We start from the raw sequence: 45876 nt of genomic DNA, 5'->3' as shown, positions 1-45876 counted from the left end.
TGCGCCGTCGAGGACGGCGCACTTCCGATCAGCTTACAAGGGAGCCGGCCCGAAGCGGTTATCGCCTTTCTGACCTTCTGTAGCCAGGAACACGATGTTGGCGAAAGGCACAATGAGCCACCAGCCGCTGCGATCAGTGTCGTGCAGTCGGCGCACGCCAGCGGCGAGGCCGGGTATCAATAACGCAAGGCTATACACATTCGAGAGCATGGAGTTGGTGCCGATGATGGCGTCGACAACGGCAATCGCGATAGAGATCAGGACGTTGATCAGGAAAAACATCCAGTACTCCTTGCGCCGCGCCCTCCCGCTGAACACCGCGTATTTCTTCAGAACGTCCACATACCAGTGAAAAAAACCTGGCTGGGCGACAACGGCAGCGCTATTTCCGCCGCCTGCGTACGCCAGCTGCGGCGCGCCGCACTGCGGGCACGTGACAGCACCATCACTGATTTCCTTTGCACAACCACGACAAAATGCCATTTGAATCTTCCTTTGATTAATTAACACACAGTCCAACGAAAATAAGCAGCGAGACACCGGATAACACAGTCCCGGCGATGGCCATGCCATAGCCCGGTCTTTTGGTGTTGATAGTGATGATCCCCAGAATCAGGGCGATGACAGAGAACAGGCCCAGGCCCTGAATCGTATCTGTGTCCCATTCACTGTCGTCAAAGAGTGCAAGCGTGCACACGATACTGAGCACGAGCGAAAGGATTGCCATCCAGGGGGAGCCAGCGTTTGCAGGGGGGAGTGGGAGCGTTGCTGAGGTGATTTGACCCGCGCCACATTGTGGGCAAGTAACTGCCGTTTCATGCAGCTCCTTTGCACAGCCACGACAAAATACCATCGCCATCTCATTTCCCTATAGTAGAAAGGCTTGTAGGTGCGTGTCGGCAGCACGGCTGAAATCTTTAGAAAAGATTTTGTAGGCATCCCTCCCGGCCTGTCTCGAACCTCGCGCGACCGTAATCACAGAGCATCTGGCTGCCTTTTAGTCCTTTTAAAATACCATGCGTGGCAAGATGAATCAGAAACCTTAACAGCTGATAACGCTTTGCATTACCAATTTATAAAAAAGTTGTTACGATCCGCGTCCTCATAGCTTTTCGCCATGCGGAGCGTCCCTCGTCAGGGTGCCGTGCCGCAGATCAGCACGCCTTCGTCCTCTCCAGGAAGCACCCGATGCTACGTCCCGCCCTGCCAGCCTTGTCGGCACTCGTCGCCCTTGGTTTCTCCAGCCATTCCCTCGCAGCGCCGGCGCAGCAGGATGTAGCCGATCAGCCATCGGTCACATCGCCCGCTCAACCGGGCACTGCCAGCGGCAACTCGGCGCCGGGTGCAGTGGCTTTGGAAGGCCTGAGCATCAACGCCGATTACGGCATCGCGGGGCAAGCGACCACGGAGAATTCGGGCTCGTACACAACGGGTTCCATGAACACGGCGACCAAGCTGCCGCTGTCTATTCGCGAGACGCCGCAGTCGGTGAGTGTGATCACCCGCCAGCGCATGGACGATCAGGGCATGAACGACCTGAACGACGTAGTCAAATACGCGCCCGGCGTGACGTTGCACCGAACGGCGTCGGACCGTCAGGAGTTTCTGGCGCGCGGCTTCAAGATCGACAACATCATGTACGACGGGCTGCCGAGCAGCATCAGCGCCTACACCCAGGATGTGATTTCCGGCGCGGACCTGGCCATGTACGACCGCGTCGAAGTGGTCCGCGGGGCAACGGGGCTGATGACCGGCGCGGGCAGCCCGGCGGCGACGTTGAACCTGGTGCGCAAGCGTCCGACCGCCGTGCCGCAGGTGAGCGTGACCACCAGCGCCGGCAGTTGGGACCGGTATCGCACCGAAGTCGATGCGTCGAACAAGCTCAACGATTCCGGCACCGTTCGCGGCCGTGTGGTCGCAGCGTACGAAGACGACAAAAGCTTCTCCGACATCCGCAAGAATCAGCGCCAGACCTTTTACGGCATCCTCGAAGCCGACCTGAATGACTCGACGACCTGGACCGTCGGCGCATCCAAACAGCGTGATGACAACACCTCGGACTGGGGCGGTCTGCCCAGCGGTCCGAACGGCGAAGACCTGCACCTCAAGCGCTCGACGTTCCTCAGCAACGACTGGTCGTACTGGAACAAAGACAACATCATGTTCTTCACCGACGTCACGCACCGCTTCGACAACGGCTGGTCGGCCAAGCTGGCGGGGCAGAAGATCTGGGCCGAGGCGGACACGTTTTCCAGCTACGTCGGCAACTACGACGGTCTGGGCTTTCAGCAGTACCACGGCAAGTACCGCGACGACGACGACCAGACCAACCTTGACGCGTCCCTCAGCGGTCCGTTTCAGATGTTCGGTCGCGAGCATGAACTGGTCGTGGGCGTGAGCCATCGGCAAGAGAAGTTTCACCAGTGGGGCGGCTGGACCGACGGCACGCCGATCGACCTCTATAACCCGACCCACTCAGTGATCAAACCTGACGTCGACACCAGCCTGTACGAAACCCGCAACGCCGCCACCGAAGAAGGCGTGTACGCCGTGGCGCGCCTGAACCCCATCGACCCGCTGCACGTCATCCTTGGCAGCCGCGTCAGTTGGTATGACTTCGACAACCGCGTCGGCAGTGGCGATTACAAGGTGGTGCGCGAAGTCACGCCGTATGCTGGCGTCATTTATGACCTGAACGACACGTACTCGGCCTACGCCAGCTACACCGAAATCTTCAAGCCGCAGACCGAAATGGATTCCTCGCGCTCGGTGTTGAAGCCCATGACCGGCAAGAACTACGAGATCGGCCTGAAGGGCGAATACTTCGACGGCGCGCTGAATGCATCGGTGGCGCTGTTTGAGATGGAGCAGGAAAACCGCGCCTATCTGCTGCAGGACCAGAATTCCACCAATTGCCCAAGCTTCCCGGCTTCCAGCTGCTACGGCGCAGCGGGCAAGGTGCGCAGCCGCGGGATCGACACCGAGCTGAGCGGCGCGCTGACGCCGGACTGGCAGTTCTCGGCGTCCTACACCTACGTGCTGAGCCAGTTTGTCGAAGACGGCACCAAAAGCAACGAAGGCAAACTGTTCGCCCCCGAGCAGCCGAAGCACCTGTTCAAAGCCGCGACCAGCTACACCTTGCCGGGCGAGCTGCACAAATGGCGGGTGGGCGCGGACGTGCTGGCCCAGAGCAAGACCTTCAATCGCGTCGGCGACGGCCAGGCGGATCAGGACGCTTACGGCATCGTCGGCCTGATGGCCGGTTACAAGCTGAACGAGCACTGGGACGGCCGGGTCAACGTCAATAACCTGTTCGATACCCGCTACTGGCAGGGCATCCCGACAAACTCGGGCACCGGCGTCTACGGCGATCCGCGCAACCTGATGTTCTCGGTGAAGTGGACGCTCTGATCACTCGCCGCACCCGGCACATCGTTTGATCGCAACGCACTGCGATCAGACGTCCTTGTCCTGATCCTCCGTCAGCAAATCGAGCCCGGCCAAGGGCTCGATCAGCTTCGCGCCTTCGTTGCGCACGTTACCGACCTCCTTGCCCACGGCATGCCAGTGGAAATTGCTGACCGGCCGGCAGCCTTCCTGGGCGATTTGCGCAAGCCGTGACGCCGGCGTCTGCGGGTCGACCCATTCCCGGGCGAGCTCGGGCGTCAGCACCAGCGGGCGGCGGTCGTGGATGTCGAGCATGCCGGCATCGCTGGCGGCGGTGATGATGACGAAGCCGTCGCGTTCGTCTGGCTCAAGGCCGGGCCTGACTTGGCCCAATGCGGCGAAGTACATCGGTCCCTGGTCTTTCAGATGGATGAAGTACGGCTGCTTGCGCTTCGCATCGTTGGGGTCTTTGACCCATTCAAACCAGCCGTTCGCCGGGGCCAGGGCGCGACCGTTCGGCCACAGATCCTTGAAGAACTTCCCGGTCATCACCGTTTCGACCCGCGCATTGATCGGGTCGGGCCGTTTGCCTTTCGCCCAGTAGGGCGACCAGCCCCAGCGCACCTTGTCGACGCTCAGGCCGTCGGACACCGGGCGGATGATCTCGACGCGGGTCGTCGGCGCCACGTTGTAGCGCGCGATGGGCCAGAGATCGTAGCCGTTGATCACCAACTGCTCTGGCGCGAGCGTCTTGAGGTAATGGTCCATTGGCTCGTAGATCGAGTAGCGTCCGCACATGTGTCACCCGTCGAATTTTCCTGCTTACCAGATTGACCGCACGCGGCTGAGAACGTTAACTGTATATACGTACAGTTAACAAACACAAGGTCAGTCCCATGAGTGTCACCATCCTTGGCCGGTTATCGGCGGCGGGCGAGCGGTTTCCCCTTTATGCCTTTCAAGTGCCCGCAGGTTTCCCTTCGCCGGCGGCCGATCACATCGAGCGGCACATCTCGCTGGACGAGCTGTTCGACATCCGCGCGCCCCATGTCTATCTCGTGAAAATAGAGGGCGACAGCATGCAGGGCGCGGGCATCTATTGCGGCGATCTGGTGATCGTCGACCGCAGCCTGTATGCCGAGCACGGCGACATTGTCATCGCCGCCTTGAATACCGAGCCAGTCTGCAAGCGCCTGCACATGCGTGGCAACGAAGTCATCCTCAAATCCGAAAACACCAAATACCCGCCGCGCTATGTCATGGAAGGCGACGAGTTGCTGATCTGGGGCGTGGTGAAATACAGCGTTCGCGATCACGACAAGGTGATGCATTCGTGATTCAGAGGCTTTCTATATAAGGGAGGCGCGGAGGAGGGAGGTGACAGCACGGGCGTATTGGAACCATTCAAGCGCCCGTGCCACACAGCATAAACCTCTCAGGATGACCTCCAATGCCGCCTGCCTTCCGCCCGTATTCGGGCGCTTTGCGTGTCGTTCGACCGATGCGCCTCGCTTCACTGACTGTTGCGATGTTGTGTGCCGGTTGCCAGTCTTACGGCCCGCCCGAGGCGAGCACCGAACGCACGCCGCGCCTGGTGGCAGGGCTCCATCGCAGCGAAGAGCCGGTGGCTTATTCGCGGTCGACGCAACCCTACGACGGCAGTGATATCTGGCAACGGATGGGACAGGATTTCCGCCTGGCCGACGACAACGGCGTCAACGAACGCATCGTGCGGCAGCGCGACTGGCTGCTGGGCAACGCAGGCTTCATCCGCAATGCCAGTCAGCGGGCCAGCCCGTATTTGCATTTCATCGTCGAAACCCTCGACCAGCGGGCGATGCCGGCCGAGCTGGCTTTGTTGCCGATCATCGAGAGTGCCTACAACCCCAAAGCCAATTCGATCCGTGACGCGGCCGGCCTGTGGCAGTTCATGGCGGCCACCGGGCGCGATTTCAACCTGCGCCAGACCGCCTGGTATGACGGACGGCGGGACGTCGTGACGTCCAGCAAAGCGGCGATGGATTACCTGACGCGCCTGCACACCCAGTTCGGCGGCGACTGGCTGTTGGCGATGGCGGCCTATAACGCAGGGGAGGGCACGGTGAGCCGGGCCATCGACGCGAATCAGCGCCGAGGCCTGCCTACCGATTACTGGCACCTGAGCCTGCCAAAGGAAACCCTGGATTACGTGCCGCGACTGCTGGCGTTGTCGATGCTGGTGCGCGAACCCGAGACCTATGGCGTGAAGCTCAGCCCGGTGGCCAACGCGCCGTATTTCACGGTGCTGGAGCTGGCGCGGCCGGTGGATCTGGAGCGCCTCGCCGCCAGTGCCGGCATCGATCGCTCGGTGCTGTTGAACCTCAATCCGGCGTTTCTTCGCAAAAAAACCGCCGACGGGCCCTCCCGCGTGCTCGTGCCTCGCGACCAGTTCGAGCAGCTTTCTGCCACCCTCGGCAAAATGACCGACGACGTCATGCCCGGTAACGAGGCACTGGCGGTGACCACTGCCACGGCGTCAGCGGGGATTGTGCGTCCCTGAAGCGACACTCCAGTCACCAATTTGTCCGCTTCGGGCCCACTTTTGGCAGCAATGGGCTCGTCGTGTGTCGGCACGGACACAATCCGGCCGTGTGCTTTTCACATCCCGATCGGCCCGGATGAGCCGGGTCAGACTTATTCATAGAACCAATTAACAAAAATTTCACCGAACTTTTCAGACGCGTTGTAAAAACGCCGATACATCATGGCCAGTCGCCTCCGAAGACACAATTAGAAACATCCACTGCCATAGGGTGATGAGTGCTCAGGTCCGGTGAGCGGTGCCGGACAAGTCGTACTCAACGGCAATGAATAGTTGGATCCCATTATCGAATCAGCACTGATGCGCAAACCTTTGCTTTGCATTTAATAGTCGAAAATAAAATGACCGCCATGCCCGACCCTCTAAATTCAAGGGGTTTAGACCTATACGCGGGAGTACAGTAAAGCGCGTTCGGAAAACCGAGTTGGAGCAGTCGGATTTCCGAACGTAGTTAAACTAATGGTCCTGAGAACTAGCAAGCAATACGCAAGTTGTTAAACAACTTATGAAGTTCGCAGAGAGTTATATAAGTTCTCGGGGCCGACAGTTCATAAGTGCAACAAGGCATTTAGTTCTGATTAATGTCAGGCGCGGGCGGGTAGTTAATAGTCGTCGGTGAGGCAGGCTTGATGAATGTTAGCGAGTCGTACGCGGCATTAATAAGAGCGTTCGATGGTTAACGGTTACGCAGAGGGAGGATCGATCGTGCAGGGCGGGATGAAATGCACCATGGCAGAGCATAACCCGATGATTGTTAAGCTATTGTGATGCAGGCGCCAGGCCGGCCGTGCCCTTGGACGCCCCCAATGACTCATTGTCCAGTCGGGGGCACCGGAAGATTTTAAATAGCCGTTTGAATGTTTTGCAGATAATTAGTTAACTCCGTCAATAAAGTCAAAGTGCTATCACGTTGGCGGTGTGAAGTATGTCTCACGACGTTGGGGAACTAAATTTAATTATTGCTGCCTTTGAAATGCGTGGTATTAATAAATCGCTTGCTCCCACTACGAGAGGTATCGATGAAAGAAGAAATCGATGTAAGCGACTGTTCGTGTCAGCCTGAAAATGTGGCGCTGGATATCCAGCAGATAGCATTGAATACCGCCAACCTGAGTATGGATTTGCTGCTCTGCGGGGAGACTGGAACAGGCAAGGACACGCTGGCCAAACGTATTCATGACTTGTCCGGTCGGACAGGTTCTTTCATCGGTATGAACTGCGCCGCCATTCCGGAATCCCTGGCGGAAAGTCAGCTGTTCGGTGTTGTGAATGGCGCCTATACCGGTGTCAGCCGGTCCCGGGAGGGGTACATCGAAGCGGCCTGCGGCGGCACGCTGTACCTGGACGAGATCGACAGCATGCCGCTGAGCCTGCAGGCCAAGCTGCTGCGGATTCTGGAAACCAGGGGCATCGAGCGATTGGGCTCGACCGACTTCATTCCGGTGGACCTTCGGGTCATCGCGTCGGCGCAGCGCCCTCTGGATGAACTCGTGGAACAAGGGCTTTTTCGTCGCGACCTGTTTTTTCGGCTCAATGTGCTGACCATTCAAATGCCAGCCTTGCGCAAGCGTCGCGAACAGATCCTGCCGTTGTTCGACCAGTTCACCCAGGAAGTCGCCGCCGATTTCGGCTGCCCGGTCCCCGAGCTGGACAACCGCCTGGTACAACTGCTGCTCAGCCATTCATGGCCCGGCAACATTCGCGAACTGAAGTCTGCCGCCAAGCGTTTCGTGCTGGGCTTCCCGCTGCTGGGCGGCGATGCGCCTCCGGATCGCGATCTGGAAACCGGCCTGAAGACCCAGCTGCGTGTCATCGAAAGAATGCTCATCGAAGACGCGCTCAAGCGCCACAAGCACAGCCTGGAAGCCGTGGTGCAGGAGCTCGAAATTCCCCGGCGCACGTTGTATCACCGGATGAAAGAGCTGGGCATGAATGATGCGGAAGAAGCGGCGATTTTGTAGGACCGGTTTCAGGCGGGAAGAGGCCAGTGTGTTCAGTATCAATCGTGTGGTGTAGCGCCTGACGCCTTCCCGGCTAACGCCGGTCCCACGAAAGCGAGTCCTGCCCAGAGTCCCACATATACCTGCCGCACCAGGCGCGCTGTTTCGCAATGGACGCCTCGCAGCCAATCTCGCGCAGCCAATGTCGCGTAACCCTGAAATACCAGAGGTCGTGGATGAGTGTGTACGAGTTATTCGATGAGCAACTGGAGGACGACCATCAGGTGCCGAACCTGCGCGTGGTGGCCCGAAGTCTCGGTCAGTTGGGGATCGACCTGCTGCTGTCAGGGGAAACCGGCACCGGCAAGGACACCGTCGCCAGCCGGATCCACACGCTGTCCGGACGCAAGGGCCGGCTGGTCGCGATGAACTGCGCCGCCATTCCGGAATCCCTGGCCGAGAGCGAATTGTTCGGCGTGGTCAGTGGCGCCTACACCGGTGCGGACAAGGCGCGGGTCGGCTATATCGAAGCGGCCCAGGGCGGCACCTTGTACCTGGACGAGATCGACAGCATGCCCCTGAGCCTGCAAGCCAAACTCCTGCGGGTGCTGGAAACGCGCTCGGTCGAGCGGCTCGGCTCGACGACACCCATCGCTTTGGATGTCTGCGTCATTGCCTCGGCTCAGCGCTCCCTCGACGAAATGGTCGAGCAGGGACGTTTTCGCCGGGATCTGTATTTCCGCCTGAACGTCCTGACCGTTACCCTGGCGCCCCTGCGCGAGCAAAGAGCGCGCATCCTGCCGCTGTTCGCCCGTTTCGCGGAGGCGGCGGCGCAGGAGTCGGGTATTCCGGTGCCCGAGACCACCGGCGTGCTGCGTCACGTCCTGCTCAACCATGACTGGCCGGGCAACATCCGCGAACTGAAATCAGCGGCCAAGCGTCACGTCATGGGCTTTCCGCTGCTGGGCGGCGAGTCCGGCGAGGAGGGCGAGTCATCGGGCCTCAAATCGCAATTGCGGGTGATCGAAAAAGCACTGATTCAGGCGGCGCTCAAGCGCCACAACAACAGCGTCGAAGCGGTGAGCCAGGAGCTCGACATCCCCCGTCGCACGCTCTACCACCGCATGAAAGAACTGGACGTCTGACCTCCCGTTCACCTCGTTGCTTCTGGCGACACCTGCTCGTCCACACGTCCATATCCGCAGCTTCCGTGAACATCCCGAATTTTATTGAGCCCCATGCGGAACCGATCCCGAGGTCGGTGCCACCCATTGGCACCAAGCACTTTCGCTGGTGATGACTCAGGAGTGTTCGACATGAATCCAATCTCAATGGTCGGTGGCCTCGCCAACAGCGCGATCAACGCGGGCGGGCAAATGACTCAGCAGGCAGCCAGCGCTGTGACCAACGTCAAGCAGGAAAACCAGATCACCGAATCTGCCGCTCCTTCCAAGGCCGAAGCCGCACAAAACGCCGCCACCGAAAAGGCCGATGCCAGCCAGGCGCGCCTGATTGCCATGCAGACCGAAGCCGACATCCGCAAGCAGACCAACGATGTCCTCAGCGCTATCCGTTCCGGCAAGGAAGACAGCGCCAACAAGGCGATCAGTGCCGAGGCGCAGAACGCCAAAGGCATCAGCTACTGATCGGTCCGAGCGCCCCCTGAAAAAGGGGGCATCCACCTGAGGATGGAGGTTTCATGCTAAGTCTCAATGCCAATACCAATCCGCTGCAAAACCTGCACATTGGCACCGTGGTGTCCCAGCCGACGCTGGGCGGCGACAAGACCCCGCAGTCGCTCAAGGACGTGATCGATCAGCTCGCTCAGGCGCTGACCAAAGGCGGGCACCTGGACAAGGAATCGCCGCTGGGCCAGATGGTCGGCAAGCAAATGGAGAAGAACAATCCGTTGGCGTCGCTGATCGGCCGCAATCCGGACATGATCAAGGCTGCTCTGGGTGACCTGATAAAGGACAAGCTGGGGGAAAACTTTGGTGCTGCCGCCGATGCAGGCCAGGCAGGTGCCGGCGCGCCGGACCTGATGTCGCAGACCCTCAACGGTCTGGCCAAGGCCTCGCTGAATGACCTGCTGACCAAAACGGATCAAGGCACGACCTTCTCCAAGGGCGACATGCCGCTGCTGGAAAAAATCGCCGAATTCATGGACCAGCGCACCGCCCAGGATCCGCAGAAGTTTCCGGCGCCGGATTCGGGCTCCTGGAAGAACGAACTCACGGCTGAGGGCGACAATTTCCTCGACGGCAAAGAAACGGCTGCCTTTCGTTCTGCACTGGACTCGCTGGGCAGCCAGCTCGGTCAGGAACAGAACGGCCTCAGTGATGCCGGCGGCGGGTCGCCACTCGGCAGCGTTTCGCCCACCGATCCATCGGGCGGCGCTGCGCAGACCCCGAACAGCGTCAATCAAGACCTCGGCCAACTGCTGGGTGACCTGCTGCAGAAGGGCGTCAACGCCAGCGTCGGCGGCGGCCTCGGTACGCCGATGAACGATGCATCTCAGTCGGCTGGTGGCACCAATAGCGTGACCCAGGACCTGGGGCAACTGCTCAGCGGCCTGATCAAGAAAGGTCTCGAAGCTGAACAGAATGGTGCCGGCGTCAACGGCGCAGGCGGGCAAAACCCATTCGCCCAGCAGGATCAGCAAAACATGCTGGCCCAGGCCGCCACTGCCCTTGTCTCGGCCCTGGTGGGTGGCGGCAACAACAGCAACAGCCTTTCCTGAAGCCAACCGTACGCATCGACACCGTCTGCCGGAGAACGCCCGTGACCCTTTCCAATGTCAACCAACTCAAATCGCCGTCCACCGATCTTGAGCCACGCCTGGATCAGGGACTGGTCAGCGGGCCTTCGCAGGCGGACGTCGATCTGTTCAACGCCGCCATGCGCCCCGAACTGTCGATGCAGCAGAGTCATCTGTCCGAGCAGATTGCCAGCGCCCTGTCGGACCGTCTTGGCGCCACCGACAAGCTGTCGCAGCAAGCCGCGCGCAAGATGAAACGGGCGTCCACAACCGACGACCCGCTGGAAATTTCCCAGATGAGCCGGTCGCTGTCGCAGTACTCACTGCAGATGGCGCTGACCACCAAAGTCGTCAGCAAGAGCGCCCAGGCCCTCGATAAACTGACCAACCTGCAGTAGAGGCATACCGTGAAATACCTGACTGCGGGACTGATCTGCCTGATGCTGCTGCTCAGCGGGTGCAGCGACGACACGGACCTGTTCACCGGGCTGTCCGAGCAGGATTCCAACGACGTGATCGCCAGCCTCGCCGACCAGCACATCGACGCGCGCAAGCGCAGCGAGAAGACCGGCGTGGTCATCAGCGTGCCGACGGCCGAGATCAATCGCGCGGTGCGGATCCTCGATGCCGCCGGCCTGCCACGGCGATCGCGCACCAGCCTGGGCGAAATCTTCAAGAAGGAAGGGGTGATTTCCACGCCGCTGGAAGAGCGCGCGCGGTACATCTACGCCTTGTCCCAGGAGCTGGAAGCGACGCTGTCGCAGATCGACGGCGTCATCGTCGCCCGCGTCCATGTCGTGCTGCCTGAACGCATCGCGCCGGGCGAGCCGGTGCAGCCTGCGTCGGCGGCAGTGTTCATCAAACATACCTCGGCCCTCGACCCCGACAGCGTGCGCGGGCGTATTCAGCAAATGGTCGCCAGCAGCATCCCCGGCATGTCCGGCGAGCCGCTGGATTCGAAGAAATTCGCCATCGTGTTCGTGCCGGCGGCGGAATTTCAGGACACCGAACGGCTGGTGAACTTCGGGCCCTTTCTGATCGACAGCGCCAACCTCGACTTCTGGAATCGCATGCTGTGGCTCGCGCCGTTTGCCGCATTGTTGCTGATTGCCTTGATCGTGTTGATCCTGCGCGGCGACTGGCGCAATGCGCTGCTGCAACGCATCGGCCTGCGACGCAGTGCCCGGACGAGCATGCCGGTGCGGGCGTAATGCTCAGCGTCGAGGAGCACTGGATTCGCTGGTGGTGCGCGCCCTGGGAATGGGCCCACGCCGACTGGATCGACGTGTTCGCCGACCATTGCGGCATCACCCGCGAGGACTGTACCGAACTGCTCGGCACTCGCCACGACGTGTTTCTGCACAGCGTCGGCGTGGTCCCGAGCCAACCACCACCGCCCGTTGATTCGCTGATGCAGTGGCTGCGACTGGATGAAGCGCAGCAGCACCGGGCGCTGTCCCTGGCGGGCCGAATCTGTTTCGGCCAGGCCGACCGCGCTGGCGCCGATGACGCCGGGCACGTGCATGAGCCCTGGTGCCGCGCGGTGGCCAAAGCGTTGCGGCCCGGTTTATGGCTGGACGCCTCGGTGACGGATGCGCGGGTGTTGCTGGCGGCGTGGGCGGGTGAGCCTTGCTGGTCGCGGCTGCGGCTGTCCTGGGCGCCGGATGCCCTGCCGCCGCCCTGCGCCGAGCTGCCCGAGAACAAGCTGCACACCCTGTGGCACTCGGTGTTATGGCGGGTGACGACGCCTTGATGAGTGCGGTTACCTCATTGTCCTTCAGGAGCTGAACATGCTCGCCAAGCGTCGTCTTGTGTTGTCTTCCTCCGCTGTGCTGGTCACCGACATTCTGCGTCGCGAAGACCTGGCCGGTACCGTGCTCGCCGCTGAAGTGCTGGACAACGCCCGCGCTGAAGCCGAGCAGATTCTTGCCGATGCACACGCCCAGGCGCAGCAGGAAAAGGATCAGGCGCTGGCGCAGTTCTGGGACAGCGCTAACGGTTTTCTGCAGAAGCTGGAGCAGCAGCGATCGGCGCTGGCGCAGGAATCCATGGAGGCTGTTGAAGCCTTGCTCAATGAGGCCCTCGCCGAGTTGCTCGACCAGACGACACTCGCTGAACGCAGTCGCGCGTTGATGAGGAATCTTGCCGCCGGCCAGACCGTCGAAACCAGGGCCGTGCTCAGCGCCAATCCCGACATGCTCGACAGCCTCGGTGAGTGGCTGTCGGCCAGTCGCTTTGCCGATCACTGGCAGCTAAAAGGTGACCCGACGCTGGCGCCGCAGACCTTGCGCCTGAGCGACGCCAATGGTGCGTTCGACATCGACTGGGACAGCCTGCGCCGTGGGCTCGCGGGGTCGACGGCGCATTCATGAGTTTTTCTTGACCCGGTTGTGACGGTTCATGGAACCGGAGCGGCCGCAGGTTCCACTCAGGGGGTGAATCCCTCAGTTGGAGCCACCGGCATGATCAGTTTCAAATCCCTGCAAAACCACCTCGATCACTCCTATTCCCGCGCCCAGGACGACATGCAGGACGCCGCCGAAACCGCCTCTGAAAGCGGCACCATGGAAGATTTCCAGGCGTTCAGCGATGCCTCGCAGCAGACCAACGTCGCCAACATGATTCTCAACGAAGGGCTGCGCGCCAAACACGGCATCACCAAAGCGATCATCGATGGAATTCAGTGAATTCAGCGCGATCCTCGCCCAGTGGTGCGAGCGCCGTCCGCTCGCGCCGCTGGACTGCTGGATCGATGACGCCAACGCGCGGCTGGCGGTGTCGGGCAACGGCATTCGCCTGAGCCTCGATGTGCTCGATCCCTACGACGGCAGCGACCCGCAACGCCTCGACGCGGTACTCGCCCAGGGCGGTGCCGGCGTGGCCTGTGCCTGTGAGGGCGGACTGGCCATCGACCCCGACACCCGCTGCGTGGTGTTGGTGAGCTGGATTGCCGATCCCTGTAGTCCCACGCACCTGCTTGAACGTCTGGAGCGCCTGGCCAATCAGCGCGCCGCGATGCTCAGCCTCATGCAAACCTCGATTCGCAGCGCGACCGCCTCGCCGTCCCGCTCGACCCTCAGAACCTGGCAACCGGGAGTGTGAAATGCGCAAGGCCTTAATGTGGTTGCCTTTGCTGATGATCGGCATCGGCGCGCCGGCGCTGGCCGCGGTGCCTGACGCCTGGAAACACACCGCCTACGCCTACGACGCGCGGCAGACCGAACTGGCGACTGCGCTGGCGGACTTCGCCAAGGAGTTCGGCATCGGCCTGGACATGCCGGCGATCCAGGGCACGCTGGACGGGCGCATTCGTGCGCAGAACCCCCAGGAATTCCTCGACCGGCTGGGTCAGGAGCATCACTTCCAGTGGTTCGTCTACAACGAAACCCTGTACATCAGCCCGACCAGCGAGCAGACCTCGGCGCGTATCGAAGTGTCGCCGGAAGCGGTCGATGACCTGCAACAGGCGTTGTCTGATGTCGGTCTGCTGGACAAGCGCTTCGGCTGGGGCGCATTGCCCGACGAAGGCGTGGTGCTGGTGCGCGGTCCGGCCAAGTACGTCGACTTCGTGCGCAATTACAGCAAGAAGGTCGAGGCGCCGGAAAAGGCCGAGAAGCAGGACATCGTGGTCCTGCCGCTGAAGTACGCCAACGCCGCCGACCGCACCATTCGCTATCGCGATCAACAGCTCACCGTCGCCGGCGTCGCCAGCATTCTCCAGGAGCTGCTGGAAAGCCGCTCCCGTGGCGAGTCCATCAACGGCGTCAACCTGCTGCAAGGGCAGGGCGGCGCGGGGGGATCTGCAGGTGGCGGCGCCACTTCCTCAGGCCTGAACTACGGCGGCATGCAAAGCCAGGGCTTTGACACCGGGGCCATCGAACAGGGGCTGGATCGGGTGCTGGGCTCCAAGGGCAAACGCGGCGGGTCGTCCAGCGAAGCGGCGGGCCGCTCGAAAATCCGCGTCAGCGCCGACGTGCGCAACAACTCGGTGCTGATCTACGACCTGCCCAAGCGCCGAGGGATGTACGAGAAGCTGGTCAAGGAACTGGATACGCCGCGCAACCTGATCGAGATCGACGCGGTGATTCTCGACATCGACCGCAACGAGCTGGCGCAGCTGTCCAGCCGCTGGAATTTCAAGGGCGGCAGCGTGAGCGGCGGCGCCAACCTGTTCGAGCAGGGCACCAGCACCACGCTGTTCATTCAGGACGCCGGCAAGTTTTCGGCCGACCTGCATGCCCTCGAAGGCAACGGTGCGGCGTCGGTGATCGGCAATCCGTCGATCCTGACCCTGGAAAACCAGCCGGCGGTGATCGACTTCAGCCGCACCGAATACCTCACCGCCACGTCCGAGCGCGTCGCGGACATTGTCCCCATTACGGCGGGCACCAGCTTGCAGGTGATTCCGCGCTCCCTGGACCAGAACGGCAAATCCCAGGTGCAATTGATCGTCGACATCGAAGACGGCCAGATCGACACCTCGCAAATCAACGAAGACCAGCCGGCGGTGCGCAAGGGCAACGTCAGCACCCAGGCGGTGATCGCTGAGCATGGCTCGCTGGTCATCGGCGGATTCCACGGGCTGGAAACCACCGACAAGGTCAACAAAATCCCGCTGCTGGGCGATATTCCGGTGATCGGCAAATTGCTGTTCCAGTCCCGCAGCCGCGAGCTGAACCAGCGTGAGCGCCTGTTCATCCTCACGCCTAGGCTGATAGGCGATCAGATCAACCCGGCGCGTTACGTGCAGAACGGCAACCCCCACGACGTCGATGACCAGATGAAACGCATCAAGGAACGCCGCGACGGTGGCGAACAACCGACCCGCAGCGACGTGCAGAACGCCTTCACCCAGTTGCTCGACGGCGTGACCCCGGTGGGCTTCAACAGCGGCGAGACCCTGCCGTTTGAAGCCGACAGCCTGTGTGATCCGGGCATCGGCCTGACCATGGATCGCCAACGTTCCCAGTGGTTTACCCGCAAGGACTGGGGCATCGCGGTGGTCGTGGCGCGCAACACCACCAGCAAACCGGTACGCATCGACGAAAGCCGCTGTGGCGGTCGCTGGGTGATGGGGGTCAGCGCCTGGCCCCATGCGTGGCTGCAGCCGGGGGCGGAGAGTGAAATCTACATCGCCCTGCGTCAGCCGCAGGTGTCGAGCAAGGCCAAACAGAACCGACCTTCGCTGCTCAAGGGGGCTACACGATGAACCTGCGCGGCTTGCTTTTGCTGTTTCTGGTGACCGCCACGTTGGCGGGGTGCGCCACCCATGGCTGCTCGGGTTATTCGTGCAAGCGGCCTGATTCCAATGACCGGGAGCTGGTGATCTGGTGGCCGCCGGACATGCGTCAGGGAATCGATGAGCGTGACCATGAGCAGGATTTTACTGTGGTGCCATTGAAGGACTGAGCATGATTCGGGTATCGGAAAAATCAGCGTTTTACGCCCACGTCGCCGCCGAGCGTGCGGCGATCTGGCCGGTGGCGACGGGTGTGGCGTTTGTCAGTCGACGTGAGCATCGGGATTGGGGCATCGCGCTGCATATCGAGGGCCGAGCCCTGCGCCCGGAGCAGTTGCGCGATGCCTTAGAGCGGCGGTTTTCGCAGGCGGAGTTGTTTAACGATTTCTTTCTGTTTCTGGATGTGCAGCGGGATTTTGTGGTCTGGCACGCGGTGCCCGATGCGCAGGGGGCGGCGGTGAGCCTGGACAGTATTCGTCGGCAGGAGCTTGAGCTGGCGGGGTTGGGGCATCTCAGTGATGCTTTTCAGTAATTCAAGATCAAGATCAAGGGCGTCTGCCTGGGGGCAGACTGTTTCGCCTTCGGCGAGTTACTTGGAAAAGCACCCCAAGTAACCAAGGGTGCCTGCTCCTGGTTTGGTTCCTCCTACGTCGGAATTCCCTCACTCCGACGACGCTCCGTGGGCCCGCGCCGAACGGACATCCATGTCCTGACGGCGCTCTCGCGGCATCCATGCCGCTCGGCCCACTCCGCGTCGTCTGCGTTCGGCCTGCACCCAAGTCGCGATTGGCGGTGGCTGAGCCTTTTGCGCAGTAAGATCAAAAGCACGCTTACGCTTAGTGGGACCGGCTTTAGCCGGGAAGAGGCCCGTCCAAACGCTGACGTCCGATCGTCCCCACGCTCCGCGTGGGTATGCATCCCGTGACGCTCCGCGTCACCCCCAGGCCTGAATCCGCGTTGGAAATCCGGGATCGGACACCATCCCCGTGGGAGTCGAGCTTGCTCGCGAATGCTGCATTTCAAACACCCATTATTCGGCGGATGTACCAATGGCTTCGCGAGCAAGCTCGCTCCCACCAGGAGGTAGTTGTGTCTGCAAAACTGCCAGCGCCCATGCTGGCCTCTTCCCGGCTGAAGCCGGTCCTACGGGGGGCGGCGCCGGTTTAACTGACTGCACGCGGTGCTTTTAGTGGGACCGGCTTTAGCCGGGAAGAGGCCTGTCCAAACGCTGACGTTCGATCGTCCCCACGCTCCGCGTGGGAATGCATCCCGTGACGCTCCGCGTCACCCCCAGGCCTGAATCCGCGTTGGAAATCCGGGATCGGACACCATCCCTGTGGGAGTCGAGCTTGCTCGCGAATGCTGTATTGCAGACAGCAACTATTCGGCGGATGTACCAATGGCTTCGCGAGCAAGCTCGCTCCCACAAATACGCGGCGTGTGGGAACGATCAGAGGCACCGCAAAACTTATGGCGCACCCACCGGCCTCTTCCCGGCTGAAGCCGGTCCTACGGGGGGCGGCGCCGGTTTAACTGACTGCAAGCGGTGCTTTTAGTGGGACCGGCTTTAGCCGGGAAGAGGTCCGTCCAAACGCTGACGTTCGATCGTCCCCACGCTCCGCGTGGGAATGCATCCCGTGACGCTCCGCGTCACCTCCCAAGGCCTGAATGCGCGTCGTCTGCGGGACGCGGAGCGTCCGGGGTGGCGTTACCACGCGGAGCGTGGGAACGATCAGTAATCTGCGGTCGGACACCCATCCTGTGGGAGCGAGCTTGCTCGCGAATGCTGCAGTGCAAACAATCACTACTCAGCGGATGTACAAACGCCTTCGTGAGCAAGCTCACTCCCACAGGGAGGTAGTCCGGTCTGCAAAACTGCCAGCGCCCATACCGGCCTCTTCCCGGCTAAAGCCGGTCCCACTAAAAAGCAACGCGAACACCCTGTGGGACCGGCTTCAGCCGGGAAGCTTTTGCTTTTGATCTTCTACGCAGGAAGTCCAAGCGACACAAATCGCGACTTGGGTGCAGGCTGAACGCAGGTCTCGCGCAGCGGGTCGAGCCGCATGGATGCGGCGAGAGCGCCGTCAGGACATGGATGTCCGTTCGGCGCGGGCCCACGGAGCGAGACCGGAGTGAAGGAACCCCGACGCAGGAGGGGCCCAACCAGGAGCACAAGCCCTTGGTTACTTGGGGCTTTATCAAGTAACTCGCCGAAGGCGAAACAGTCTGCCCTTAGGCAGACGCCCTTGATCTTGCTTTAGATCGTGATCTTGCCAGACGCAGGTCAAACATCTTCAATCCGAATGACTTCGTCCGTCACTTCCTCAAGCTGCCGCACGATCTGATAAATATTCGCCACCGCCAACAGCGTCGTCCTCGGGATGTACTTGCCCGCCTTGACCTTATAAAGCGTCCGCGCCAACCAGATACTCTGCACCACCGGAATCCCCGCCTTTTTTGCCCGCTCGATCAACGCCAGCGCCTCATCATCCTCACCCTTGCAGTGAATCTGCGGCAGCGGCGTCGTGCCGGGCCGGTAATAGAGCGCCACCGCGTAGTGGGTCGGATTCACCACCAGCATGTCCGCATCTTCCACCGGCTTGGCCGGCGCGGTCGGCGCCTGGTTCAACAACTCATGGGCCAGCTGCCGACGATGCCCCTTCACATGGGGGTCACCCTCCGACTGCTTGTACTCCTTCTTGATGTCCTCATGGCTCATCCGCAGCTTCTTGGCGTGGAAGTACTTCTGCAGCGCAAAGTCCACCGCGCCGATCACCAAAAGCAGCCCCAGCGTCGCCCGCAAAATGTGCCGGAACACCTGCAACAGCGCGTGCCAGTAGGTCGTAAGGTCGGTGCTCGACAGCAAAATCAGCGTGCCCAGGGACGGCTCCACCACCACATACAGCGTCGCCGCGATGGCCGTGGCTTTCAAAATACTGAGTAGCAAGGTCGTCAGGCTTTGCGCCGAGAACATCTGCTTGGCGTGGGCAAACGGGTTGAGTTTGTTGAAGTCCAGCTTCAGCGCTTTGGGCGCGAACAGAAACCCGATCTGTATCCAGCTGCCCACCAGCCGCATCAACATCGCGATGCCGACGCTGCTCAGAATGAATCCGACCAACACGCTCGCGCCTTCGCTGGCGACCTGCTCCAGCGTGTGCATGAAGGGCTGGCCAACACCCTGGAATGACAACGTCATCAAGTGCAGCAAGCGCGCGACGCTTTCGTCCGCCAGGCCGAAGGTCACTTCGCTGACGACCAGCAGCACCAGCAGTTTGCTCAGGTCCTGGCTCTGGCCGACCTGGCCTTTTTCGCGGGCGTCGCGCAGTTGTTTGGGCGTGGCCTTTTCAGTTTTTTCGCTCACGGCACATGCACCAGTTGGCCGAGCAGGTGCTTCAGATCGGCGAGTTGCGTGATCTGGCCGTTGCCCAGTTCCAGCAGCGTCGGCAGGTAGATGAGCAGGAAGGCGATGCCCGCCATGCTCTTGGCCGGCATGGCCAGGATCGACACGTTCAGTTGCTGCGCGTACAGGCCGATGATCGCCAGCGCGGCCTCGATCAACAGCAGCAAGCCAATGAACGGCGCGGCGTAGAGCATCATGTGCTGGAGGGTCTGGTTGAGTTGTTCGAGAAAAAGGTCGAGCCCGCCGACGGTCATGCCGGGCAGCCAAGCGGTGGGCGGCCAGACCTGATAGCTGTCCCAGATCACCTGGGTGATCAGCGACAACCCGCCGGACAGAATCACCAGCATGATCAACGTCTCCTGAAACAGCTCGCCCAGCGGCGTCGCGTCAGGCCCCAGCGCCGGGTTCAGTTGACCGCCGCTCAAGGCGCCGCGCTGGCTGTCGAGCAATGCGCCCACCGAAGCGAACATCCAGAACGGCGCGTACAGCAACAGGCCGAGGAGGGTGCCGAGCACGGCCTCTTTGAGCAGCAGCGCGCCGATGGAAAACCAGTCGTCGTTCATGCCCGACAGGGCGCGGCTGATGCTCGGCGCCGGGATCATCGACACCACCAGCACCACCGCGTAACGCAGCGGGCCCTTGAGGTATTTAAAGCAGAACGCCGGCACCAGAATCATGCACGGCAGGATGCGCGCGGCCGCCAGGCCCATGCCCAGCATCAGTTCGAACAGGCCCTGAGCGTCGAAGGGCATCTAGTGCGCGCCGCCGGAGCGGGCGATCAGGTCGAAGGCCATGTTGATGAACTGGATCAGTTCGACACCGATCCAGCGCCCGGTCATGGCCAGGGTCAGGCCGACGGCGGCGAGCTTGATGCCGAAGGGCAGGGTCTGGTCCTGGATCTGCATCAGCGCCTGCAGCAGCGAGGTGATGACGCCGACCAGCACGGCCACCCCCAACGGCGGCGCCGTGAGAATCACCACCAGAAACATGCCCTGTTTGAACAACGCCAGCGCTTCCATCACCGCCTCACATGTACGAGTAGAAAAGGCTGTCGAGCAGGCGCGTCCAGCCTTGCACCAGCACGAACAGCAGCAGTTTGAGGGGCAGCGAAATGGTCATCGGCGAGACCATCTGCATGCCCAGCGCCAGCAGCAGGTTGGAGACGATGAGGTCGATGACGATGAACGGGATGTAGATCAGAAAGCCGATCTGAAAACCGGCCTGCAACTCGGACAAAACGAAGGCGGGCACGGCCAGCAGCAGGTCGCTTTTGCTGGCCTGATCGGCCATGTCCTTGGGCCACATGCGCTGGGTGTTGTCGAGCAGGTGGGCAACGACTTCCGGGTCGGTGTTGCGGCTCATGAACCGTTGCAACGGCTCGATGACCGTGTTGGCGCTGGCCTGCAGTTTTTCGGTGCTGCCCATCTCCAGCGGATGATCGTGAACCCGCTGCTGGATTTCGTGGGCGACCGGCGCCATGACGAACATGGTCGCGGCCAGGGCGATGCCGTACAGCGCCATGTTCGGTGGCACTTGCTGCACGCCGATGGCATTGCGGGTGATCAGCAGGGTCATGGAGATCTTGAGAAAGGCCGTGCAGACGATCAGCAGAAACGGAATCAACGACAGGGCGCCGAGGAACAGCGCCAGCATCACCGGGTTCATCCCGTCCATGATCATGCTTGAGACGCCATGCGGGTGATCTGCAGACCGAGGCGGCCCTCGACGCTGACCAGCTCGCCCTCCGCGACGACGCGCTCGCCGTGGCACAGGGTGGCGAAGCCGGGTGTGACGCCGTTGACGGGTAATACGGTGCCGGCCGCGATGCGGCGCAGGTCGCCGAGGGTCAGTTCGAGGCTGCCGCAGCGCAGGGTCAGGGCCAGCGGCAGTTGGTCAAGGGAATCGAGGGATGTCTGGGTTTCTGTTGATTGAGGCTCGTAAGGTTCGTCCGCGTAGCCATCGGAGGCGGTTTCATCCTGCCACTCGTTTTCGGCGGTTTGATGCTCGGCGTCGTGAAAAGCTTCCCGGCTAAAGCCGGTCCCACGGTCGACAGTTTCAGGGCTGTAGCCGGCGCCATTGTTCAGTGCGTGATCGGTCGACTCATCGTCGGCAAGGTCCTCGATCTCGTCTTCGTATAATTCTTCATTGACCATGTCCCAAGTCTTCCTCGTGGCTGAACCGTACATACAGCTGCTGGGCGCGGCTGTCCGTCTGCACTGCCCATTGCCGACCCGCCAGTTGCAGGCGGCCGCCGCCTTCTTCATCGAAATGACACAACGACGGCAGCAGCACGTCCCCCGGTTGCAGCGACGCCAACTGATCGAGACTCAACGACAGCTCGCCCAGCACCAGAGGCTGACGGATGGGCCAGTCTGACGCGACGATCTGCCGGTGCGGCTGCCAGTGGTGGCTGCCGAGCAGTTGCAGCAAGACCCGCGCGTCGGCGCAGAGCTGTGCGTGCAACACCTGCGAACCCAACCGCAGTTGCAATCGGCAGGTCATCGGCGCGGTATTCGGGCTTTCGCCTTCGGCGGACAGCGCAGTGATATCGCTGAGTGGCCGCAGAGGGCAAAGCAGTTCCGCCAGTTCGGTACTCATGCGCTGATTCACCAGTTGCCAGTACCACGGCTGATGTTCGCCGCCGAGGGTGACCGGCAGTTCGCCGAGCAGGCTCAGCACCGCCTCGGCATCGCTCAGGGCGAAGGGGCCGAGGGCGCTGTCAAACCACGTCAGCGACGACGCGCTCCCGGCTGAAGCCGGCCCTACGAGGGGCGAGCCATCCCGGTTTGCATCGTTGGGCATCGATCGCAGGCTCAGCTCGCCGTGCTGACCCTGGGCGGTGTAGCCGCAGCTCACGCCGGCGCCCAGCAGACGCGAGGCCTCGGCAAAATCGCCGCTGACTTCACGCATCTTCAGCAGACTGAATGGCGGGTTCCCGGCTAAAGCCGGTCCCACGGTGTTCAGGTCGCTCGTGCCCACGTTCATGCCCGAGTTGGTGTCCGAATTCATGGTCGAGTTCATGTCCGGCGTCATCCCTGCGCCTCCTCAAACGACAGATCAACGTCACAACCCAGCGCCTGCTCCAGCGCGCTTTCGCAGTTGCGTTGATGGGGCTGCAAGCGTTTCAGCACACCACGCCGGGCGAAGCCCAGTTCGATGCTCCACTGGTTGTCGCGCTTGTTGGCGTTGACCTGCACCTTGCCCAGATTGGGCATCAGCAAGGTCAGGCTCAACGGGCCGTCCGGTTGCTGGGGCAGGCGTTGGGCGAGCTCGTCGATGAGCTGCGTTGGCACGCCTTCGGTGGGAAACAACGTGCTGAAGCTGCTGCCGGCGAAACCCGATTCGCTCTGCTGCTCCGTCACCGGCGGCACCAACAGTTGGGAAAAAAACATCCCGTCAGCACTCAACGAGGCAGGCGAGGCGGATTCATCGCACAGCCGGCGCAGGCGTTCGGCATCGGCGCGACGCACAGGGGACGACGGCTGGCGCGTGTCGCCCGGCGCGGCAGGGGATGGCGAGGGCGCGCGCGACGTTTCGGCACGGGGCTGCGGTTGCGGGCGAGGCGGGTGTTGCACCGGGCTGTTCATGACGATTCACCTTCTTCGTTGAGGGCCTCGGCCAGGCAGGCGAGTTTTTCCACGGCCCGTTGGGACGCTTTCGCTGCGTTTTTGGCCTCGGCCAGACGCTGCTGTTGTTCCTCGATACCCAACTGCTGCCGCGCCATGTCCTGGCGGATATAGGCCAGCCGGTCGAGCATGCGGTTTTCCTTCTCGTGCCAGCGTTCGAGGTCGTCCAGCGACATCGACTTGTTGACGTGGGCGCTGCTCAGCACCTGCCGGCGTTCGCGCTGGTTATGGCGTTCCTGCGCGTACGAATCGCGAGTCTGCTGCAGGTGTTCGTGCAAGTGCTCCAGGGTTTTTTGCGCCTGCCGTTGCGCCCGTTCGGCGCTGGCCTGGCGATGCTGACGCAGCGGCGTGAGCACGCTGATGACCTGCTCCATGGCGAGGGTTTGCGGATCGACTTCAAGCTCTTCTTCCACGCCATCACTCCGGCAGCTGCGAGGTGAGTTGCATCAGTGCGGCGAGAGTTTCCTCAATCGGCACCGGCTCGCGCAGGTCCTGGCGCAGAAACGCATTGATTGGCTCGTTCAGGCGTACCGCGCAGTCGGTCACCGGGTCGCTGCCGGGCTGGTATTCGCCCAGGCGCAAGAGCATTTCCACCTGCTTGTAGGCCGCCATCAAACGGCGCAACCGGTTGTTCGCCTGCTGGTGCTCGCGGCCGGTGACGTTGCTGATGATCCGGCTGATGCTGGCCTGCACGTCGATGGCCGGGTAATGCCCGCGCTCGGCCAGTTTGCGCGACAACACGATGTGGCCGTCGAGCAGCGAACGCACCTCGTCGGCGACCGGGTCGTTCATCGAATCCTGTTCGATCAGCACGGTGTACAGCGCGGTGATCGAGCCTTTCTCGCTCATCCCGGCCCGTTCAACCAGGCGCGGCAGCAGGGTGTAGACCGAAGGCGGCAGGCCGCCGCGCCCGAGGGGTTCGCCGGCGGCAATGCCGATCTCGCGCTGGGCCCGGGCGAAACGGGTCAGGGAATCGAGCAGCAACAACACTTTCAGGCCGCGCTCACGAAAGGCTTCGGCGATGGCGGTGGCGGTGAACGCCGCGCGGGCCCGTTCCATGCTTGATCGGTCCGATGTGGCGCAGACCAGCACCGAACGTGCGCGCAAGGTGGCGTCCAGTTCGTGGTCGAGAAACTCGCGCAGCTCACGGCCCCGCTCGCCGATCAGGCCGAAGACGATCACGTCGCAGTCCATGTTGCGCGCAAGTTCCGCCATCAAGGTGGTCTTGCCGCAACCGGCCCCGGCGAACAAGCCGACGCGCTGGCCTTCGCCGAGCAGAATCGCGCTGTCGATGGCGCGCACGCCCGTGGGCAGCGCTCTGCTGATCCTCGGTCGCTGGGTCGGCGGCAGGGCGTCGGCGATTACCGGCAGGGTGACGCGTCGGTCACCTGGGCCGGCGAACGCGCCTTCGGAATCCCCCAGCAGCGGCCGGCCGAAACCGTCGAGCACGCTGCCCAGTAAACGGTCGTCGACGCCGATGCGGTGGGCCATGCCCAGCGGCCGAATGTGCGCGCCGACCTGAATGCCGTCCGGGGTGCCGAGGGCACTGAGCAGCGTGCAATCCCGGGTAAAACCGACGATTTCCGCGAGCATGGTGCTGCCATCGGATTTGCTCACTTCACACAGGTCACCGACCTTGGCTGCGGGGATCAGGCACTCCAGCAGGATGCCGCTGACGGCACTGACCCGGCCGCTGACCTTCACCGCAGAAAATCCCTTCAGGCGCTGATGGTGGGCGGATTTCCATTGATCCAGCGCCGCGTTCACCAGCTCACCTCGTAATGGCGGTCGCCGTCGAACTGGATGCGGTTGTCATCGATGCGGGTCAGGCGCAGCCCGGCCAGCTCGTCGCCGACGTACAGCCGCCGACCGTCCGCTGTGACCAGATGGGCGTGGGGCCCGGACATGATCTGCACGATGGTGAACGGCAGGCCACTGGTGCCGGCGGCGACGTTGTCGATCAACGCGACCGGCGTGTCATAGCGGTCCTTGAAACGCTGGAGCATGCGCTGATAGACCAACTGCGATTCCGGCTTGAGGTTGCCGCTCAACGCCAGGCCTTCCGGGGTCTGCTCCACGCTGACATCGCTGAGCAGACGCTCGCTGAGCATGGTGTTGAGCTGGCGTTTGACGTCGTCGACGCTGGTCAGCCGTATGCGCTTGCTCGCTGGCTGATCGGTTGTTTTGCCCTTCGTGGTCGAGGGCCTGACGGGCTCTTGTTTAGCGAGCTGCTGCGCCGGCGTACTGATTGCCATCGCGTCTGACGAAGGCGCAGCGCTGCGGCTCAGGCTCCAGGCACTGCCGGCGATGCCCAGCAACACGCCGATGACCACGCCGGTGGTGCGGTTGAAAAAGCGCGAGCGCGACTCGACCTTTTCCAGCGGCGCGCTGGCCGGCGCTTCGGCCTGTGACGTCTGCTCGGACTTCGCTTGAGGAATCACCGCCGGCAGCGAAGGCCAGGGGTCTTGCGCCGGGGACACGCACAGCCAGACCGAACCCAGCACAAAGGCGGTATTGGGGGTGAGCAGGGTGCTGGCATGAAGGTGTCCCTCTTCATCGGCGATAGAACCGTCGGCAGCGTTGAGCCGCCAGCCTTCTCCCTGGCGTTGCAGGCGACAGTGCATCTGTTCGACGCCGGGATCATGCAGCGCCAGATCCTGATCGGCGTCAGCGCCAATGCCCCATTGCTCACCCACCAGCGGCAGCGCGGCGCCCTGGTGCAGGCCGGTCAATACGCGTAATTCAAACATGTGACGCTCTCCAGGCACTCAAGCGGCGTACTCGTTATCCAGCGCGTGCGGGTCGTCTTCGTGATCGCTCTCGAAGTCGTCTTCCAGGTCGAAGCGCCCTAGCACTTTCACCTGCGCCGCATTGCTGATTTCGGCAAACGACAGCACCGGCACGTGATAGAACTCCTCCTGCAGCAAGGTCCGCAGCGGGCTGCGCAAATCCTGGGCGACCAGCAACACCGCGCGCTGGGCGGTGCGCAGCGGGAAGGCGATGTGCAGCTGCTGCACCAGCAACTGGCTGGTTTCGTTGTCCAGCGCGAAGAAGGTTTCGGTCTGGGTCTGGCGCAGGCCGTCCCGCAGAATGCCTTCGCTTTCCGGTGTCAGTACCCAGACCAGCAAGCCTTCGGGGCCGCAGTACTGGTGGTAGATCTGCGATTTCAGGGCGATACGCACGTAGTCGGCGAGCACCGTGACTTCGCGCTCGTGCTGGCCGTGTTCGATGAGGGTTTCGGCAATAACCCGGATCGCCCGCAGCGGCACGCACTCCGAGGCCAGGCGTTGCAGCACCGCCGAGAAGCGCGCCAGCGGCAGCACGCGCTGCATTTCCTGGGCAAGCTCCGGCTGCTCCGATTCCAGCCAGCCGAGAATCGCTTTGGTCTCCTGCAGGCCGATGAACTGCGGTCCGCACGACTGCAGCACGCGTTCCATGCGCTCGATGATCAGCGTGGTCGCGTCGATGCGTTCGATGTGGGCTTCCTGCAGTTGCGGCGCGTCGGTCGGCAGCCACAGCCACTGACCTTCCTCACGCTCGAGGCTGCCGTACACCGCTGACTCCAGCGAGGCCGACTCCGGCAGGCCTTCCACTGAACGCGCATCGACCGCCACGTGGGTCTGGCTGAGCGTGGCCCGGAGCAGGGGCACTTCGTAGACCGAAAAGCGAAACTCGTCCGGCGGCAACAGCTCGCTGGTTTCGATGATGAACGAGGGCAGGGTCAGGCCGTATTGCACCACCAGCCGATTGCGTCGCTGACGGATTTCGCTGACCAGCGCTTCGATCTGCGCAGGGTTCTGGCTGGGGTGAAACTGCATCACGAACTGACGGCTCGGGGAGAAGGTACGCAAGTCCTCGCGGCCGTTCATTTCCGGCGCGACGGCCACCGCCTGGGCCTGCTCGGCCTTGGGCTTGGCGCGGTGCAGCTGGAGCAGGCCGCCGACGCCGCAGATGATCGAGATGACCACGAACACTGCCGTCGGCATGCCCGGCAACGCCGCGAAGCCGAGCATCGCCACCGCCGCGATGATCCACGCCTTGGGCTGGCTGGTGATCTGCTCGGCGATCTCCCGGCCGATGTTGGCTTCAACGCCGTTCTCGCCACTCGGCACGCGGGTGATGATCATGCCGCAGGTGACCGAAATCAGCAGGGCCGGAATCTGCGCGATCAGGCCGTCGCCGATGGTCAGCACGGTATAGACCTGCAAGGCGTCGCCGGCGGTCATGTTGTGCTGCACCACGCCGATGGCGATGCCGCCGATCATGTTGATGGCGACGATGATCAGGCTGGCGATGGCGTCGCCGTTGACGAACTTCATGGCCCCGTCCATGGCGCCGAACAGCTGGCTTTCCTTGCCCAGTTCGGCGCGCCGCTTGCGCGCTTCGTGGACGCTGATCAGGTTGGCGCGCAGGTCGCTGTCGATGGACATCTGCTTGCCCGGCATCGCGTCGAGGGTGAACCGAGCGCCGACTTCCGCCACCCGTTCCGAACCCTTGGTGATCACCAGAAAGTTGACCACGGTGAGGATCAGGAAGATCACCAGGCCTACCGCCAGGTTGCCGCCGACCACAAACTGCCCGAACGCTTCGACGATGTGCCCGGCGTCCTGATTGAGCAGGATCAGGCGGGTGGTGGAAATCGACAGCGCCAGACGAAACATCGTCGTCAGCAATAGCACCGCCGGAAAGGTCGAGAACGCCAAGGGGCGCGGCAGGTGCATCGCCAGCATGATCAACAGGCAGGAAATGCAGATGTTGATGGCGATCAGCACGTCCACCAGGCCGGTGGGCAGCGGGGTGATCATCATGAACACGATGGCGATGACCACGAACGCACCGACGATTTCCGAGCGGCGCATGGCGGCAAGCGCGATCGCATTGAGCAGGTTAATGACACGATCCATCAGGCGAGGCCCCCCTGGAGCTGGTTCTGTTCCTGCCGAGTCAGTTCGGCCATGAGAATGAGCAGGTTGCCCAAGGCGTTCTGGCGGCTTTTCAGGTCGCGCCAGAGCAGAATCGGCAGCTGTTGCAGCATGGGCCGCAGCCCGTTGAGAAACGCCAGTTGATGCTTGAGCTGCTTGCCTCCGATGTGTTGCGTCAGCTGCAGGGTTTCGCCCAGGCTCATGCCCTTGCCCGACAGCGCCAGCAGGTGTTTGAGAAAGGCCGCCGCATCCACTTGCAGCCCGGGATTCTTGTTGCGCATGCGGCCCAGCAGATGCTCGCAACTGCGCAGCAGGGTGGTGACGTGCCGCGCGGTGTTCAGGCCGTGCATCAAGGTGCGCAGTTGCGCCGGCGAGGTGGACGGGGTGAGGGATGAAAGATCGTCGGCGAGGGCGCTGCGCATGTCCCGCAGGTTCAGCTCGAATTCGCCGGGCTCTTCCTGTTCGTTGATCAGCGCGTCGATCAGCCCGGTGATGTTCTGCTGCCCGGCCACCGCCACGCTGTACAGATTGCGCAGGGCGCCCCGGCGCTTTTCCGAGGTCGGTCGGGAAAACGCCTTGGCGCTGTTGATGCCGGCCCGGGTGCGCTTGCCGTATTGGCGACGCAGTTGCTTGAGCTGCTGGCTCAGCACCACGTGCTCGCCCATTTCACCGTCGGCCTGGGCCTGCTTTCTCGCCGCCTGCAGCATCACATGGGCCTTGGCCGGGTCGCCGTCGGTGTAGCTCAGAATCTGCGCCAGGCTCGACGCATTCTGGTTTTGCAACTGCTTGCGCAAGTTGCGCGCGGCGTCGTCGAGGCCTTTGTCCTGGCTGCCCATCAACAGCTGATACAGCTCGCCCAGTTTCACCGCCCGGGATTGCAGCGCGTTGCCGCTGGCCAGCAGCTCCCGCTGACTGAGGCTGCGGCTCTGCTGAACCAACGCCGAGGCGAACCGCGCGACCTGTTGCGGCGAGGTGCCGTTGACGTTCGGCGGATTGACATGCAGCGGCGCGGGCGCAGGCGCCTGCATTTTTGCCGGCGCGATCGCGGGTGTTTGCAATGCCTGTGGGGCAATGGGGGCGGCGATCTTCATAAGTCGGCTCTGGATAGCTCGGTTCGGGGCCTGGTCATGGGTCCTGAGTGGAGCGCAGCCGCAATGCGGTTCCATCTATTTGTGCGCGGACGTGGGGCAGACCGATCTGTGCCAAATCTCGTCGGAGAAACAGTGTGTTCGCGCAAAGATTTGCACAGCGTTGTTCTTATGATTTTTATTTGTATATAAAAATCAGAGGTTTACATGATTTCCATGGATGGCACGCATATCGCTATAGGGCTATTACACTCAAAACAAGGAAGAGCCCTGATGTTTTCCAACCTTGCGATTCTCGATATGGACTCCCCGGCGCGCCGCCCCGCCCAGGGGATACGCCACCTGACCAGTGATCAGATCAAGATGATTCGCGGCTTCATTCAGAAGCGGGTCATGAACCCGGAAGATGTCGACGACATTCTGCAAAGCACCTTTCTGGAAGCGCTGCGCAGCGAGCACAAGTTTCAACACGCAAGTAAACCCCAGACTTGGCTGTGCGGCATTGCGCTGAACCTGATCCGCAATCACTTTCGCAAGATGTACCGCCAGCCGTATCAGGAAAGCTGGGAAGACCACACCCACTCCGAACCCGACAGCCATGGCGACATCGGCCATCAAGTCGACGGCCATCGTCAGTTGATGCAGGTGGTCAGGGCCATCGGCACGCTGCCGTCGAACATGCAGCGGGTGATCGAAGTGTCGCTGGAAATGGACGGCAATTATCAGGAAACCGCGTCGTCCCTCGGCGTGCCGATCGGCACCGTGCGCTCACGCCTTTCCCGGGCCCGGGAGCAACTCAAGCGGCAGATGGACCCGTTTGCCTGAGCATCCAGTGGGGCTGGCTGGACGCGAACTGTGTAGGACCGACTTCAGCCGGGAAGGCGTCAGGCGTCACGCCGCAGGATGGATGGTGTTCACACAGGCCTCTTCCCGGCTGAAGCCGGTCCCACTAAAAAGCAGCAGCCCGCTCGGTGTCCGAGTAACAAGCTGAAACATTTATCGGAACCGACGCGGCGCAGCAGCCACACAGTTGCCATCCTTCACGCCCGGATGACGACTCATGCGTATCTTAAGCACCCCTCCCAACGCCGCTGCTTCCCAATCTGCTGGCGCCGATACCGCCCAGGGATTGCCGCTGACTGACGCCAAGCCGGCGCTGTTACTGAAGGGGGGCGTCGATCCGACTATTCGCTTCGGCGCGTCGACCCAGCCATCGCCGGCGAACGGTGCCTTTGTCGGCAATAGCCTTGGCAGCACAGGCGCTGCGGGCAAGGCTCAGAGCATCGAACAGCAGCTGCTGTCATTGCTGACCCAACTCACGCAGCTGTTCAAAGGACAGGCGCCGTCGTCTCCCGAATCCGCCACGTCATCCCCCGACGCCGCCGCGCAAAACGCACCCGCTTCCGGTGCCGTTCCCGCAGCCAGTCCGCAACCTGCCGCTCCAGTCACGGCCGCTGCCCCCGCAGCGCCGGTCGAGGCTGCAAAACCCGCCGAAGCTGCTCAATCCGAAGCACCCAAAGCCAGCGAAGCCGCGTTTCTCGATGATTCGAAATACTCGTCGCCCAAGGAGCTTGAACGTTGGGCGCCAATGGTTGCCAACCTCCCGCCGGACCAGCGCGAACAGGCGGCCAAAGAGCTGAATCGACCCATCGCCGCCGCGCGCATGGCCGCTGAAAAAGGCCCGGATGCGGCCAAGGCCATGGACTTCATCAACGCCAACCCGTCGCTGAAAACGGCAGTCGATACCGGCAAGCACGGCGGCAAAGCGGACGGCAAGATCACCGACGGCGATCTCAAGGCCTTCGCCAAGAACATGCAAAAAGCTGCCGACAGCGCGGACAAGGACATTGCCAACTACCAGAAAGACCATCCGGACGCCGACCCTCAATCCCTGGAAATGGTCCGCAGCGCCGCGTTGATGCGCGCCAACGAACCCCTGACCAAGGCCGCCGATCCCAAGCATGCCCTGGGCGCCGACGGCAAAACCAAGGTCGATGGCCTGACCAGCGCCGACGGCCTCAAGGCCATTCAGAACGACAACCCGGGCCTGGCCGGACCTCTGAAGCAGGCGGCGAAAACCTGGTCGCAACCCGGCTTTCTCACGCAGATCGATCAGGGCGGCCTGAGCGGTCGTTCGCTGGCGGCCCACAGCCCGGACAAGCTGTTCAGCGCCAAGAACATCAGCGACTGGATCAGCAAGCAGGCCCCCACTAACGGCGGCGAATTTGCCAGTGTGCTCAGCGATGCCGCCACCCTTAACTCAGTGGCCAATGTCGATATTTCCAAGTTGGGCAAGGACGTGTTCGACAACCCGTCCGCCTACAGCGGCGAACAGAAAGCCGCGGTCATGATCAAGCTGCAACAGACCCAGCAGAGCGTCGTCGCCGGCCAGGACCTGCGCAAGACCGGCAAGACCGAAGAGGCGTTGAACGAGAAGATCGGCCAGCTGCAAGCCGATCCTGAGGTGCAAGCCTTCCTCGACAAACAGATACCGCAGCAGTCGCGGGCGCTGGTTGCCAGCACGCCGTCGTTGCAGAAGGCCGTCAACGAGCAGATGCAGAAGGTCAACAGCGGCGAGGCCCTGCAAGCGGACCTGAACACGGCTGACAAGGGCACCAAAAAGGACAAGCCGAACGCCGATTACAGCAGCGCTGTGGGCGGATTGTCGGCGCAGTTGCAGATGCAGAAAGACCTGCTCGGTGACAACGCGAACGTGCCGACCGCGCAACAGGTACTCGGTCAGCGGCCTGATCTGCAGGGCAAGATTCAGGACTCGTACGTGCGTAACTTCAGCGAAGGCGGCGCCGTCCGGCAGTTGCTCGATCAGAAGAAAGCCGACGGTGAAGAGGCATTGCAAACCGCCGACGCGCAGAAGGCCGCCTACGACAGCGTGCTGCCCGACACCTTCGTGCAGAGCCAGCAATCGCGCTATGTGGATTCGACCTTCCACCATCTGGAAGACACCAAGAGCGGTCGCAAGGTGCTGGAAAACGCCAAGGGCGATAAAGACCACGCGCCGTCGATGGCCGCACAGGTCGCCTCGAATATGGGTCCTTCGGCGCTGCGCTCGGTGGCAGGCTTTGCCTCGGTGTCAGACATGCTCGCCCGCGGCGACAAGACCGATGCCGCCAAGACCATTTACGACAGCACCAAATCCGGCCTCTCTGCGGCTAAGCACGGTTATGACGCCGTGGCGAAATCCGCCGGGCGCGCGGGGCTGGGCGAGGTGGCGGCGAAAGTTAGCGGTCGCGTTGCCGGCATGGTCGTGGGAGAGGCAGCAGGTTTGGCCGCCGGCGCTGCCATTGGTGCGTCCATTCCGGTGATCGGCTGGATCGCCGACGCCGCCATGAGCCTGGGTTTCGGCATCTCCGCCATCATCGAAGCCGTCAAGAAACACAAGGCCCAGAAGGCCTTCGATCACAACGTCGACCCGGTCCTCGATCAGTTCGGCATCCCCAAAGCCCATTGATGTTTCCTGACCCGAAAGAGGTAAGTGATCATGAGTATCGGTATTTCCCAGTTTCGGCCGTTGAGCGATCCCGCCGCCCACCCGGATTTCTCCTCCCTGAGCGGCAAGCCCGGCCAGAGCAATTCCCTGGGCGGTGGCGGCGGCGCCGGTCAGGCCCTCGACGCCAGTTCGATCCTGTTTGCCCATGCCGGGCAGTCCCAGGTCAACTTCGGTTCCCCTCAAAATCAGGACCCGACGACCAACGCCGCTAATCCCCTCACAAGTGGCGCAGACCAGAACGGCATCGCCCAGCAACTCATGGCGTTGATCATCCAGTTGATGCAAATGTTGATGCAGAACAACCCCAATCAGACCGGCAATCCCGCTGCGCAGAATAATGCAGTGACCGGCGGCGGGGGAGGTGGTGGCGGCGCGACCGAGGGTGCAGGCGGTGGCGATGGTGCTGGCGTGGCGGAAGGTGCCGGCGGTGGTGCCGAAGGTGCTGGCGCTGCTCAGGCGGCTGCAGCGCCTGCGGCCAATGCTGGTGCGGTGTCGAACGATACGTCTCTCAGCGGCTCGGGCGATTTGCATCTGCCACAACAGCTCGAGCCCTATCGCAACGACATCATGGATGCGTCCAAGGCCACCGGCGTACCGCCGAGCATTCTGGCCGGACAGATCTGGGCAGAGTCCCGTGGCCAGTTGGGCCAAGACACCACCAACGTCAACGGCAAGACCGATGCGGGCGTGATGCAGGTCAACGCCGACACGTTTGCGGCCCTCAAGCGAGACAACCCCAACGAGCTCGGCAACGCCGACGTCAACAACGCCCACGACAACATCATGGCCGGCGCGTTGTACATGCGTGATCAGAAAGCGACCTTCGGTGACTGGGATTCGGCGCTGCGCGCCTACAACTCGGGCCCGGACAAGGTCAACAAGGGCAACCTCGCGGATGCCGGCGGCGTGGGCGATCCGAAGTACGTCGAGAACGTCATGAACTTCGCAAAAATCATCGAAAGCGGTCAGGGGCAATTGCCGGCCTGATGTTCGGTGTGAATCCACGGGGGGCGGGGCGCGCACATGTCGCGCTCCTTCCTCAGCGTGAAGTGCCTCCGACCCACATGGGCGTTAAGAGATCAGAGCCTTTTCCATGAACACGCTGTTGGGATCATCCTGGTAATCACCGAATGGCCCTCGACGCTGATACCCGTTGCGCTCGTAAAACGAGATGGCTTCGTGTTGCAGATACCCGGTCTCAAGCATGACTCGCCCGCAGCCTCGTCTCCGAGCCTCATCTTCCAGAACACCCAGAATCCTGCCGGCAAGGCCCTGCCCGCGGAAGGCAGGTTGGGTGAACATCCGCTTCAGCTCGCCGTGAGTCGCGTGCACCACCAGCGCCCCGCACGCCACGGCCTCTCCATCGCTGGAGCGGGCAACGGCGAAGCCTGTATTTTTCGAAGAAAGCGCTTTTATATCGATGCCATGATGACTCTCAGCCGGGTAGAGAGGCACCTGATAAGCATCAAGCGCTTCGATGAGGGCGATCACTTCCGACTGGTCGGGTGATTCAAGGGAAACGGTGGGTGAGTTCAAACGCCTGCGCTCCGTTGGCCAGATGCCAGATCAATGGGGATACCACGGATATTCGCCCTATCACGTCCCATGAATCAATCCACGCCAGTGGAGCAGTAACCGCCTTTGTGCATTCCAGGCAGGATTGCCCTGCCTGGAATTCATGCTTCATCGATTACGAGTGACCCGCCATACCGTATTCGCCAGGTCGTCGGCGATGATGAGTGCACCGCGCGGGTCCACCGTCACGCCGACTGGCCGCCCGCGGGTTTTTCCGTCGCCACCGCGAAAGCCGGTCGCAAAGTCAATCGGCGCGCCGTTCGGACGGCCATTGCTGAACGGTACGAAAACGACTTTGTACCCCACCGGATTTTCCCGGTTCCAACTGCCGTGTTCTCCAATGAACACCCCTTCGGCGTACTTCTCGCCCATCGCCGGGATGGAAAAATCCACACCAAGGGCAGCGGCGTGGGAACCGAGGCTGTAGTCGGGTTTGATGGCGGCAGCGACCATTTTCGGGTTCTGCGGTTGGGCTCGGGTGTCGACGTTTTGACCCCAATAGCTGTAAGGCCACCCGTAAAATCCACCCTCGCGAACCGAGGTCAGGTAGTCCGGAACCAGATCCGGACCGAGTTCATCGCGCTCATTGACCACCGCCCATAACTTCCCGGTTTGCGGCTGGATGGTTAAGGCCGTCGGGTTGCGGATGCCGGTGGCGTAAGCTCTGTGAGCACCGGTCTCGGCATCTACCTGCCAGACCCTGGCCCGGTCGAGTTCGACCTCCATACCGCGCTCGGTCACGTTGCTGTTCGAACCGATGCCGACATACAAGGTGCGCCCGTCGTCACTAACAGCCAGTGACTTGGTCCAGTGGTGGTTGATTTCAGCGGGCAAGTCAGTGACTTTGATCGGTGGGCCGCTGGCCTTGGTCTGGCCCTCTTGATAATCGAAACGGACCAATTCGTCCTGGTTGGCCACGTACAATTTGCCGTTGGCAAACGCCAGCCCGTAGGGCGCGTTGAGGTTTTCCGCGAACACCGTCTTCGTCTCGAAGACGCCGTCACCGTCTGCATCCCGCAGCAAGGTCAGGCGATTGCCGCCTTTGACCTTGGTGTTGCCTTGGGCCTTGATGTACCCCGCGATCACGTCCTTGGGTTTGAGTTTCGCGGCGTTTCCGCCACGGCCTTCAGCCACGAGGATATCGCCGTTGGGCAGCACAAGCGTCTGGCGGGGAATCTGCAAGTCGGCGGCGATGGCCGTCACGCTATAGCCCTCAGGTACGGTGGGCTTCTGGTCGCCCCACAACGCCGGTTCGGCAATCTTCATGCTGGGTAAAAGACCGCGCTGGGCAGCCGGCAATTTTGGATCGGGCCCCAATGCCTGGGTGGCATCCCCGGCGTCACCGCAGCCACTTAACAACAACGCGACGCTGATCGCGGTCAGTTTGATCGAGTGGCTCATTGTCCTTCTCCCGAACGGATGCTGGTGAGTCCCAGCCACGCCGTCACGGCAATCAGCAGCGTGGTCAGTGCGGAGAGAACGAGGCCCGACGGCATGCTGGCGAAGGCATCCTTGGCGTGTTCAAAGGCGTTGACGAGCCCCAGTGCCCAGGTCACCACCAACAAGACGAGGTAGACCACGGGGCGCCCGGCTTTGCGATCGGCCCGGATCAGATTGACCAGCGCGAACAGTACGGCGAGTCCGCAGAACACCAGCCCCCCGGCGATAAGCCAGGACGCGAAGTTGCTCCATTGGATCTGATAGGTCTGGTAGTAGGTGATGTCGCTCAGCAATGCGCCGAGAAACAGCGGGACGGTGCCGGCCAGCAATATCGCGTGTAGCGGGCCTGGCGGGTTTCGGTAGACAAGATGGGCGGTAGTGTTCACGACGGCTCCCTATTTTACTGACGCTTATGCTGTGCAGATGAACTGACCCATCAGGGCCGCGCAGGGTGCGCATCGTTTGGGATCAATTGGTCAGGAACATAGTTCACGTTATTTGGGCGTTCCGAATATGCAGTTACAACTGCGCATTCGGTGGCCACGGAGGTGAACCGGACGTTACCCATATGGCCACTGATGTTTAGCGTGACGGCCGACCCGCGCCAAATGCCTCATCGACCCGCGCCAACTGCTCACCGGTCAGGGTGCCGGCGTAGTAATGCAGCTTGATCCAGGCCATCAAGTACTCATATCGAGTCTTGGCCAGGTCCTGACGGGTGCTGTAAAGCTGTTGTTGCGCATTCAGTTCGTCCAGGTTGACCCGCTCGCCACCCTTGATGCTGTATTGCGTGGACACCACCAATGCCTCCGCTGAAGCCAACGCCTTGTCGTAAGCACGGATTTTCCGTACGCCCGTGGCACAAGCGTTGAACTGTCGGCGCAACTGGATCAACGTCTCACGGGTTTTGCCCTCAAGGTCATACTCCGCTTGCTCCAGGCTACGACTGGCCTGGCGGCTGGAGGCGCTCACGCCACCACCTGCGTACAGCGGCAGGCTGATTTCCAGGCCAATGGTATTGGTGTCGTAACGCTGGTTGTAGGTATTGCCGCTGTCGGATTCCATGCTGCGCACCGTGGCGTAAGCGTTGAGCTTGGGCAGATGCCCGGCGACGTTGCGTTTCACCTCCTGATGCGCGACTTCCAGCAGCTGGCGCTGGGAGGCGAGGTCGGCGTTCTCACTCAAGGCGATGGCATTCCACGCTTCGTACGTGGCGGGCGTCAGCGCAAGGAAGTTGAACGGCGTACGCAGAGGCGCCAGTTCGTCGATGCGCACCTCAGGCACGCCGATCAAGGCCCCGAGCTCGCGCAACGCTGCGTCCTGCTCATTCTGCGCTTCGATTTCCTCGGCTCCGGCCAATTCGTAACGGGATTCGGCTTCCAGGATGTCGGTGCGGGTGCCTTCGCCCTGATCGAACATCTGTCGGTTTTGCTCGAACTGCCGCTCGAACGCCTTCTTCTTTGCCTCGGCAATCTCGATCTGATCGCGACTGAACAGCGCCTGGCTGTAAGCGGACAACACCCGCACCAGCAACTCCTGACTTTTGCCTCGAAAGGCCTGGTCGGCAAACAAGGCCTGTGCCACACCCTTGCGGTAGTTGGCGTAGGCCTCGTAGTCGATGATCGGCTGCTGCACGCTCAGCGTCGAACCGAAACTGTTGTAGTGACGGTCCTCGCGGGAGTTGGGGCGATCGTCGCTTTTGTAGGTGGCCCTCGAGTCGTTGCGTCCCTTGTTGTAGTTCCAGGCCACGTGGGGCAAGAGCCCGGCACGGCCGATATTACGATTCTCCAGCCCCGCGTCACGCTCCTTCATGGCGCCGAGGAACACCGGGTCGTTACGCAAGGCCTGCTCATAAACGTCAAACAAGCCCATTGCCTGGGCCTGCATGTTGGCGCTGATCCACAGCAGTGCTGCCAGCCAGATTTTCATGTACCGAAACATCCTATTCCTCGGTCAGTGCCATTCCTGCGCGATCCATCAAAGGCTTGAACAGGTAATTGAGAAGAGAGCGCTCGCCTGTGCGCACGAACATCTGCGCCGGCATGCCGGGTTTGATCACAAGGCCCTTGAGTGTGGCCAGCGCCTGGTCGGTGACAGTGCTGCGCACGATGTAGTACGGCTGACCACTGCGCTCGTCGAGCAACTGATCGGCGGAAATCAGGCTGACCGTGGCATTCACGCGCGGCGTACGGCTCTGATTGAACGCGGTGAAGAGCACATCCACTGGCAGCTGTTCGGCCACCTTGTCGACCATGTTCACCGGCAGGTGGCCTTCGATCTCGAGGCCCTCGCCCTGGGGCACGATTTCCAGCAGCGATTCACCGCCATGCACCACCGCGCCTTCGGTGTGCACCGAGAGGTTCACGGCAATGCCATCGGCCGGAGCGTTGATTTCACTGTGGGTCAGACTGAATTGTGCCGAGGCCAGTTGCTGGCTAAGCGTGATGCTTTTCAGCTCGGCATCGGCCAGTTGCCCGCGCACTTCCTTTTGATACTCCTCGACACCTTGCTGCAGGCTCAGCCGTGATTGCTCGATTTGCTGAGCGACCCGGCCTGTGTCACCGGTGTTCTGTGCCAGATCACGTTGCACCTGAGACAGTTGCCGGTCGTAGTCCATCAAGCGGTTGCGGGCGATGTAGCCTCGTTCGGCCAGCGGCCGGAGGTTTTCCAGTTGCTGGCGCAAGGACTCGGCCTGGGCTTGAAGGTCATTGCGCGCCTGGCGCATGCCGGCGAGTTGGGCAATGCCACCTTCGATGCTTGCATGGATGCCTGCCTGGGATCGCTGAAACGCCTGATGACGGCTGCTGAACAACTGCCGCTGGCCTTCCAGCACGCCGAGCAGCTGTGGAGACGCTTGCTGTAACAGGGCCTCGGGAAAGCGTACCTGCACACTGCCGTCTCGTTCTGCCTGGAGCCTGGCGATGCTGGCCTGGGCCAGTTCGTACTGGGCACGCAACGATTGCACGTCGGCCTGCACCTGGGTGTGGTCAAGCTGGAACAGTGGTTGGCCCTGATGCACTAATTGGCCCTCGCGCACCATGATGCGACTGACCACGCCGCTGTCCACCGACTGCACCGCTTTGCGCTTGCCGGAGACCACCACTGTGCCAGGCACGGCGATGCCTTGGTCGAGCGGGGCAAGTGCAGCCCAGAGGAAAAAGCTGCCGGCACCGAGCAGGGCCAGCCACCAGCCTGCGCTGACGAAAAACTGTGCACTGCGTTCGGGTTTGATGATGTGTTCATTCATGGCGCTGGCCTCCTTGCTGCGCGCCAAGCTGGCGACTGGTACTTACCCCTTGCACCCCTTGCACCCCTTGCACCCCTTGCGACCGTTCAGGCGCAGGCTGGGTACCGGAGAGCGCTTTCAAAACATCACGCGCCGGGCCGAACAATTGCAGCCGTCCGTCGTTGAGCACCAGCAGACGGTCAGCCTGATTCAGTACGGCAGAGCCATGGGTAATCAGAATCACCGTGCAACCGCGAGCCTTGAGCTGCGCGATGGCAGCGGCCAATGCGGCTTCGCCGTTGCTGTCGAGGTTGGAGTTGGGTTCGTCGAGCACCACCAGCTTCGGCTCGCCGTACAGCGCACGGGCCAGCGCCACGCGCTGCTTCTGACCGCCGGACAGCCCGGAGCCGCCATCGCCTAACTGCGTGTCATAGCCTTGGGGCAGACGCAGGATCATTTCGTGCACGCCTGCCAGTCGGGCTGCGGTCACCACCTGGTGCGGATCGGCGCTGGTAAAGCGTGCGATGTTGTCGGCAATGCTGCCACTGAACAGTTCGATATCCTGGGGCAGATAACCGACATGGGCGCCCAGCGCGGTCCGGTCCCAGCGGTGCAACTCAGCACCGTCCAGACGAACCACCCCGGCCAGGGGTTGCCAGACTCCGATCAAGACCCGGGCCAAGGTTGACTTGCCAGAGCCGGACGCCCCCAGCACACCGAGGGTTTCTCCGGCATTCACGGTGAAACTCAGTTGCTGCAGCGTCACGGTGGTCCGCCCCGGTGGTGCGGCACTGAGTTGCTCGACACTGATATGCCCGGTGGGAGCGGGCAGGGGCATGGGCGTCGGACGTTCGGGGTGGGCGATCAGCAGGGCGTCGAGGCGCTGCCATGCCAGCCGCGCGGAACTCCACTGTTTCCAGACCGCGATGAGTTGATCGATCGGGGCCAGCGCACGACCCATCAGGATGGAGCCGGCGATCATCATGCCGCCGCTCATCTGGCCTTCGATGACCAGCAGGGCACCCAGCCCCAGCACCAGTGATTGAAGGCACAAACGCAGGCATTTGCTGAACGAACCGATCAGCGCGCCGATGTCGCTCGCCCGGTTTTGCCGCTCCAGAAAACGGCTGTGCACGGCGAACCATCGCTGGCGCAACGGTACCAGCATGCCCATGGCCTGGATCGCTTCGGCATTATTCAGGTGGCTGCCGGACAACTGGCTCGATGCAACAGAAAAGTGCCCGGCCTGGGCCAGTGGCTTGCGGGTCAGGGTTTCATTCAGCCAGGCGAGGGCGATCAAGATCACCGCACCCACAGTGGCAAACACGCCCAGCCAGGGGTTGAAGAGAAAGATTACCGCCAGGTAGATGGGGAACCACGGCGCATCGAAGAAGGCGAACAACGCCGGGCCGGTGGCGAACTGCCGGACCAGGGTCAAATCGCCCAGGGCCTGTGCAGCATTGCCTTCGCCCAGGCTGAGGTTGCGTTCGAAAGCCGCCTGGTACACCTGCAGGTTCAGGCGTCGCTCCATATCGCTGCCGATACGGATCACCACAAAGCTGCGTATGGCTTCCATCAGCCCGATGAACATGAAAAAGGCGACGACCATCACGGTCAGCATCGCCAGCGTGGTTTCGTTTTGCGATGACAGCACCCGGTCGTAAACCTGCAACATGTAGACCGAGGGCACCAGCATTAACACGTTGATCAGCGCGGTGAAGGCGCCGATGCTGAGCAGGATGCCTTTGTAGGCCTTGAGCGTGGCCCACATGGGCGCGCGCGGCAGGGGGCTTGGCCGGCCTTGGGTCATGGGGGTTCATCCTTGAAAAAGAGTCAGGAGCGTGGGGTGGTGCTTGCGGCGTCGCGTTGCAGAAAAAGGGTGCGGCCGTCGGGCAGTCGGGCCATGTAGAACCCTTCTCGCTGGCGACCCATGTGCACCAGGAGTTCATCGTGGTTGTCGACCAGCGCGATGCCATCAGGCGTCGGGTACCAGGTGGCCGGTGTGCCGCCCAGCCAATGGCCGGCGCAGGCCAGATCCCCGGCAAGCTGTCCGTCCTGTTCTTGCAGAATCAATGTGCAGGGTTTCTGCGCATCGTCCTTGGGGTAAAACTGCCAGGGACCGGCCAGTTCGGCGGGGCTCGCGAGACGTAGGCTGCTGGCCATGAGGGGGGCTCCGCTTAAGGTGAAAAGCGTCGTGAACAGACACGCCGCGGTCTTCCAGTTCATTGATCTGCTCCGGATCAGGCAGGGACGGCGTTTGCACGCCGCCCCCTCAGGCTTAAACCACGATGTCTGTCGTGGCGGCCTGGCCTACGGTGTTAACCAGGAAATCGGCCGCACGGTCACCCGTGAAGTCAATCGACAAGGCGCTGCCGGTGCTGATCTGGGACAACACGGCCTGACCTGCCGTGCCGCTGAACGCACTGACGAACGTCAGCGGAATGTGGCTTGTCGCAAACTCCGGCATGGCCGACAGATCGATTTTGTCCTGACCGCTGACAAAGTCCATGATCTGGTCCGGGGTCGACGGCCGTGAGTCGCTGCTGGCCGCGAATACAAACGTATCCGCGCCCGTACCACCCCACAGTTTATCGGCACCGCCGCCACCGAAGATGATGTCGTTGCCGGCACCGCCACGGAGTTCGTTGGCTGCGCCATTGCCAATGATCAGGTCATTGCCCGAGCCGCCAATGGCGTTCTCGATGACCACACCTTTGGCAATGGACACGTTGCCCACCAGGCCGCCGACATCCGAAAACGAAGCCTCGTTGAGGTTGATTTTCTGGTTGTTGGTGTAGCCGGAGAAGTCCAGGGTGTCCTTGCCACCGCCATCCCATACCGCGAACACCAACTTGGACGACGAAGACGTCGCCGAGTAGTAGTCACGATCTGCCGTGGAGTTGAACCCGTAGGTGGTGTCTGCGGCGCGTGTCGCGAGATTGGCACCGTACAGCTTTTGTACGGCGGTAATATCGTCGAGCAGGGGTGCCGAAGCGTAGGCCCCTTTGGCGTTCTGGCCGGTGTTGGTTTCGCTCCAGTAGCTCATCACGCTGTAGCCGCGAGTGTCCTGGGCGTAGGTGGCATCGGCATAGGTCGGGTTGCCGTTGCCGGCGTTGTAATCGCCGGGGTGCGACAGGCCCAGTGTATGGCCGATTTCGTGGGTGAGGGTCTGGCGCCCGTAATTGTTGGTGCCAGGGTTGGCGTTGACCTGGTAGCTGCTGTTGATCATGTACCAGGACTGACCTGCATACGATCCGCTATCCGGGAGATAGGCAAACGCCGCGCCGCCGTTGTCACCGCTGTAGTTGCCGAACGTCATGTGCCCGTCACCGCCGGAGTTGGCTTGGGTGAAGGTGACTTTCGCTACATCGGCCCACGACTGCATCGAAAGCTTGGCCTGGGATTGTTGCAGTGCCGAAAAGGCGCTGAACGTGCCCAGGGTGCGATCGAAATCGGCGGGTCGGCTGGTCAGGAAGGTGTAGGTCAACTCGATGGTGCCGCTCCTGTTTGAGTCTGCCCATGCGGCATGGTCGCGCAAGATGTAGTCGGCTGCCTGGTCCACCGTGTACGACGGTTTTCCATTGATCGGGCTACCGCCTCGGTCGTACTGGTGGCTGAACGTGTTGATCTGGTTGTATGCAGCGCTTGGGCCCTGTGGCGTGACGCTGAGGGCATTGAGTTTAAGTTTCGACATTCAGACATATCCTTGTCTGCGTGAAAAAAAACGACCGAATGACCTCAGGTGCGAGGTCATCCAATCACTCGCTTGGTGCATGAAGCGAGGAAAAACTGGCACAGGGTTGGGACGATGGTCCAGCGATTTCATCGAAAATGTATCAAGATTTCTCAAATCTGTAACAAATTCGACAAAAATTTGTACTCAGGTGACACGCTGGCGTTACACCTTCTGAGTTTTGGGGTGGTCAGCAGCCCTGCGCGACAGGGTTGTCAGCGACGGGGAAATTGAGGGTGATTAACCGGTCTTTCCCAGACCGCTTTGATGGGGCAAACGAGTAATGGATGGCCATGCTTCTGTTGGTCTGAACTTTGCTACAGCCCTGTTACAGGCGGCCTCGATCACAGAAAATTGGCGCGAAGGCACTCCTGAAATTACCTTTAGTTTTGAATCGGCATGCCCTACGACGCGCATGCCAGGAGCCGGCGATGAGTACTCTCTCGGAAATTGCAGCATACCTTTTGAAACGCGAAGACAGTCCCGAGAAAGCCGCTGCGCAGGCTGGCCCCCGTGGACCGATGGGTTGGGAACAACTGATGATGCTCTCGAAAGAGAAAGACATCGTGAAGTGGCAGGCCGCGTTGTCCCGGCTCATTGCAGACAATCCCGGTCAGCGTCGAGTGACCGTGATGCGCGTGATTCAGGGCGGTCTGGCCTGACATTACCCAGGGTGTGGTTGGTCCGCTTGTCGACGCAATGTCTCGCAAGCGGCTCCCGCTGCTTCTAGTGGGACCGGCTTTAGCCGGGAATGGGTCATCGGTAGGTCCAGACCGTCCGGAGTGTCCGTTAGCCGCTATTGATCGACATATTGGCGTTAGTCGGCAGGTACATTGCGCGCTAAAGTGACGGGCATGTTCCTGGCACCTTCGGATGACGCAGATGACCCGCCCCCGTTTTCTCCCTGACAACTTCACCCTCATGCTGATCACTGTGGTGATCATCGCCAGCTTCCTGCCGGCCACCGGGCAGGTGGCCGTCGGTTTTGGCTGGCTGACCAACATCGCCATCGCGCTGTTGTTCTTTCTTCACGGCGCCAAACTGTCCCGCGAATCAATCATCGCCGGCGCGGGGCACTGGCGCCTGCATTTGCTGGTGTTCGGGCTGACATTCGTCCTGTTTCCCTTGCTCGGCCTGGCACTCAAACCCGTGCTGTCGCCCCTGATCGGCAAAGACCTGTACATGGGCATTCTGTACCTGTGCGCGCTGCCCGCGACGGTGCAGTCGGCGATCGCCTTCACCTCACTGGCGCGCGGCAATATCCCGGCGGCGATCTGCAGCGCGGCGGCCTCCAGCCTGTTCGGGATATTCCTGACCCCGCTGCTGGTCACGCTGTTGCTGAACGTCCACGGCGAAGGCGGCTCGACCCTCGATGCGATCGTCAAGATCAGCGTGCAGTTGCTGCTGCCGTTCATTGCCGGCCAGATCATGCGGCGCTGGATCGGCGCCTGGGTCGGACGCAACAAGAACTGGCTGAAATTCGTCGATCAGGGCTCGATCCTGCTGGTGGTCTACGGCGCGTTCAGCGAGGCGGTCAACGAAGGCATCTGGCAGAAGACGCCAATCTGGGACTTGGCCGGGCTGGTGTTGGTGTGCTGCCTGCTGCTGACGCTGGTGCTCGTGGCTGCGACCTTGCTGTCCAAGCTGTTCGGCTTCAATCAGGAAGACCGCATCACCATCCTGTTCTGCGGCTCGAAGAAAAGTCTGGCGACCGGCGTGCCGATGGCGCAAGTGCTGTTTGCGGGGAGCACGATTGGGTTGTTGATCTTGCCGCTGATGCTGTTTCACCAGATTCAACTGATGGTGTGTGCGGTGGTGGCCCAGCGGTATGCGAAGCGGGCGGAGCCAGTGGCGGAGTTGATGGCGCAGGTTGATCCTTGATTCTGGTGATCAACTGACTGGCGTGATGGAAAAGCCCCGATGATTCGGGGCTTTTTGCGTTTGGAGTGAGTGGGCCTATTCGTTCGTAAGGTCAATAAGCTCTCGGTTCAAAGCGATAAAATCCACATGGGTTTCATGAGAGAAATTTTCGGCGAAGTCTTGAAGATGGAGGTGTTCCACACCGTATTGCGCCATTTCGTCCGCTGCATTGATCAGGAAGTTTCCTAACGCTCTCATGGTTTCGGAATCCGCGATGATCGATATTTCATCAAGCTGGATGCTTTTATGGCTGCCGGTTGCCGTGCCATGTGCGGTAAACGCTGAGAGATTTTTCATAGCTTGGATTCCTGGCATCGCTTAGTTAAGGGAGTCGTCCCCTTTTAATCCTAGATATGTTGGCCGGTTGATAAAGACGTCGATATCGTCAAGAGCATCTTGGGCTCGGCCAGACAGGGTGCTGTGCTTAAGCTTTTCAAACAGCACGGGAATCACCAGAGATTTATCAATTACTTTATGCATACGGGCAACGTGGCCTATGCATGTCATGGCCAGCCCCCTGACGTCGTCATTGCGATGCTTCTCTATTACGTCTATACACTTAACCTGAATCCATTCCGGATCATCGATATTAAAGCAAAGATATAGAAGCGCATCCGTCGCTACCGTCATATCTTCCGATCGCAACATGGCCTCAAGTTTCTGTTTGTTGTACTGAGGAGTGTTGGTGCTCATTTTTTTATCTTTCCTTTGCCCATTACCATACCGGTTTTTCTCAATGCCGATTGTCGTTCGCTGTGCAAATCACTCCAGTAGAGTACGTGTCTATGAGGTTTTTAGTAATAAAGGGATTTGTCCCCTTAGCCTGGTGCAAGAAATTGAATCATCAGAATTAAAAAGCCGCGCTTTTTAACCGGTTTATATGGGCCAGCCTGCCAAGGCCGCTTGTTACAGGTGCCTGATTATTTGTCCATGACTGCATTTCTCCTGGCTTTGTAGTGTCTCTTTGCAGTGTCGGCCACATCTTCGTCCTCATCACAACACAGCCTTTCAACTATCTCCAAAGGAGTCTTTTGGTTGAGGGCTATTCCACTCCTCACCATGGGGTCAGAGTCTTGCGAAAGGTATACAAACATCTCCAGCGAAAGTTTCCGTTTCCTTGCTATGAAATACCTGCTATCAGGGTGCGACGCGCACAGCTCTTCAAGAATCTCAAGCGGAACTGTTTTGTTATGTATTACCCACTGCACGTAATCGGGATATGCCTTAACGACTTCCCGCCATACTGCGAGAGGCGCTTCCTCCATCGCAGACCTGTCGTATTCGGCCTTGATACGGCTGGCACGGAGGGTCACAAATTCTTCAGCGGACGTAATCATGTTTTACCTTATGTTTAAATTTTACACGTTGCAGGGTCAGCTTCCTTCAGGGGAAGGAGACTCGTAACTTAAGGGGTCCGTCCCCTTTATCACTTCTGTATTTTTTAAAATGTTCGCGGTTGATATTTTAGCTTCAAAGTTTGCTAAGACGTCGGTGCAGTTGAGAGGCCATAGGGGGGGGGGGGGGGGGGGGGGG

Annotated in this window: 46 protein-coding genes and 1 pseudogene; 21 read left to right on the top strand and 26 right to left on the bottom strand. The window is 61.3% G+C overall.

Annotation, left to right across the window (positions count from 1 at the left end):
* Positions 1-33 precede the first annotated feature (33 nt).
* Positions 34-483 (bottom strand): DUF805 domain-containing protein, encoded by a 450-nt coding sequence (locus ABEH28_RS24960; RefSeq protein ID WP_346631371.1) that lies wholly within the window; start codon positions 481-483, stop codon positions 34-36.
* Positions 484-499: 16 nt separating this feature from the next.
* Positions 500-859 (bottom strand): DUF4190 domain-containing protein, encoded by a 360-nt coding sequence (locus tag ABEH28_RS24955; protein ID WP_346631370.1) that lies wholly within the window; start codon positions 857-859, stop codon positions 500-502.
* Between the two features lie 329 nt (positions 860-1188).
* Between ABEH28_RS24955 and ABEH28_RS24950 the strand changes: the two genes are divergently transcribed.
* Positions 1189-3411, top strand: coding sequence for a TonB-dependent siderophore receptor (locus ABEH28_RS24950; protein WP_346631369.1), 2223 nt, complete (start codon positions 1189-1191; stop codon positions 3409-3411).
* Positions 3412-3456: 45 nt separating this feature from the next.
* On the opposite strand, the gene ABEH28_RS24945 is transcribed toward ABEH28_RS24950, so the two are convergent.
* Positions 3457-4185 carry an SOS response-associated peptidase family protein gene (locus ABEH28_RS24945; protein ID WP_346631368.1) on the bottom strand — a complete coding sequence of 243 codons (729 nt, stop codon included), beginning with the start codon at positions 4183-4185 and terminating at the stop codon, positions 3457-3459.
* A 98-nt stretch (positions 4186-4283) separates the two neighbouring features.
* Between ABEH28_RS24945 and umuD the strand changes: the two genes are divergently transcribed.
* The 15 genes and pseudogenes from umuD (at position 4284) to ABEH28_RS24870 (ending at position 16437) form a co-directional block, all read left to right on the top strand.
* On the top strand, positions 4284-4724 hold the full coding sequence (umuD, locus tag ABEH28_RS24940) for a translesion error-prone DNA polymerase V autoproteolytic subunit (protein WP_065989204.1): 441 nt from the start codon (positions 4284-4286) through the stop codon (positions 4722-4724).
* Between the two features lie 113 nt (positions 4725-4837).
* Positions 4838-5857: pseudogene (locus tag ABEH28_RS24935) on the top strand (transglycosylase SLT domain-containing protein); the annotation flags it as partial.
* 1130 nt (positions 5858-6987) lie between these two features.
* A complete protein-coding gene (locus tag ABEH28_RS24930; RefSeq protein WP_346631367.1) occupies positions 6988-7929 on the top strand; it encodes a sigma-54 dependent transcriptional regulator in 942 nt (313 codons plus the stop codon).
* A gap of 215 nt (positions 7930-8144) precedes the next feature.
* Positions 8145-9053, top strand: a complete 909-nt coding sequence (locus tag ABEH28_RS24925; protein ID WP_346631366.1) for a sigma 54-interacting transcriptional regulator — start codon at positions 8145-8147, stop codon at positions 9051-9053.
* A gap of 171 nt (positions 9054-9224) precedes the next feature.
* Positions 9225-9554 (top strand): hypothetical protein, encoded by a 330-nt coding sequence (locus tag ABEH28_RS24920; protein ID WP_108122843.1) that lies wholly within the window; start codon positions 9225-9227, stop codon positions 9552-9554.
* A 53-nt stretch (positions 9555-9607) separates the two neighbouring features.
* Entirely contained in the window at positions 9608-10648 is a 1041-nt protein-coding gene (locus tag ABEH28_RS24915; protein WP_346631365.1) for a type III secretion protein HrpZ, read from the top strand.
* Between the two features lie 41 nt (positions 10649-10689).
* Complete coding sequence (gene sctI / locus ABEH28_RS24910; RefSeq protein WP_192134532.1) at positions 10690-11064, top strand: type III secretion system inner rod subunit SctI; 375 nt, start codon at positions 10690-10692, stop codon at positions 11062-11064.
* Positions 11065-11073: 9 nt separating this feature from the next.
* Positions 11074-11877, top strand: coding sequence for a type III secretion inner membrane ring lipoprotein SctJ (sctJ, locus tag ABEH28_RS24905; RefSeq protein WP_346631364.1), 804 nt, complete (start codon positions 11074-11076; stop codon positions 11875-11877).
* Complete coding sequence (locus ABEH28_RS24900; RefSeq protein ID WP_192174804.1) at positions 11877-12419, top strand: type III secretion protein; 543 nt, start codon at positions 11877-11879, stop codon at positions 12417-12419. Before sctJ ends, ABEH28_RS24900 begins: the two co-directional genes overlap by 1 nt.
* Before the next feature lie 37 nt (positions 12420-12456).
* A complete protein-coding gene (gene sctL, locus ABEH28_RS24895; RefSeq protein ID WP_346631363.1) occupies positions 12457-13038 on the top strand; it encodes a type III secretion system stator protein SctL in 582 nt (193 codons plus the stop codon).
* A gap of 90 nt (positions 13039-13128) precedes the next feature.
* On the top strand, positions 13129-13353 hold the full coding sequence (locus ABEH28_RS24890) for a type III secretion protein (protein WP_065989219.1): 225 nt from the start codon (positions 13129-13131) through the stop codon (positions 13351-13353).
* Entirely contained in the window at positions 13340-13768 is a 429-nt protein-coding gene (locus ABEH28_RS24885) for a type III secretion protein (RefSeq protein WP_346631362.1), read from the top strand. The genes ABEH28_RS24890 and ABEH28_RS24885 overlap by 14 nt, the downstream gene beginning before the upstream one ends.
* A gap of 1 nt (position 13769) precedes the next feature.
* Positions 13770-15875, top strand: coding sequence for a type III secretion system outer membrane ring subunit SctC (gene sctC / locus ABEH28_RS24880; RefSeq protein WP_346631361.1), 2106 nt, complete (start codon positions 13770-13772; stop codon positions 15873-15875).
* On the top strand, positions 15872-16075 hold the full coding sequence (hrpT, locus tag ABEH28_RS24875; protein WP_074891941.1) for an HrpT family type III secretion system protein: 204 nt from the start codon (positions 15872-15874) through the stop codon (positions 16073-16075). Before sctC ends, hrpT begins: the two co-directional genes overlap by 4 nt.
* 2 nt (positions 16076-16077) lie before the next feature.
* Entirely contained in the window at positions 16078-16437 is a 360-nt protein-coding gene (locus ABEH28_RS24870) for a type III secretion protein HrpV (RefSeq protein WP_346631360.1), read from the top strand.
* Positions 16438-18189: 1752 nt separating this feature from the next.
* On the opposite strand, the gene sctU is transcribed toward ABEH28_RS24870, so the two are convergent.
* The 12 genes from sctU to sctW form a co-directional block, all read right to left on the bottom strand.
* Positions 18190-19266, bottom strand: a complete 1077-nt coding sequence (gene sctU, locus ABEH28_RS24865) for a type III secretion system export apparatus subunit SctU (protein WP_346631359.1) — start codon at positions 19264-19266, stop codon at positions 18190-18192.
* On the bottom strand, positions 19263-20057 hold the full coding sequence (gene sctT / locus ABEH28_RS24860) for a type III secretion system export apparatus subunit SctT (RefSeq protein WP_282373577.1): 795 nt from the start codon (positions 20055-20057) through the stop codon (positions 19263-19265). Before sctT ends, sctU begins: the two co-directional genes overlap by 4 nt.
* Positions 20058-20324, bottom strand: a complete 267-nt coding sequence (sctS, locus tag ABEH28_RS24855; protein ID WP_093458684.1) for a type III secretion system export apparatus subunit SctS — start codon at positions 20322-20324, stop codon at positions 20058-20060.
* 7 nt (positions 20325-20331) lie between these two features.
* Positions 20332-20985, bottom strand: coding sequence for a type III secretion system export apparatus subunit SctR (gene sctR / locus ABEH28_RS24850; protein WP_346631358.1), 654 nt, complete (start codon positions 20983-20985; stop codon positions 20332-20334).
* Entirely contained in the window at positions 20982-21458 is a 477-nt protein-coding gene (locus tag ABEH28_RS24845) for a FliM/FliN family flagellar motor switch protein (RefSeq protein WP_346628146.1), read from the bottom strand. The genes sctR and ABEH28_RS24845 overlap by 4 nt, the downstream gene beginning before the upstream one ends.
* On the bottom strand, positions 21448-22215 hold the full coding sequence (locus tag ABEH28_RS24840; protein ID WP_346628187.1) for a type III secretion system protein: 768 nt from the start codon (positions 22213-22215) through the stop codon (positions 21448-21450). The genes ABEH28_RS24845 and ABEH28_RS24840 overlap by 11 nt, the downstream gene beginning before the upstream one ends.
* Positions 22216-22334: 119 nt before the next feature.
* Positions 22335-22892: a type III secretion system HrpP C-terminal domain-containing protein gene (locus tag ABEH28_RS24835; RefSeq protein ID WP_346628147.1), complete on the bottom strand. Its 558-nt coding sequence runs from the start codon at positions 22890-22892 to the stop codon at positions 22335-22337.
* A complete protein-coding gene (locus tag ABEH28_RS24830) occupies positions 22889-23344 on the bottom strand; it encodes a type III secretion protein (RefSeq protein ID WP_282373569.1) in 456 nt (151 codons plus the stop codon). Before ABEH28_RS24830 ends, ABEH28_RS24835 begins: the two co-directional genes overlap by 4 nt.
* A gap of 4 nt (positions 23345-23348) precedes the next feature.
* Positions 23349-24698 (bottom strand): FliI/YscN family ATPase, encoded by a 1350-nt coding sequence (locus ABEH28_RS24825; protein WP_346631357.1) that lies wholly within the window; start codon positions 24696-24698, stop codon positions 23349-23351.
* A complete protein-coding gene (gene sctD / locus ABEH28_RS24820; protein WP_346631356.1) occupies positions 24695-25681 on the bottom strand; it encodes a type III secretion system inner membrane ring subunit SctD in 987 nt (328 codons plus the stop codon). The genes ABEH28_RS24825 and sctD overlap by 4 nt, the downstream gene beginning before the upstream one ends.
* An 18-nt stretch (positions 25682-25699) precedes the next feature.
* On the bottom strand, positions 25700-27835 hold the full coding sequence (gene sctV / locus ABEH28_RS24815; protein WP_346631355.1) for a type III secretion system export apparatus subunit SctV: 2136 nt from the start codon (positions 27833-27835) through the stop codon (positions 25700-25702).
* A complete protein-coding gene (sctW, locus tag ABEH28_RS24810) occupies positions 27835-28944 on the bottom strand; it encodes a type III secretion system gatekeeper subunit SctW (RefSeq protein WP_282371967.1) in 1110 nt (369 codons plus the stop codon). The genes sctV and sctW overlap by 1 nt, the downstream gene beginning before the upstream one ends.
* Positions 28945-29214: 270 nt before the next feature.
* On the opposite strand from sctW, the gene ABEH28_RS24805 reads away from it, so the two are divergent.
* From ABEH28_RS24805 to ABEH28_RS24795, 3 genes are all read left to right on the top strand, one after another.
* Complete coding sequence (locus ABEH28_RS24805) at positions 29215-29766, top strand: RNA polymerase sigma factor (RefSeq protein WP_282371966.1); 552 nt, start codon at positions 29215-29217, stop codon at positions 29764-29766.
* Positions 29767-30001: 235 nt separating this feature from the next.
* Entirely contained in the window at positions 30002-32410 is a 2409-nt protein-coding gene (locus tag ABEH28_RS24800; protein ID WP_346631354.1) for a type III effector HrpK domain-containing protein, read from the top strand.
* Between the two features lie 171 nt (positions 32411-32581).
* The gene (locus tag ABEH28_RS24795) at positions 32582-33436 is read left to right on the top strand and encodes a lytic transglycosylase domain-containing protein (protein WP_336620239.1); all 855 of its coding nucleotides are present in this window, start codon (positions 32582-32584) and stop codon (positions 33434-33436) included.
* Positions 33437-33520: 84 nt separating this feature from the next.
* Here the strand turns inward: ABEH28_RS24795 and ABEH28_RS24790 are convergent, their stop codons facing one another.
* From ABEH28_RS24790 to ABEH28_RS24755, 8 genes are all read right to left on the bottom strand, one after another.
* Positions 33521-33985 carry a GNAT family N-acetyltransferase gene (locus ABEH28_RS24790; protein ID WP_346631353.1) on the bottom strand — a complete coding sequence of 155 codons (465 nt, stop codon included), beginning with the start codon at positions 33983-33985 and terminating at the stop codon, positions 33521-33523.
* 147 nt (positions 33986-34132) lie between these two features.
* Positions 34133-35425 carry a sorbosone dehydrogenase family protein gene (locus tag ABEH28_RS24785; RefSeq protein ID WP_346631352.1) on the bottom strand — a complete coding sequence of 431 codons (1293 nt, stop codon included), beginning with the start codon at positions 35423-35425 and terminating at the stop codon, positions 34133-34135.
* A complete protein-coding gene (locus tag ABEH28_RS24780) occupies positions 35422-35850 on the bottom strand; it encodes a DUF2231 domain-containing protein (RefSeq protein ID WP_282371962.1) in 429 nt (142 codons plus the stop codon). The genes ABEH28_RS24785 and ABEH28_RS24780 overlap by 4 nt, the downstream gene beginning before the upstream one ends.
* Before the next feature lie 196 nt (positions 35851-36046).
* On the bottom strand, positions 36047-37393 hold the full coding sequence (locus ABEH28_RS24775) for a TolC family outer membrane protein (protein ID WP_192174781.1): 1347 nt from the start codon (positions 37391-37393) through the stop codon (positions 36047-36049).
* Positions 37394-37406: 13 nt separating this feature from the next.
* Positions 37407-38711: an HlyD family type I secretion periplasmic adaptor subunit gene (locus ABEH28_RS24770; protein WP_192174780.1), complete on the bottom strand. Its 1305-nt coding sequence runs from the start codon at positions 38709-38711 to the stop codon at positions 37407-37409.
* Positions 38704-40500, bottom strand: coding sequence for a type I secretion system permease/ATPase (locus ABEH28_RS24765; protein ID WP_346631351.1), 1797 nt, complete (start codon positions 40498-40500; stop codon positions 38704-38706). The genes ABEH28_RS24770 and ABEH28_RS24765 overlap by 8 nt, the downstream gene beginning before the upstream one ends.
* Positions 40501-40523: 23 nt before the next feature.
* Complete coding sequence (locus ABEH28_RS24760) at positions 40524-40853, bottom strand: AprI/Inh family metalloprotease inhibitor (RefSeq protein ID WP_192174778.1); 330 nt, start codon at positions 40851-40853, stop codon at positions 40524-40526.
* Positions 40854-40968: 115 nt separating this feature from the next.
* Positions 40969-42384, bottom strand: a complete 1416-nt coding sequence (locus ABEH28_RS24755) for a serralysin family metalloprotease (protein ID WP_346631350.1) — start codon at positions 42382-42384, stop codon at positions 40969-40971.
* 470 nt (positions 42385-42854) lie between these two features.
* Here ABEH28_RS24755 and ABEH28_RS24750 point away from each other — a divergent pair, with 470 nt between their 5' ends.
* Together ABEH28_RS24750 and ABEH28_RS24745 are read left to right on the top strand one after the other, a co-directional pair.
* Positions 42855-43085 carry a hypothetical protein gene (locus tag ABEH28_RS24750; protein WP_346631349.1) on the top strand — a complete coding sequence of 77 codons (231 nt, stop codon included), beginning with the start codon at positions 42855-42857 and terminating at the stop codon, positions 43083-43085.
* Between the two features lie 220 nt (positions 43086-43305).
* Entirely contained in the window at positions 43306-44304 is a 999-nt protein-coding gene (locus ABEH28_RS24745; RefSeq protein ID WP_192174775.1) for a bile acid:sodium symporter family protein, read from the top strand.
* A 75-nt stretch (positions 44305-44379) separates the two neighbouring features.
* Here ABEH28_RS24745 and ABEH28_RS24740 read toward each other — a convergent pair whose 3' ends face one another.
* The 3 genes from ABEH28_RS24740 to ABEH28_RS24730 all read right to left on the bottom strand — a co-directional run bounded on the left by ABEH28_RS24740 (position 44380) and on the right by ABEH28_RS24730 (position 45680).
* Positions 44380-44640: a hypothetical protein gene (locus ABEH28_RS24740; protein ID WP_282371956.1), complete on the bottom strand. Its 261-nt coding sequence runs from the start codon at positions 44638-44640 to the stop codon at positions 44380-44382.
* A 21-nt stretch (positions 44641-44661) separates the two neighbouring features.
* Entirely contained in the window at positions 44662-45036 is a 375-nt protein-coding gene (locus ABEH28_RS24735; protein WP_346631348.1) for a hypothetical protein, read from the bottom strand.
* Between the two features lie 227 nt (positions 45037-45263).
* Positions 45264-45680 carry a hypothetical protein gene (locus ABEH28_RS24730; RefSeq protein WP_346631347.1) on the bottom strand — a complete coding sequence of 139 codons (417 nt, stop codon included), beginning with the start codon at positions 45678-45680 and terminating at the stop codon, positions 45264-45266.
* Between the last annotated feature and the right edge of the window lie 196 nt (positions 45681-45876).

It is taken from the genome of Pseudomonas sp. Ps21-P2 (genome assembly GCF_039672565.1).
Lineage (GTDB): Bacteria > Pseudomonadota > Gammaproteobacteria > Pseudomonadales > Pseudomonadaceae > Aquipseudomonas.
This window is presented reverse-complemented; position numbering and strand designations above follow the sequence as displayed.

Coding starts and splice junctions, on each gene's coding strand:
- ABEH28_RS24765 (WP_346631351.1), bottom strand. CDS start 40,500: ATGACCCAAGGCCGGCCAAGCCCCCTGCCGCGCGCGCCCATGTGGGCC.
- sctL (WP_346631363.1), top strand. CDS start 12,457: ATGCTCGCCAAGCGTCGTCTTGTGTTGTCTTCCTCCGCTGTGCTGGTC.
- ABEH28_RS24845 (WP_346628146.1), bottom strand. CDS start 21,458: ATGGTCAATGAAGAATTATACGAAGACGAGATCGAGGACCTTGCCGAC.
- ABEH28_RS24740 (WP_282371956.1), bottom strand. CDS start 44,640: ATGAAAAATCTCTCAGCGTTTACCGCACATGGCACGGCAACCGGCAGC.
- ABEH28_RS24950 (WP_346631369.1), top strand. CDS start 1,189: ATGCTACGTCCCGCCCTGCCAGCCTTGTCGGCACTCGTCGCCCTTGGT.
- ABEH28_RS24745 (WP_192174775.1), top strand. CDS start 43,306: ATGACCCGCCCCCGTTTTCTCCCTGACAACTTCACCCTCATGCTGATC.
- sctT (WP_282373577.1), bottom strand. CDS start 20,057: ATGCCCTTCGACGCTCAGGGCCTGTTCGAACTGATGCTGGGCATGGGC.
- ABEH28_RS24805 (WP_282371966.1), top strand. CDS start 29,215: ATGTTTTCCAACCTTGCGATTCTCGATATGGACTCCCCGGCGCGCCGC.
- ABEH28_RS24900 (WP_192174804.1), top strand. CDS start 11,877: ATGCTCAGCGTCGAGGAGCACTGGATTCGCTGGTGGTGCGCGCCCTGG.
- ABEH28_RS24760 (WP_192174778.1), bottom strand. CDS start 40,853: ATGGCCAGCAGCCTACGTCTCGCGAGCCCCGCCGAACTGGCCGGTCCC.
- ABEH28_RS24890 (WP_065989219.1), top strand. CDS start 13,129: ATGATCAGTTTCAAATCCCTGCAAAACCACCTCGATCACTCCTATTCC.
- ABEH28_RS24930 (WP_346631367.1), top strand. CDS start 6,988: ATGAAAGAAGAAATCGATGTAAGCGACTGTTCGTGTCAGCCTGAAAAT.
- ABEH28_RS24870 (WP_346631360.1), top strand. CDS start 16,078: ATGATTCGGGTATCGGAAAAATCAGCGTTTTACGCCCACGTCGCCGCC.
- ABEH28_RS24840 (WP_346628187.1), bottom strand. CDS start 22,215: ATGCGTGAAGTCAGCGGCGATTTTGCCGAGGCCTCGCGTCTGCTGGGC.
- ABEH28_RS24785 (WP_346631352.1), bottom strand. CDS start 35,425: ATGAGCCACTCGATCAAACTGACCGCGATCAGCGTCGCGTTGTTGTTA.
- ABEH28_RS24800 (WP_346631354.1), top strand. CDS start 30,002: ATGCGTATCTTAAGCACCCCTCCCAACGCCGCTGCTTCCCAATCTGCT.
- ABEH28_RS24925 (WP_346631366.1), top strand. CDS start 8,145: ATGAGTGTGTACGAGTTATTCGATGAGCAACTGGAGGACGACCATCAG.
- hrpT (WP_074891941.1), top strand. CDS start 15,872: ATGAACCTGCGCGGCTTGCTTTTGCTGTTTCTGGTGACCGCCACGTTG.
- sctS (WP_093458684.1), bottom strand. CDS start 20,324: ATGGAAGCGCTGGCGTTGTTCAAACAGGGCATGTTTCTGGTGGTGATT.
- umuD (WP_065989204.1), top strand. CDS start 4,284: ATGAGTGTCACCATCCTTGGCCGGTTATCGGCGGCGGGCGAGCGGTTT.
- ABEH28_RS24750 (WP_346631349.1), top strand. CDS start 42,855: ATGAGTACTCTCTCGGAAATTGCAGCATACCTTTTGAAACGCGAAGAC.
- ABEH28_RS24945 (WP_346631368.1), bottom strand. CDS start 4,185: ATGTGCGGACGCTACTCGATCTACGAGCCAATGGACCATTACCTCAAG.
- sctV (WP_346631355.1), bottom strand. CDS start 27,835: ATGGATCGTGTCATTAACCTGCTCAATGCGATCGCGCTTGCCGCCATG.
- sctW (WP_282371967.1), bottom strand. CDS start 28,944: ATGAAGATCGCCGCCCCCATTGCCCCACAGGCATTGCAAACACCCGCG.
- ABEH28_RS24735 (WP_346631348.1), bottom strand. CDS start 45,036: ATGAGCACCAACACTCCTCAGTACAACAAACAGAAACTTGAGGCCATG.
- ABEH28_RS24835 (WP_346628147.1), bottom strand. CDS start 22,892: ATGAACAGCCCGGTGCAACACCCGCCTCGCCCGCAACCGCAGCCCCGT.
- sctR (WP_346631358.1), bottom strand. CDS start 20,985: ATGATCATGGACGGGATGAACCCGGTGATGCTGGCGCTGTTCCTCGGC.
- ABEH28_RS24775 (WP_192174781.1), bottom strand. CDS start 37,393: ATGAAAATCTGGCTGGCAGCACTGCTGTGGATCAGCGCCAACATGCAG.
- sctC (WP_346631361.1), top strand. CDS start 13,770: ATGCGCAAGGCCTTAATGTGGTTGCCTTTGCTGATGATCGGCATCGGC.
- sctD (WP_346631356.1), bottom strand. CDS start 25,681: ATGTTTGAATTACGCGTATTGACCGGCCTGCACCAGGGCGCCGCGCTG.
- ABEH28_RS24755 (WP_346631350.1), bottom strand. CDS start 42,384: ATGTCGAAACTTAAACTCAATGCCCTCAGCGTCACGCCACAGGGCCCA.
- ABEH28_RS24915 (WP_346631365.1), top strand. CDS start 9,608: ATGCTAAGTCTCAATGCCAATACCAATCCGCTGCAAAACCTGCACATT.
- ABEH28_RS24770 (WP_192174780.1), bottom strand. CDS start 38,711: ATGAATGAACACATCATCAAACCCGAACGCAGTGCACAGTTTTTCGTC.
- ABEH28_RS24730 (WP_346631347.1), bottom strand. CDS start 45,680: ATGATTACGTCCGCTGAAGAATTTGTGACCCTCCGTGCCAGCCGTATC.
- ABEH28_RS24920 (WP_108122843.1), top strand. CDS start 9,225: ATGAATCCAATCTCAATGGTCGGTGGCCTCGCCAACAGCGCGATCAAC.
- ABEH28_RS24960 (WP_346631371.1), bottom strand. CDS start 483: ATGGCATTTTGTCGTGGTTGTGCAAAGGAAATCAGTGATGGTGCTGTC.
- ABEH28_RS24885 (WP_346631362.1), top strand. CDS start 13,340: ATGGAATTCAGTGAATTCAGCGCGATCCTCGCCCAGTGGTGCGAGCGC.
- ABEH28_RS24955 (WP_346631370.1), bottom strand. CDS start 859: ATGGCGATGGTATTTTGTCGTGGCTGTGCAAAGGAGCTGCATGAAACG.